The sequence below is a fragment of the Actinoplanes sp. NPDC023801 genome (assembly GCF_040639655.1).
Lineage (GTDB): Bacteria > Actinomycetota > Actinomycetes > Mycobacteriales > Micromonosporaceae > Actinoplanes.
Genome location: NZ_JBFAAI010000002.1, coordinates 467,401 through 525,071, shown reverse-complemented (window position 1 = coordinate 525,071; position 57,671 = coordinate 467,401). Strand labels below are relative to the sequence as shown.

Below are 57,671 nucleotides of genomic sequence, written 5' to 3'. Positions count from 1 at the left end.
TGGCACCGGGATCGACGAGGACCCGCAGCAGGCGGTTCTGGCCGAGGTCGATCCGGGCGAACGCCGACATCCCGCGGCACGCCACCGCGTTGCCGGGCAGGTCGGGGCAGCCGGCGTCCGGGTCGCCCGGGTGGATCCAACCGGGCCGTCCCCGCAACGTGACCGGCTCGCCCTTGGACGTGGAGACCTCCCACACCAGCTCGGCCTGGATCGCCCGGTCCATCCGGAGGATCTCCTGCCATCGATCGGCCGTGCCGCTCAGCTCGGCGCTGACCGGCCCGGTGAACCGGTCCGGAAGCCAGCCGAAGGAGAGCGACACCGCCACGCCGGCGCCCGGATCCGGCTCGATCGACGCGGCGATCTCCCGGGCCAGCCGGCCGGTCCGGTCCGACCGGCCCACCGACACACTGACCATGGACTTCTCGTCCACCTCGACCCAAATCTTGCCCGGGCCGGCGTTCGCCCAGGCGCGGCGCCCGCCGAGGGTGAGCGACTCGAATCCGAACGTGTCGAACTGGGACCGGGGAACCAGGAAGAGGTGGACCATGTCCTCCGGGTCCGTGCCGCGCTGCCAGGTGCGGGTCTGTGACACCGGCCCGCTGCCGGGCACCGTACCCATCCGGCGGATCTCGGCGAACCCGGCCGGCAGCCGGCCGGGGCGAAAGGCGAGCGGGGCGCGGGTGCCGGCCGGCGGGCCACTCGCGGTGGGCGTCACCCGCGGCAGGTCCGGGCCCGGCGTACGAGGCCGGACCGCCACCGCCGCGCCGGCCCCGGCGACCGCGGCCGCCGACGCCACCAGCAGTCCCCGGCGCTGCCGGTGAGCCCGCGCCCGGGCCGCGACCCTGGCCGCGACCGGCCCCGGGTCGTGCGCGCGGCCGGCGATCGTGTGCAGTGCGTCGCGCAACATGTCTTCGTCCCTCATCGGACCTCGGCCTCCAAACGGAGCTTGGCCAGGGCTGTCGACGCCTGCGCCCGTACGGTCGACGCCCGGCTCCCCATCAGCTCGGCGATCTCGTCATAGGTGTGACCCTCGAAGTAGCGCAGCACGATGACGGCCCGCTGCCGGGGCGGCAGGGCGGCCACCCGGCGGATCAGCTCGTCGCGCTCCTGCCGGGCGGTGAGCGGGTCGACGGCTGCGGCCCTGATGTCCAGCTGCTCGTGGGACATCGGGACGACCCGTCCCCACCGGCGCCGCACGGACAGGAACTCGTTCAGGATCATGCGTTTCACGTACGCCTCGGGTTGTTCCATCGCCGAGATCCGCCGCCACCGCCCGGAGACCCGGACCATCACCTCGCCCACGATGTCGTCGGCCTGGTGCGGATCGCAGGTGAGGACGGTCGCGTAGCGCAGCAGTGCCCCGAGCCGGGCCCCGGCGAAGTCCTCGTACGAACTGTTCTCGACGTGGCGTGGCCGGTGCTCCCGGCCGTCTGCCGGCAGGCTCACGCCGCCGGGCTCGACGCCAGATGAGAAACGGTTCGCTGTCATGCCCCTGTAACGCTCCCGATCCGGCAAGTGCTTAGCGGACAATCCAGGAATGCTGCGTGTGGATCACGGTGCCGTCTCCGGCACCTTCAGCCTGGACGGTCAGACCTTCGACGTCGACAACAACATCTGGGTCGTCGGCGACGACGAGGAATGTGTGGTGATCGACGCCCCGCACGACGTGGACGCGATCCTTAAGGTGGTCGGCGACCGCCGCCTGGTCGCGATCGTCTGCACCCACGCCCACGACGATCATGTACGGGTCGCGCCCGCCCTGCGTGAGCGGACCGGCGCGCCGATCCTGCTGCACCCGGCGGAGTGGCCGCTGTGGGAGCTCACCCACGGCTCGGATGTGTGGTGGAACATCGACCTGGCCGACGGTGCCCGCATCGAGGTGGCCGGTTCGGTGCTGGAGGTGCTGCACACGCCGGGTCACGCGCCGGGCGCGGTCTGCCTCCACGTGCCCGAGCTGGGGCACGTCTTCACCGGTGACACCCTGTTCAACGGCGGGCCGGGCGCGACCGGCCGGTCCTGGTCCGACGCGGATCTGATCGTCGAGTCGATCCGGGCGAAGCTGTTCACCCTGCCGCCGGAGACCGTGGTGCACACCGGCCACGGCGAGGACACGACGATCGAGGCGGAGGCGTTCCGTCTCACCTAGACGGTCCGACCCTGGTGACTGTGCGCCACCGCATACGCCCGGCGGGCGCGCTGTCGGCCCGGACCGGCGCCTGCGTCGCGGTGTAGGCCCGGTACTCCTCGTGACCCGTACGAAAGAATGTGAAGTAGGGGCGAGAGAAACGCCCACCTGGCGTCGACTGGTGTGGGATGGGGGATTAGGCTGCCCTAACCTCACGTGGGGCGGGTGGAGATGGCGCAGCCGGAAACGCTGGCGGAGTTGCTGAACGGTCGGCGGGCCGCGGTCGACGCCTCGCTGCCCGCCGTCGGGTTCGTGGCCGGCTGGCTCGCCTTCGGGGAGTCGATCGGGGCCGGTGCGATCGCCGCCGTGATCTGCGCCGTCGGGCTCTCGGTGTGGCGGCTGCGCAAGGGCGACAAGCCGCGCGCCGTGCTGATCGGGCTCTTCGTGGTCTGCGTCGCCGCGCTGATCGCCCTCTGGACCGGCAAGGCGGAGAATTTCTTCCTGCTTCAGCTGCTCAGCAACGGTGCCAGCGTGCTCGCCTGGGTGATCAGCATCGTGATCCGCTGGCCGCTGCTCGGCATAGTGGTCGGGACCGTGCTCGGGCAGCGGACCCGCTGGCGGCGCGACCCGGCGCTGCTGCGGGCCTACTCGCGGGGCAGCTGGGTGTGGGTCGCGCAGTACGTGATCCGCGTCGCCGTGTTCCTGCCGCTGTACCAGGCCGGATATCTGGCGGCGCTCGGTACCGCGCGGATCGTGCTCTCCGGGCCGCTGGTCGCGGCGTGCCTGGCGGTGAGCTGGTGGGTGATCCGCCGGAGCCTTCCGGCGGATCACCCGGGCCTGCGTCACCCGGTCGTCGGGGAGCCCGCTCAGAAAGCGGCTTCGTGACGGTTCCGCGGGGCGGCGCTCAGAAGGCCGCCTCGTAAAGATCCCGCAGCCCGACCGAGTCGGACTCGCCGCTGTAGCCGCAGATCATCACGGTGTGGTCGGCGGCTGCCACCAGGTACTCCCGGCCCATCTCGAACTTCCCGCTGCCGAGCATCTGCTCGGAGCTCTCCCCCTTCTGGGCCACCTGGACGCTGCCCACCACCTCACCCCGGAACACACGCGAGACCGTGAGCGTGACACGGCCGTCCTCGATCGTGCGTACGGTGCCCGCGAAGGCGAAATCGGCGGACTCCGCGAGGCGCTGCGGCTCCGGTTCACGGCACTTGGCCTGCATGCCCGTGGCGGTGAGAACGACGACACCGGGCACCGGCGCGGACGCGGCCGCGACCGGCGGCGGCACCGGTTCCCGCGGCGCCGGCCTGGTCACCGCCCACGCGGCTCCGCCGGCGATCAGCACCAGGGCGGCGGCGACGGGCAGGGTCCAGCGGCGCGTCGTACCGGACATGGCTTCCTCCACAAGATGGACGACCTGGTCGGGGGAGGCCGGTTCCAGCGACGCCGCCGGGTCGGCGTGGCGCAGCCGGGCACGCAGATCGTCGTCGGTCACGGCCGGCTCCCCTCTGTCGACTGCTCATGTCCGGAAGCGGTGAGCGTCTTTCGCAGTCGGTCCTTGGCCCGGTGCAGCCGGATCGACGCCGCGTTCGCGGTGATGCCGAGAACCACGGCGATCGCGGCCGGGGCCAGGTCCTCCCACGCCCACAACCGCAGGATCTCGGCCTCCTTCGCGGTCAGCGACCGCAGTGCCCGCTCCAGGTCGCCGTCCGGCGGGGCGGGCCCGTCGAGCACGGCCGGCCGCGGGTCGAGGCGGGAGATCCGGGCGAGCAGGCGGAACTGGCGGCGCTGCCCGCGTTCGGCGTTGGCCAGGCAGTTGCGGGCCACACCGTACGCCCACGGCAGGTGTTCCGCCGGCATCTCGTCCAGCCGCCGCCAGCAGATCAGCAGGGTCTCGGAGAGCACGTCGTCGGCGGTCGCCGGGTCGGTGCGGCGAGCCAGATAGCGCCGGACGGCGTCGATCACCACCGGCGCCAGCCGTTCGAACCGCGCCCGGCGCGCGTCGGAGTTCACGGGGTCCACCCTGCAACATGTCCGGCAGTAGGGGCGATCTTTCGGCTCGCGTGGCAGGATACCGGCCAGTAACCCAATGATGGGAGGCTGCCATGCCGCGGACCGCGTACCGGACATGCCCGTTCTGTGAAGCCGCCTGCGGCCTCGAGCTGACGGTCGACGGCGAACGGGTGGTGGCCGCCCGCGGCGACCGCGAACACGTCTTCAGCCACGGCTTCGTCTGCCCCAAGGGCGCGATGTTCGGGCAGCTCAACGACGATCCGGACCGGTTGCGGAAGCCGCTGGTCAACGGCCGGGAGGCCACTTGGGACGCCGCCTTCGACGCGGTCCGGGCCGGCCTTCGCAAGATCCTCGAGCGGTACGGCCCCCACGCGCTCGCCGTCTACCTGGGCAACCCCAACGTCCACACGATGTCCGGCGGCCTCTACGTCGCGCCGCTGATCCGGGCGCTCGGCAGCCGCAACGTGTACTCCGCCAGCACCGTCGACCAGATGCCGAAACACGTGTCCTGCGGCCACCTGTTCGGCAACCCGCTGACCATCCCGGTGCCCGACATCGACCGCACCGACCTGATGCTGATCCTGGGCGCGAACCCGTGGGAGTCCAACGGCAGCCTCGCCACTGCGGCCGACTTCCCCGGGCGGCTCAAGGCGCTGCAGGCGCGCGGCGGCCGTTTCGTGGTGGTCGACCCGCGCCGTACGGTGACCGCCTCGCACGCCGACGAGCACCTGTTCATCCGCCCCGGCGCGGACGCGTACCTGCTGTTCGGCATCGTGCACACGCTGTTCGCCGAGGACCTGACCGACCTGGGTGACCTCGCCGGGCACGTCTCCGGCGTCGAACTGGTGCGGGAGCTGGCCGAGCCGTTCACCCCCGAACGCGTCGCCGGGGCCTGCGGTATCCCGGCCGCCCGGATCCGTGGCCTGGCCCGGGAGCTGGCCGCCGCCCCGGCTGCCGCCGTCTACGGCCGGATCGGCACCTGCACGGTCGAGTTCGGCACCCTCACCAGCTGGCTCGTCGACGTGGTCAACATCCTGACCGGCAACCTGGACCGGCCCGGTGGTGTGATGTTCCCGCTCGCCCCCCACCTCAGCGACGAGCCGAAGCGGGGCAAGGGTTTCCGCACCGGCCGGTGGCACAGCCGGGTCCGCGGACTGCCCGAGGTCAAGGGCGAACTCCCGGTCGCGACCCTCGCCGACGAGATCGAGACCCCCGGCGACGAGCAGGTCCGCGCCCTGATCACGATCGCCGGCAACCCGGCGCTGTCCGCCCCCAACAGCGGGCGGCTCGACCGGGCGCTCGCCGGTCTCGACTTCATGGTCAGCGTCGATCCCTACCTGAACGAGACGACCCGGCACGCCGACGTGGTGCTGCCGCCGACCGACCCGGCGCGCAAGGGACACTACGACTTCTCGTTCCTGGCGCTGGCGGTGCGCAACTTCGCGGCGTACTCACCGCCGGTCCTGCCGCCCGGCCCGGACGTGCCCGACGAGTGCGACATCCTCGCCCGGCTCACCCTGATCCTCTCCGGACAGCCCGACACGGATCCGTCGTTGTTGCACGACTTCCTGCTCCAGCGGGCCCTGGAGCGGGTGCCCGCCGAGCACCACGACGCCGTCACCGGCGACCACCCGGCCGAACGGCTGCTGGACGTGGCACTGCGCACCGGCGCCTACGGAGACGGCTTCGGCGCCCGGCCGGACGGCCTCAATCTGCGGAAACTCATCGACAACCCGCACGGTATCGATCTGGGGCCGCTGCGTCCCCGCATTCCGTCGGTGCTGCGCACCCCCTCCGGCAAGGTCGAGCTCTTCGCGGCCCCGTTCGCCGGCGAGACGGCCCGGCTGCTCACCGCCCTGGACCGGCGCCGCGACGAGATGGTCCTGGTCGGGCGACGGCATCTGCGCTCCAACAACAGCTGGATGCACAACGTGCCGGCCCTGATCAAAGGCCGGGACCGCTGCACCCTGCAGGTCAACCCGGCCGACGCGGAACGGCTGTCACTCGGCGACGGCGACGCGGCGCAGGTCACCTCCCGGGCCGGTGGGCTCACCGTACGGGTCGAGGTCACCGACCGGGTCATGCCGGGCGTGGTCAGCCTCCCGCACGGCTGGGGGCACGACGTCCCGGGCACCCGCCTGTCGGTGGCCGCCACCGTGCCGGGCGTCAACTCCAACGTGCTCACCGACGAGCTGGTCATCGACCCGCTCTCCGGCAACAGCGTCCTCAACGGCATCCCCGTCGAGATCAAACCCGCCTGATCGGCGGAACCGGCGGGGCTCACAGGGAGCCGTCCGGAACCTAAGCTGACGGGATGATCCGTGCGGTGGTCTTCGATGTCGGTGAGTGCCTGGTCGACGAGAGCCGGATCTTCGGGGAGTGGGCGGACTGGCTCGGCGTGCCCCGGCACACGTTCTCGGCGGTCTTCGGTGCGGTGATCGCCGCCGGGCAGGACCATCGGCGGGCGTTCGAGATTCTCCGGCCCGGGATCGACCTCGCCGTCGAGCGGGAGAAACGGCTGGCCGCGGGACAGCCGGAGGGTTTCGGTGAGGACGACCTCTATCCCGATGTGCGGCCGGCGCTGACCGCCCTGCGCGCGGCGGGACTGTGGGTGGGTATCGCCGGCAACCAGCCGGTCCGGGCCGGGTTCGATCTGCGGGCGCTCGACCTGCCGACCGACATGATCGGCACCTCGGAGGACTGGGGGGTGTCGAAACCGGACATCGCGTTCTTCCACGCGGTCGCGGGCGCCGTCCCCTTCCCGCCGGAGCAGACGCTCTATGTCGGTGACCGTCTGGAGAACGACGTGCTGCCGGCCGGCGCGGCCGGCTTCCGGACGGCGCTGATCCGGCGTGGACCGTGGGCCTTCATCCACCAGGACGATCCGCGGGCGACGCTGGACACGACGATGCGCATCGACTCGCTCACCGAGCTGCCCGGCAGGATCGCCGCCTTCGACAATGCCGGCACAGGCTAGTCAGAACCACAGTCGGTGGCTTCCCCCGGCTTGGCGCTCACCTCGATACGCCGATCGACGAGACTCGTCACATCCTGCGGCAGTGGTTGAGGCCGGAGCCCACTCCTGTCCATCAACCAGGAACCCACTACGTCGTTGAAGTAGACGGCCGGGTCGCCGATGTTCTGCCCCGTACGATATCCGTCGGTGTCGCCACCCTCGATGCCGAGACGAATGGTGGTGATGGAGCAGGGGCGGATATCGCCTATCTGGTGGAATTTGGTACCAGTGCCGAGATCGACCGCCAGATAAACCGAGGTCAGTGGCACTGTTGCCCGATTCTGAAGACGCGAGACGTAGACATCGGTCATGTCGTTCGGATCGGAATGGAGGGGGATGCTGTCGTCGGACCACAGGGCGACCCGCGAGGCGTACCGGCGTTGGGCCCGCTCCTTCTCGAGGGTATTGAGCTCCAGCTGACTCCGATTCATCTCGGCCTGATTCCGGTTGATGATTCGTTGCTCGTTCAGCGCGGAGAACGCGAATATCGTCGCCATGGCCGTGACCACCAACATCAACCCGTTGGTGACGATCTGCATCACCTCGTAGCGCCCATCGAGCCGGAACGTAGGCTCGGCATCCGGCGAGATCCGGGGCCTCGGCTCCGCGCCTGTCACTGAAAGGTTTTGCCCGGAGTCCGGTTCCGCGTCCTTGAGCCTCGTGGCATTCTGCTCCATGGCCGCTCCTGATGGCTGCTCGAGGCATGGTCGCTGCCTGGACGACTTTCCACCATTCGGATACGGGTATGACGGACGATTGGTTCGTGATCCACTGCCGGTACATCCGTACGGACGATGTGCGTCGCCCGACGACCTGACGGGTCCGCCGCGCGCCGTCGTGACGGAACGGCGCCAGTGCGCTTCCGCCACGGAGTCGTGGCTAGATCCAGCCCATGCGCTGGGCGTGGTGGATGGCGGTCAGGCGGTTGGGGGCGCCCAGCTTGGTGATCGCGTTCGACAGGTAGTTGCGGACCGTGCCCTCGCTCAGGTGCAGCCGCGCGGCGATGTCGGCGACCGAGGCCCCGGAGGCGGCGAGGGCCAGGGTGTCGCGTTCCCGGTCGGTGAGCGGGCTCTCACCGGCCATCATCGCCTCGGCGGCGAGCTCCGGATCCAGGTACCGCCCACCCGTGTGGATCTTGCGGATGGCCGCGGCGAGTTCGGCGCTTGAGGAGTCCTTCGGGATGAAACCGCGGACGCCGGCGGCGATGGCGCGACGCAGATGACCGGGCCGGGTGAAGGTGCTGAGGATCAGCATCGCGCGGCCGGGCAGCCGTTCGGCGACGGTGAGGCCGTCGAGGCCGGGCATCTCGATGTCGAGCACTATGACGTCGGGATCGTGGGCGGCGACCGCGGTGAGCACCTCGTCGCCGCGGCCGCACTGGGCCACGACGGTCAGGTCCTCCTCGAACTCGAGCATCATGGCCAGCGCCTCCCGGATGAGGTGCTGGTCGTCGGCGAGCAGAACGCGAATCATGCGGCGGTTCCCGTGACGGAGGTGGGTGCGACGGCGCGGACCAGGAAGCGGCCGTCGCCGGTGGGCTGGGCGGTGAGCGAGCCGCCGACCGCGGACAGGCGTTCGGCGAGCCCGGCCAGGCCGGTCCCGCCCGGTTCGGCCGTGGCGCCGACGCCGTCGTTGACGACCTCGAGGACAGCTGAGCCGTCGGCGGCGCGCAACGTCATCGTGCACCAGGTGGCGGTGCTGTGCCGCAGGATGTTCGTGGCGCTTTCCCGGACCACCCAGGCGAACGGGCCGGCCGCCTCCGGGGCGACGGTCGCGGCGGGCAGGTCGACCTTGCAACGCACCCCGTCGGCCTCCAGGATCGCCTGCACACTGGCGACCTCGGAGACCAGATCGAGGATGCGGTATCCGCGGACGGCCTCGCGGATCTGGCGCAGGCTGTCCTGGGCGAGGGCGCGGACCTCGGCCATCTGCCCGGCCGCCCGTCCCGCGTCGATGGCGGTGAGCTTGCCGGCCAGTTCGCTCTTCACGGCGATCACCGACAGGCTGTGCCCGACCAGGTCGTGCAGGTCACGCGCGAACCGCAGCCGCTCCTCGGTGACCGCCAGCCGGGCCTCGGCGTCCTTGCTGGCATGCGCCTGCTCGGTCAGGTCGAGAATCCAGATCCAGAGCTTGTTCGCGTACGGCAGGGTCAGGCACAGGATCGTGAAGACGAGCAGGTTGCCCTCGGTCGGTAGCGCCTGCAGGCCCGGGTTGATCTCGGCGATACCCACCGAGACCGCGATGGTGCTGACCGCCAGCACGGCGGTCATGAGCCGGCCGGTGCGGACCGTGGCCAGGCTGACCCAGCCGACCGCGATCATGCCCCAGGCGCTCGGGCTGGCGTCCTGGGCCAGCATGACCACCACCGCCGCGGCAGCCGTCACCGCCATCTCGGCCCGGCTCCGGCGGGCGTGCCGCGGCCAGTTGATCGACACCGAGCGGGTCAGGCGTATCCCGTACCAGCTGAAGACCGTGAGCCCGGCGGCGGCGACGGACAGCCGGACCGGATGCACCCCGTCCTCGGTGACGGCCAGCCCGATGCCGGCGGCGGCGCCGAACCAGGCGAGGAGCAGGCTGAAGCCGAGACTCCACATGGTGATCCGGCGAGCTCGATCGATGGCACCGGTCATGACGACACCTTAATCTTCAGCCGCGACGGGGGTCCCAGCGGAAGAACCGCCGGGCCAGCACCGCCGCCACCGCGATCCACGCCGCCAGCACACCGAGCGAGGACCACTCGAAGGCCGCGCCGTAACCGGCCCGCACCAGGTCCGCGATCGGTGTCATGGGCACGTACTCGGCGATCTGCCGGAGCCGCTCCGGGAAGGCGTCGGCAGGCACGATCACCGGGGACAGGATGAGGCAGCCGAGCATCACCGGCACGGTCGCCAGCTGCGCCAGCTCACCGGAGGAGCTGACCCCGGAGATCGTCATCGACAGCAACGCGAACACCGCCGCCCCACCCAGCGCCGCGACCAGGACCAGCAGCGGGTTCTCCGGCAGCCCGAAGCCCATCACCACCGCCGTGACGGCGACCGCGAAGGCCTGCAGCAGATAGACCGCGGTGGCGCCGGCCGCGCTTCCACCGAGGATCGCGGTCGCCGACGCCGGGCCCCCGAGCAGCCGTTTGAGGACGAGCTCCTCGCGGCGGCTGGTGTAGAAACCGGCCAGGTTGACGAGCGGCGCGTACACCAGGAGCCCGGCGATCTGGCCGGTGACGATGTACTCGACGTTCGCCGGGTCGCCCTGTTCCCGGGCCGAGAAGATCAGGAACGCGGTGACAGCGAGCGGCATCAGGACGGCGTTGGTGAGCGCGGACCGGTTCCGGAAGATCAGCCCCAGGTCGAGCCGGGCCAGCCGGTAGATGTGCGCGAGGTCGGTCTTCACTGGTTCTCCACGATGCTCAGGAACACGTCTTCGAGGGAGGCGGGGCGGACCGACAGGCGGTCCAGCGTGACGTTCTGCGCGCCCGCCCAGGCCAGCAGGGCAGCAACCGAGCGGTGAGCGCGGCCGTCCGGGTCGCCGCCGGTGAGCGCGTAACGGGCCGTGGGCCGGCCGTCGGCGACGATGATCTCCGGGGCCGCACCGTCGATGCGGGGCAGCGTGTCGATCGGGGTGTTCACCGGGACGCGGAAGTCGATCCGGTCGCCGTGACCGGCGATCACCTCGGGTACGGTCCCCGCGATCCGGATCTCACCCCGGTGCATGATCGCGATCCGGTCGGCGAGCCGCTCCGCCTCCTCCAGGTAGTGCGTGGTGAGCAGCACCGTCGTGCCGCCGGCGACCAGGTCCTGGATCAGCCGCCAGGTGGCGATGCGGGCCTCCGGGTCCATGCCCGTGGTCGGCTCGTCGAGGAACAGCACCTCGGGGCGGCCGACGACGGCGAGGGCCAGGTCGAGCCGCCGCTTCTGCCCGCCGGACAGCTGCCGTACGCGGGTGTCCGCCTTGTCCGCCAGGTCGACCTTCTTGAGGGCGTCGTCCTTCGAGATCGGGTCGGTGTGCAGGTCCCGCCACAGGTCGACGGTCTCGGACACGGTCAGGTCGCCGATCAGGCCGCTCTCCTGGAGCATGATCCCGACCCGGGGACGCAGAACCTTGCGATCGCGGTACGGGTCGGCGCCGAGCAGCCGGACCGTCCCCGAGGCCGCCGGGCGGAACCCCTCGAGGACCTCCATGGTCGTCGTCTTCCCGGCGCCGTTCGTGCCGAGCAGGGCGAAGAGTCCGCCGCTCGGGACGGTGAAGTCGATGCCCCGGACGGCCTCGAAGTCCCCGTACCGCTGGCGGAGCCCGCCCACCTCGATCGTCTGTGTGCTCATACGTCGATGGTTCGCGATCTCCGCGTCCGGGGGCAGTCGCGACCGTCAGCGATCACCCATGACGAATGTCATGCGACATCGTCGCGAACACCTTGTGCAGCAGTTCGTCACCGGTGAACGGCTTCTCGATGAAGGAGATGCCGTCGTCGAGCACGTGCGTGGTGCCGAGCAGCCCGTTGCTGTACCCGGACATGTACAGCACCGGCAGGTCCGGCCGCTCGGCCAGGATCAGCCCGGCCAGTTTCGGACCGGTCATCTCCGGCATGATCACGTCGGTGAGCAGCAGGTCACAGCCGTGCTCATGGAAGATCCGCAGCGCCTCGACACCGTTGCCCGCGGTACGGACCTGATAACCCCCGCCGGTCAGGATCCGCGTGATGATCCGGGCCAGCGCCACCTCGTCCTCGACCACCAGCACGGTGCGCCCGTCCCCGCTCGGCGGGCTGCCGGACCGGCTCGCCGACGGGGTCGTCCGGGACGTGGCGGAGATCGGCAGATAGATCCGGAACGTGGTGCCCACGCCGAGTTCGGAGTAGACGTTGATGCTGCCGCCCGCCTCGGCGACGATCCCGTACACGGTGGCCAGTCCCAGCCCGGTGCCCCGCCCGCGCGGTTTCGTGGTGAAGAACGGCTCGAAGATCCGGGCCGCGGTCTCCGGCGTCATGCCCTCGCCGGTGTCACTGACCAGCATGCGGGCGTACGTCCCGGCCGGCAGCGGCGGCTGCATGTTCAGCTCGTCGCCGTCCAGGGAGGCGACGTTCGCCTCCAGCACGATGGTGCCGCCCTCCGGCATCGCGTCCCGCGCGTTGATCGCCAGGTTCAGCAGGATCTGATGGATCTGCCCCGGATCGGCGTGCACGGTCGGCGGGGCCGGTGCCGGCACCGCGATCAGCGTGATGTGCTCGCCGATGGTCCGCTCCAGCACCGCGTGCACCTCGGCGATCGCCGCGTTCAGGTCGACGTCGCGCAGCTGGACGGCGTCGCCGCGGGTGAAGGTGAGCAGCTGCCTCGTCAGGCTGGTGGCCCGCTCCACCGCGGTCCGCACGTGCGCCAGGTCGGCCTGCACGTGCGGCCGGTCGCGTGTCTCGTCGATCACGAAATCCGTGTAGTTCGCGATGATCGCCAGGATGTTGTTGAAATCGTGCGCCACCCCACCGGCCAGATTGCCCAGGCTCTCCATCCGTTTCGCCTGGTCGCTGCGCTCCTGCACGGCCCGCTCCCGCTCGGCCGCCTCCTTGGCCGCGGACACGTCCCGGGCGATCACCGACACCCCGATGACCTCGCCCGACGGATCGGTGACCGGTGTGACGGTGAACGCCACCTCGACCGCGCCGCCGTCCCGGCGGATCCGCCTGCCCTCGTACGAGAAGCTGCCCTCCCCGCCCCGCATCCGCGCCAGCATGTCCGCCTGCTGCCCGGCACCCGCCTCGTCGGTGAGCACCGTCACCGGCCGCGCAAGCACCTCCGCCGCCGGATAGCCGAAGATCCGCTCCGCCCCGCCGTTCCACGCGGTGATCACCCCGTCCGGGGTGAGCCCGATGATCGCGTCGGCGCTGTCCCCGGCGACCGTCGCCAGCGTCGCCTGATGGGCCTCGGCCAGGTCGCGGGCCGCCCGCTCCCGCGCGTCCGCCTCGTCCAGCCGCGTCTGGCCCCACGGGTCGACGTAGATGGCACCCTTGTGCAGCAGCACGCCGTACCCGCGCCGCAGGCTCCAGTACCAGATGCCCACCGCCGCCGTGCACGCGTCCCAGATCGCCGCCCCCGCCGACCAGCTCAGAACGGCCGCCGGCGGATGGTGACCGAGCGGCCCGGCCAGTGCCTGGTATGCCATCACCGCGTGGAGCCCGTGCCCCACCGCACAACTGAAGAAGATCATCGCGGTGGCGGTGGCGAGCTTGTTCGATCCCAGCTGCCCGGCCCGGTGCACGGGTACCACGATCGACACCATGATCGCCGAGTAGGAGACCATGATGATGATGTTGGCCAGCAGGAACAGATGCGGCACAACACTCCGATCGGACATCCGGCGGCCGAACTGAGGCTTGCGGGCGTCGATAGGGTCATGATCATGACGCTGACCGATGTGCTGACCAGGGCCGCGACCATGGCACCGGGTCAGGGCGTGGTGCACGTCGGCACGGCCGACCGGTTCACCGGCCACGCCGAACTGCTCGCCGACGCGCTGCGCATCGGCGGTGGCCTCCGCGAGGCCGGACTCCGCCCCGGCGATCCGCTGCTGATCGTCGCCGACGACAGCGCCGACTTCCTCGGCCTCTTCTGGGGTGCGGTCGCGGCCGGTGTCGTACCGGTGCCCCTCCCGCCCGAGGCACACCGCCTCGCCGCGGTCCATCACCACCTCGGCGGGCCACCCACCGCCGGCGACATCGCGGCGCCCGGCGGCACCCTGCTGTCCCCCCGCGACCTCCGGTCCGCGTTCCCCCTGCAAAACCCTCATCCGGTACGTCCGGACGACCTCGCATTCCTGCAGTTCTCGTCCGGCAGCACCGGCACCCCCAAAGGTGTCGAACTGACCCACGCCAACGTCGTCGCCAACCTGGAACAGGCCACCCGTACCGGAGCCCTGACCCCCGCCGACGTCGTCGTCACCTGGATGCCGTACTTCCACGACATGGGCCTGATCGGCACCCACCTGGCGCCGCTCTACAGCCGGTGCCGCCAGGTCCGGATCAGCCCGCTGGCGTTCGCCAAACGCCCCGGCACCTGGCTGCGAACCGCCACCCGGCACCGGGCCACCGTCCTGTCCGCCGCCAACTTCGCCCTGGCCCTGGTCAACCGCCGGGTCCCCGACGACGTCCTGGACACGCTCGATCTGAGCACCGTCCGGCTGCTGATGGTCGGCGCCGAACCCATCTCCCCGTCCGTCTGGCACACCTTCGAGACCCGTCTGCGCCGCTCCGGCCTGGCACCCGGGGCCATGCAGCCCGTCTACGGCCTGGCGGAGGCCACCGTCGCGGTGGCCTGCCCCCCTCTCGGCGAGCCCGCCGTCCCGCTGCGCCTGAGCCGGGCCGCCCTCTCCCGCGGCGTGGCCCTCCCCGTCCCGCCCGCTCCGCCCGCCGCCCCCGACCTCTCGCCCGGGGTCCTGCCTGCTCCTCCGCCCGCCCGCCCGCCGGTTCCCGGCATCTCTGCACCCGACGCGTCCGTGGTCCAGTTCATGGACGTCGGATATCCGGTGCCCGGTTGCGAGCTGCGCATCGTCGACGAGTCCGGCGCGGTGCTGGAGGACGGCCTCGTCGGCCACCTCCAGGTGCGCGGCCCGAACGTCACCCGCGGGTACCACCGTGACCCGGCCGCCACCGCCGACGCCCTCGACGCCGACTGGCTGCGAACCGGGGACATCGGCTTCCTCCGCGCCGGCCGTCTCTGCGTCACCGGCCGGTACAAGGACGTCCTCTTCGTCAACGGCCGCAACTTCCACGCCGCCGACCTGGAGGAGGTGGCCGCCGCGACTCCCGGGCTGGCCCCCGGCCCGATAGCCGTGGTCGGCGCCACCGACCCCGTCGACGGCCGCGAACGCGTCGCCGTCTTCATCGCCGCCCCCGCCGTCCGCAGCGACCCGGCCGCCCTGCCCGAACTGGTCCGGTCCCGCGTGGCCGAAGCCCTCGGCCACGACGACGTCCGCGCCGAGGTGGTCCCCACCGGCGCCTTCTCCCGGACGACCAGCGGAAAACTCCGCCGCCAGCCCCTCCGCGACCGCCTCACCACCCACCCACTCGCCGCCGCTGGAGACAGCGGCAGTGTCCAGCCGGATTTTCCCGGCTGGCGTTCACCGTTGTCTCAGGGCGCGGGAGGCAGCGGTGCGGGCCAGCCGGGGGTGGCCGTGGCCGGTTCGGTGTCGTCGCGGGGTGTGCCGCTGAGCCGGGACGAGGTCGAGCGGGTGATCCGGGAGATCTGGGCGCGGGTTCTGGACGTACCGGCGGAGACCGTCGGACCGGACGACCGGTTCATGGCTATCGGTGGCTCCTCGCTCAAGGCGATGGAGGTGCTGGCGGAGTTGGAGGACGCGTTCGGCCGTACGCTCGATCCGGCGATGCTGCGGGATGGCGCGACCTTTCCCGATCTCGCCGACCGGCTGCTCGCCGTCGGGATCGCCAGGCCCGGCGCAATGCCCGGCGCTGTCGATCACGCCCCACCCGGCGAGGAGATGGAAGCAGCCGCTGTTGTTGAGCGCGAGCGACCGTGGGCGGCCGCGCACGGGATGCCGGTGGCACACGCGGGGCCGGCAGTGGATGCCGGATCGCCGGCGGAGCTCGGGCCGGCGGTCGGTGTTGCGGGATTGCGGCCTGTGGTGAGCAGTGGTCCGGGGGCCGGTGAGCTCGCCGTGATCGGGATGGCTTGCCGGTTCCCGGATGCGGACAGTCCGGAGGAGTTCTGGGACAACCTGGTGGCCGGGCGGGACAGCGTCACGGCGGTCACCCGATGGGCCGGCGGCGGGTACGGGGCCTTCCTCGCCGATCCGGCCTCCTTCGACGCCGGATACTTCGGGATCGGTGAGGTTGAGGCGCGCCTCCTCGACCCGCACGCCCGGATCTTCCTGGAACTCGCACACGAGGCGCTCGAAAGAGCCGGTTACGCCGGTCCGCGCCGTAAGGGCCGACGCGTCGGCGTGTTCGCGGCTGTGGGGGAGAGCGCCTATCCGGAACTGGTCGCCCAGGCCGGTGGCGAGGCCGGATCCGGGGCGCATGTGCTGACCGGCGGCCTGCGGAATCTGATCGCGGCGCGGGTGGCCCATCTGCTGGATCTGCGTGGTCCGGCGATCGCGGTCGACACCGCCTGCTCGTCCGCGCTGGTGGCACTGCATCTGGCACGTCTCAGCCTGGCCGCCGGGGACTGTGATGTCGCCGTCGTCGGTGGGGTAAACCTGAACCTGACCGGGACCGGCGAGTCGCTTCTCCGCGCGGCGCAGGCGCTGTCGCCGACCGGCCGGTCCCGGGCGTTCGCTGCGGACGCCGACGGATTCGTACCGGGGGAGGGCGGAGCCGCTCTCGTCCTGACGCGGCTCGCCGATGCCGGTGACGAGCAGGTGCTGGCCGTGGTCCGTGGCACCGCGGTCAACAACGACGGCCGGTCGCTCAGCCTGATGGCCCCGAACCCGCTGCTCCAGTGCGAGGTGATCGCTGATGCCTACCGCAACAGCGGCGTCGACCCGGCGGACGTCACCTATGTGGAGGCTCACGGTACCGGGACCGCGGTCGGTGACCCGATCGAGGCGCGGTCACTGGCCTACGTGTTCCCGCCGCTCCGCGACGGCCGTGCGCGCCTGCTCGGTTCGGTGAAGACGAACATCGGTCACCTCCTGAACGTGGCCGGACTGCCCGCGCTGGTGAAGGTCATCCTGGCGCTGCAGCACCGCGAGGTGCCGCCGTCGCTGCACCACGACCGTCCGTCACCGCGGTTCGACCTGGCCGCCGCCGGCTTCGAGGTGCCGGCCGGGCGACGGCCGTGGACCGGGCCGCTGGTCGCCGGGGTCAACGGGTTCGGCTTCGGCGGCACCAACGCCCACGTGATTCTGGCAGCCGCTCCGGTCGCCTCCGACACTCCGACGACTCCAGCAGCGTCCGCCGCCCCGGCCGCCGCGTCAGCCACGAAGGCCGCGTCGACTGCGAAGGCCGCGTCCGCTGTGAAGGCCGGGGGCGCGGGGGACGACGGGCGGCCGCATCTGCTGACCCTGTCGGCGCGATCGGCGGAAGCGCTCCGGGCGGCGGCTACGGACCTGGCGGCCCACCTGCGGGCACATCCCGGACTCCGGATGGCGGACGTGTGTGCCACGGTTGCCGCCGCGCGGGACGACGGCCCGTACCGCATCGCGCTCTTGACCGGTTCTGATCTGCCGGAGAGGCTCGCCGGCGCGAAGATCGGTCCGCCGCTCGGCCGGCCCGCCCGGGTGGCGTTCCTGTTCGGCGGGCAGGGGAGCCAGCGGCCCGGGCAAGGGGCGGAGCTGTACGCCACCGCCCCGGTGTTCCGTGCCGTTCTCGACGAGGTCTCGGCGGCGGCCGGGCCGATCGCCGGACGTACCCTGGCCGCGTGGTGCACCGACCCGGACGTCCCGGTGTCCGATCTGGCCCGCACCGAGGTGACGCAGCCGCTGGTGGTCGCGTTCGGGGTGGCGCAGGCCGCGCAGCTGGCCGCCTGGGGCGTCCGGGCGGAGGCCGTCGCCGGCCACAGTGTCGGTGAGTTCGCCGCTGCCGTGACCGCCGGTCGCCTCACCGCGGTGGAGGCGGTCCTGCTGGCCGCCGAACGGGGTCGCCTCACCGCGGCCCTCGCCGCGCCGGGTGCCATGCTCGCGGTGGCCGCGTCCGCAGCCGACGTGATCGGGATCCTCGCGGCGCACGGCGTCACACCGACCGCCGCAAGCGGTGCGGATCGCCCGGCCGGCACCGATAGCGGTGTGGTCGTCGCGGCGGAGAACGCCGCCCACCGGGTGGTGCTTGCGGGTTCGCACACGGAGATCGAGGCGGTCGCCGGACTGCTTGCCGGCCGCGGGGTGGTCAGCCGCCGGCTTGCGGTCTCGCACGCGTTCCATTCACCGGCCATGGCGTCGGTCGCCGCGGCCCTCGCGCGTTCGGCGCCACCCGCGCGGCCGGGAGTGATTCCGCAGGTCAGCACCGTCACGGGGGAGTGGGAACCGGCTTTCGACGGTGACTATCTGGCGGCGCACGCGGTGCGCCCGGTCCGGTTCGCGGCGGCCGTCGAACGGCTGCGCGCGGCCGGGTTCGACACGATGGTAGAGGTCGGCGGTTCGGTCACCCTTTCTTCTCCGGTACGGGGTACGCCCGTCCTCCACGCCGGCCGGGACGCCGTCGCGCTGCTGTCCACGGCCGGTGCGCTGTGGCTGCGCGGAATGCCGCTCGACCGCACTCGTCTCGACGCCGGAACCCGCCGGGTCCCGCTGCCCACCTACCCGTTCCAGCGCCGCCGGTACTGGATCAGCGACCTGCCCGCGCCGGCCCTCGTCGCCCCATCCACGCCGCCTGTCTCCCGCCTGCTCGCGCCGGTCCTCTCCCGCCCGGTGTGGACGGAGACGCCGCTCGCCGCCTCCGGCCCCGCGTCGGCGGCCGTGACGGTGCTGGTCGCCGGGTCTGCAGATGCCGCCGAAGCGCTCGCGGCGATCACGTCGGCGCCCTCCGGCGGACCGCTGCTGGTGATCACCCGAGACCTGTACGCGACCGGTCCGGATCAGCCGGACCCCGCGCATGCCGTCTGGGCCGGCCTGGCGATGGCCTTCGCCGACGAGAACCCCCGGGCCGGCGTACGAATCGTCGACCTCTGCTCCGCCGACCCGGACGAGGCCCGTCGCGCCGCGATCGGACGAGAGTCAGCCACCCCGCCGCAACCCAGCCCCGCGGAGATCGTCGCCTGGCGCGGCGGCCGGCGGCTGACCCGCGCGTTCCTGCCGGTGGAGGCCGGTGCCCCGCTGGTCCCACCGCGGGACGGCAGCTACCTGATCGTCGGTGGCGCCGGTGCGGCCGGCGCCGGGATCGCCCGCGACCTGGCCCGCCGTGGCCGGCCCCGCCTGCTGCTCGCCGGCCGGTCCGCCGAGCCGGCCGAGCTCCTCGACGAGCTGCGCCGTCTCGGTGCCACCGCCGAGTACCGGGTGGCGGACGTGACCGTCGCCGAGGACGTGGCCGCGCTGGTGGCCGGTCGCGAGTTCGACGTGGTGATCCAGGCCGCCGGTACGGTGAGCCCCGGCAGCCTCCGCGCCCGGACGGCTCCGGAGGTGACCGCCGGACTGGCCGCCAAGGTCCGCGGGACGATACTGCTCACCCGCGCGCTCGGCGACCGGCGACCGCTGGTGGTGGCGCTGTCGTCGGTCTCGTCGGTGCTGCCGGGCCTGGCCGGTGCGGTCGGTGACTACGTGGCCGGCAATCTGTTCCTGGACTCTTTCGCGGCCGCCGAGCGTGCCGCGGGCCGCCCGTTCGTGGCGGTCAACCTGCCCGCCCTCACCGGCGGTGGCCTCGCCGCGGCCCACACCCTGTCGCCGCCGACCGGCGGTTCGATGCCACTGGAGATGGTCCCCGGGACACTGTGGGCGGCCGCGGCTCTCGGCGTCGCCCAGGTCCTGGTCACCGCGCCGGCCGCCGACGCGGACGCGCCGCGGGATCCGATCGACCGGCCGTCCGACCCGGTCCGGGTGCCGTCCGACCGGGTTGGGGTGGCGTCCGACCGAGTTCGGGTGCCGTCCGGCGTCGCCACGCCGGGGCTCACCGGCTCACCGGCGTACGGCACGGGCCGGGACGCGCTCGTCGCCGTGGTCCGCGAACTGCTGGCCGGTCCGCTGGAGCGGGAGGCCGGCTCGATCGGGGTCCACGAGCCGTTCCTGGCGCTGGGACTCGACTCCCTGACCGCCGTCGACCTGGTCAAGGAACTGGAGCGGCGGCTCGGCCGGACACTCTCGACGACCCTGTTCTTCGAGCATCGGACCATCGGTGAGCTGGCCGGGCATCTGGCGGGACCGGAGCGCTCCGTGTTCCCGCTCAGCCCGGTCCAGCGGGCGTTCGTGACGACCGGGCGGCTCTATCCGGAGGTGCCGGCCTACGCCTACGTGCGGCAGACGCTCGCCGGCCCGGTGGACGCACAACGGCTGGGCGCCGCCTTCGCCGAACTGGAACGACGGCACCCGATGCTGCGTATGCGCCTCGGAACGGACGGCCAGTACATCCTGCCGCCGTCCGCCGGCCATCCCGACTGGTTCACCGTCGTCCGACGGCCCGGCTCGCCGACCGGACCTGAGGCGGGTTCCGGGGCGCCGGCAACAGATGTGGGGTACGGCCGGCGGGTGGAAGACCTGGACGGCGAGCTGCGGAACCGGGTGTTCGACCTGGAACGGGAGGGGCCCGTCCGGGCGGTGCTCGTCGTGGCGGGAGAGCAACCCGCGCATCTGATCGTGGTGGCGCACCATGCGGCCGCGGACGGGTACAGCCTCGCGATCCTCGGGGACGAACTGTGGGCGCTCTACGACGGTGCCACGCTCGATGCGGCTCCGGATCGGACCTTCGAAGAGCACGAGGGCGTACGGACCGGACCGGCGGCGACCGATGTCGATCACTGGCGAGCGGCTCTCGCCGGGTATCCACGGCTGCGGCTGCCGTATGACGGAGACAGGGACAGCGCCGGGGATGGTGAGCCAAGGGGCCCGTACTCCGTACATCAGAGGGTGTTGGACAGCGGGGTCAGCGAGCGGCTGACCGCGACGGCGAGGACCGCCGGGGTGTCGCTCTTCCATCTCCTTCTGGCCGGATATGTACGGTGTCTCGCGCGCTGGACCGGCCAGGACGAGGTACCGGTGTCGGTGGCCCGGGCCGGGCGGACCGCGCGGCTGCCGGGGGTGGAGCGGATGGTCGGCCCGTTCGCCGACACGCTTCCGCTGCTGGCCGGGACGCGGCCGGGGGAGTCCGCCGTGGCGCTGGCCGGCCGGCTGCGGGAGCTGTGGCTGACGGCCGAGCGGCACGGCTCGGTGTCCACCGTGGACCTGGCGCGCATGCTGGCGGCCGGCGAGGCGGGCCCGCGCACGGCCAGTCCGGCGAGTTTCAGCTTCGCGCGGTTCCCCGGTGCCGGGCGGACCGCGGCGAATGTGCTCGCCACGACCGCGGGTACGGCGACGGCGGCGACCCGGCTCGGCCTGGTCTGCTTCGAGGCGCACGGCACGCTGCACTTCTCCTGGAACTATCCGGAGGCGCTGTTCCGGCCGGAGACCGTCGAGCGGTTCGCCGCCGAGCACCTGGCGGAGATCACGGCGCTGGCCGGGAACTCGCCGCCCGCCACTACGGTGGCCGGACGGATCCGGGAGCAGTGCCGGCGTACGCCCTCCGGGATCGCGGTCCTCACCGACGGCGTGCCGCTCACCTACCGTGAGCTGGATCTCGCCTCCGATCGGCTCGCACGGCGGCTCGCGGCCGGCCGGTCGGGCCGGATCGGACTGCTGACCAGCCCCGGAGCGGACACCGTGATCGGTCTGGTCGCCGTTCTGAAGGGCGGGGCGGCCTGGGTACCGATGGACGCGGCACATCCACCGGCCCGGCTGGCCGGGCTGCTCGTCCGGGCCGGAGTCTCGGTGGTCGTCTGCGACGAGGGGACTAGGGACGCCGCGGCCGGGCTCGCCGGGCGCGGGTTCGACCTGGTGGAGACGTCCGCGGACGGCCCGGACCCGGTGCCGGTCCCGCCGGTGGAGAGCGACGGCACGGCGTACGTCATCTTCACGTCGGGCTCGACCGGGCGGCCCAAGGGTGTCCCGGTGAGCCATCGGGCGATGACCGGCTACCTGGACTGGGCGATCTCCGCGTTCGGCTACCGGGAGGGCGACCGGCTGGCGCAGACCGCGTCGATCTGTTTCGACGCCTCGGTACGCCAGCTGCTGGCCCCCCTGCTCGCCGGTGCGACCGTGGTCGCCTGGGACCGGGACACGGTTCGAGACCCGGAACTGCTGCTCGAACGGCTGGTACGGGACCGGGTGACCGTCTGGAGCTCGGTGCCGACGCTCTGGGAACGGCTGCTGACCGCGGCGGAGAAGAACCGGCCGGACCTGACGCTGCGCCTGGTGCACGTCGGCGGCGAGGAACTGTCCCCGGCGCACGTGCGGCGATGGTTCGACCTGTTCGGGCCGGGACAGCGGATCACCAACCTGTACGGGCCGACCGAGACGACGATCAACGCGACCTGGCACGAGATCACCGAGCGGCCCGCCGACGATGTGACCCGGCTGCCGATCGGGCGGCCGGTCGGCGGCGTGGTCGTCGAGGTCGCCGGACCGGGCGGGCGTCCGTGCGCCGACGGGGACACCGGTGAGATCTGGATCGGTGGCACCGGCCTGGCCGACGGCTATCTGGACGACCCGGAGCAGACAGCCGCGGCGTTCGTGGAACGTGACGGGCGGCGCTGGTACCGCAGCGGCGATCAGGGCGTACGCGACGCCGACGGGCTGCTGTGGTTCCGCGGGCGTGCGGACGACCAGGTGAAACTGCACGGGTACCGGATCGAGCCGGGCGAGGTCGAGGCGGTGCTGCGGCAGCACCCGGGTGTCGAGCGGGCCGTCGTGGCGGTCGAGGACGGCCGGCTGGTGGCCCGCGTGCAGTCGTCGTCGGTGGACTCCGCCACGCTGCGGGCCCATCTGTCGGCGCTGCTGCCGGACCATCTGGTGCCGAGCCGGATCACGATCGCCGGGGACCTGCCGCTGACCGTCACCGGGAAGATCGACCGGGCATCGTTGCGGGGCGGCGGCGAACCGGCCACCCCGACCGAGCGCCTGCTCGCCGAACTCTGGTCGCGACAGCTGCGGGTGCCGGAGGTCCGGCGGGACGACGACTTCTTCGCGCTCGGCGGGGACTCGATCGGCGTGCTGGAACTGTTCGCGACTCTGGGCGAGCACCGGGCCACGTTGCCGAGACCCACGGTTCTCTACCGGCACCGTACGATCGCCGAGCTCGCCGCCGTGATCGACGCGGCCGTGACCGAGCCGGCCACGGGGAGGTCCTCCGGCGGTGACTTCCCGGTCACCCTCACCCAGCGTGGTTTCCTGCTGGCCGACGCGGTCGGAACGCCGTCCACCTGGCTCGCCGCGCCGCGCCTGCACGGGCCGCTCGACCTTCCGCGTTTCCAGCGGGCGGTGGACGTACTTGCCGGACGGCATCCCATGCTGCGTACGGTCTTCCCAGCCGGCGTGCGCCCGCCGGTGCAGCGGGAGCTGCCGCCGACGACCATGAGCATCGGGTACGAGCCGTCGCCCCGGCCCCTGGACGAGGAACTGGCCGGGGAGCGGGAACACCGGTTCGATCCGGCGACCTGGCCGCTGGTGCGGCTGCGGCTGCTCCGGTACGCGCCGGACGAGCATGTCCTGCTGATCCACGCGCATCATCTGGTGGGCGACGGCTACAGCGTGGCGCTGCTGATGCGGGAGCTGCTCGCCGTCTATGACGGGGCCGAGCCGGAACCGGTCCGTGCCTCGTTCCGTGACTACGTGGCGTTGCTGGAATCGATGACGCCCGAGGTGGCGCCGCACGACGGCGGGCCGTTGACCGCGGGCGGAGAGGTGACGACAGCCGGTTTCACGGTCGGTGCGGAGGTGGTGGCGGCCTTGCGGGAACAGGCTGCCGCGGCCGGGGTGACGCCGTTCGTGCCGGTGCTCACGGCATACCACCGGGCGATCGCCGCGGTCTCCGGCCGTTCCGACCCGGTGATCGGTGTCGCAGTGACCGGCCGTGATCACGCGCTGCCCGACCTGGGGCGAATCTTCGGGCCGTGTGCCACGGCGGTCGCCGTCCGGCCCGGTGCCGGTGCCGGGGTCGCCGAGGTGGCCGCGGCCGTGGTGGACGCCCGTGCCCGGACGTTCACGGCACCGCGGGGCTGGCAGCACTTCTTCACCTACCTGGACTTCGGCGCGCTCGGACCGCTGCGAGGCGAGACGCTGGAGATGACCTGGGACGACACGGACGCCGAGCTGGCCGTTCCGCCGGGCACGGAGGTGCTGCTGGCGGTCCGTCCGGTGGACGGCGGTCTCCGGCTGACCTTGCGTTCCCGCCATTCGGCGGCGTACCTGCAGCGCCTGGCCACGTCCCTCGCCGGCGATCTCGAGCGGCTGAGCAAGCCGTCCCGCGAGGAGTCGCCCGGACCCGCGGGACGAGCCGCGGGAACCTCGCTGGACGCGGCCCTGGTCGGCTATCTGCCGGCGCCGGAGCAGTGGACCGGACTGCCCGAGGAGATCCGGCGGATGCTGCCCGGGCTGGACCGCGAGACGGTCCGCGGGCTGGTCTTCCCGGACGGCCGCCCACGCCTGCTGGAGATCACCGAAACCTGGCTGGGCCGGTCCGGGTTCGTCGCGCTGCCCCGGTTCGCCGACGAGCTGGGCGCCGCGGACCTGGCTGAACACGCCGCGGCGGCGGTCGACCTGGCCCACGGGCACGGGGCCCGGACCGTCTCGCTGGCCGGCATGATCCCGGCCGGCACCGGCTACGGGACGGCCGTTCTCCCGTACATCAGAACCGATGCCACCCTGACCAGCGGTCATGCGGTGACCGCTGCCGCCGTGGTCCGCACCGTTCTGGCGGCCCTGGCCGCCCGGGACCGCGATCCGGCCGGTTGCGTCGTGGCGGTGCTCGGCATGGGGTCGATCGGCACCTCGTCGCTGAGCCTGCTGCTGGCCCGCGGTGCGGCTCCGGCCGAACTGATCCTGTGCGATCTCCCCGCCGCGGCCGCCCGGCTGACGCGGCTGGCCGCGACACTCGATGTACCGGCCGAGGTGGCGACCGAGCCGGACGCCGTCTACCGCGCGGACGTGATCATCGCGGCCACCAGCAGCGGTCCGCGCACACTCGACGTCGACCGCCTGAAGCCGGGCACGATCCTCGTCGACGACTCGTTCCCGCACTGTTTCGACACCGGCCGCGCCCTGGCGCGGATGCGGGACCGCGGCGATGTGCTGATCGCCGGGGGTGGTCTGCTGGCCTGTGGCCAGACCCGGCACGAGGTGGCTGAAGGGCTGCCTGACCTGCGGCATCAGCTGCCGGGGTCGATGGCGTCGTGCCGGCTGGAGTCACTGCTGCACGCCGCTGTTCCGGGGTTGCCGCCGGTGCTCGGCCCGGTGACACCGGAGCACGCGGCCGCTTACTGGGACGCGCTCGACGCGGCGGGAGTGGGGGCGGCCCCGCTGCACCTACTGAACGAGCGGCTCGACGCCGAACGCCACGTCTAGCCGGTAGCGGTCGCCGGCATAGCGGGACTCGCTCAGTTCCAGCGGCCGTTCGTGCTGGTCGAGGATGAGCCGTTCCTCGATCAGCAGCGCCGATCCGGCGGGGACACCGAGTTCGCGGGCGTCCTCACCGGTGGCCGGCTCGGCGCGGATGGTGGACGTGCCGTGGACCGGGGTGTGCCCGAGCGCGACCAGCGCCTCGTGCACCGAGCGGGACAGATCTGCGGCCAGCAGGTCACCGACCGTGCCCGGATAGATGGCGCGTTCGAAGGCGATCGGCTCGTCGTCGGCGAACCGGACCCGGTGGATGGCGAACACGTCGCCCTTGCGCAGCCGCAAGCGGGTCGCCTCCAGCGCGGTGGGCGGCCGCAGTTCGGCGACGACCACCTTGGCCCATGGTCGTTTGCCCTGCTTGCGGATCTCCTCGCTGAGCCGGATCAGATGGTCGGCGCGGCGGGGCCCGCTGGGTACCGCGACGAACGTGCCCCGGCCCGGTGCCCGGTAGACCAGACCGTCGTTGACCAGCTGCGTCACCGCGGCGCGGGCGGTCATCCGGCTGACGCCGTGCTCGCGGGCGAGCTCCGGTTCGGACGGCAGCGGATCGTGCGGCCGGGACTTGGCGATCTGTGCGCGCAGCGCCTGTTCGATGCGGAAGTAGCGCGGCGAGAAATCGGGATCCCCGGACATGAGGCACACCCTACCGACCCGATCAGACTGTCTAGACAACCACCTGTATAGACAGCTAATGTCCGATGCCATGAACTTCACCGTGCCGCAGATCGCGAAGATGATCGACCACTCCATCCTCCGGCCCGAGTTCACCCTGGAAGACCTGCGCGAGGGCTGCGCGGTCGCCAGGAAGTACGACGTGGCCTCGGTCTGCGTCCGGCCGTGCGACGTCACCGTCGCCGTCGATCTGCTGCGCGGCACCAACGTCATGGTCGGTACCGTCGTCGGGTTCCCGCACGGCGACACCCCCACCTCGGTCAAGATCTCCGAAACCGAACTGGCCGTGCACCAGGGCGCCAAGGAGATCGACATGGTGCTCAACATCGGCTGGCTGCGCTCCGGCGACATCGCCGCCGTCGAGCACGAGATCGGCCTGATCGTGAAGGCCGCCGGCGCCGCCCATGTCAAGGTCATCCTCGAGACGGCGTACCTCACCGACGAGCAGAAGCTCGCCGCCTGCTGGGCCGCCGAGCGGGCCGGCGCGGCGTTCGTGAAGACCTCCACCGGCTTCGCGCCCAAGGGCGCCACCATCGACGACCTCGCCCTGATGCGCTCGGCCGTCTCCCCGAAGGTGCAGGTCAAGGCCTCCGGCGGGGTACGGACCCTGGACGCGATGATCGCGATGGCCGGCGTCGGCGTGACACGTTTCGGCACGTCCGCCACCACCGAGATCCTGCAGGACCTGGCCCGCCGCCAGGTGTCGATCCCCGGCGGCCGCGCCTGAGCCCCGCGCCCGTCTCCGCTGCGGTGTGGTGGGGCTCGTATGCGGGCGTAGGTCACCACGTTGTCGTGTCCGGGTCGGCCTATGCTGAGCCGATGCTTCAGCGGTACGACGAGCGCAACGCCGGCATCCTCTACTGGGTCAACGGGAATCTGCTGCACCGTGACCAGCCCGGACTCTCCCCGTTCGACTCGGTGGTCCAGGGTGGCGACGCCGTGTGGGAGGGGCTCCGCCTGTACCGTGGCGCGATCTTCGGGCTCGTCCCGCACCTGGCCCGGCTGCGACGGTCGGCGCTCGCTCTCGGGTTCACCGACATCCCCTCCGACGACACGATCATCGACGCGATCACGGCGACGCTGCGGGCCAACGAGATGACCGACGGCGTGCACATCCGGCTCACCCTGACCCGTGGTGTCAAGGTCACCAGCGGCATGGACCCGCGGCTCAACCGGTCCGGGCCGACGCTGATCGTGCTGGCCGAGCACAAGCCGCCGGTCTACGACACCGCCGGGCTCACCCTGGCGACGTCAAGCATCCGCCGCCCGTCGCCGGACGTGCTCGACCCGAAGATCCACCACAACAACCTGATCAACTCGATCCTCGCGAAGATCGAGGCGAACGCGTCCGGCGCCGACGACGCCCTCATGCTCGACCAGCGCGGATTCGTCGCCGAGACCAACGCCACCCACCTGTTCGCGGTGGCCGGCGGTGGCCTGCTCACCCCGACGACGGCGGCCTGCCCGGAGGGCATCACCCGGCAGACGGTCCTCGACCTGGCCGCCCGGCACGGTATCCCGGCCGTGGTCCGCGACGTGTCGCTGACCGAGATGTACACCTCCGACGAGGTCTTCTGCACCGGCACGATGGGCGAGATCGCCGCCGTGACCGTGATCGACGGCCGGACCATCGGCTCGGGCGAGGTGGGCCCGCTGACCAGCCGGATCGCCAAGATCTATCAGGAGCACGCCGCCGCCAACGGCACCCGCCTCCTCGACGTCTGAACCTTGCGGCGGTACGGGGACCACTCAGATCGCGGACCCGGCGACCGAAATTGAGGCCGGCAACAACTCTGCCGGCCCCGATCTGACGAGGAGTCGTCGTGACCATGCCCTTTGAGCAGTACGGCTCCGCCAACCCACCCGGCGAGACCGCCCCGCCGTTCTCTCCGCAGGCTCACAACGATTTCGCGGAGTCGGCCCTCCCGGTCCACGCGGGTGCGGCCTACCCGCAGGGCGCCTACAACGTGCCGCCCGCCACGCCGACTTCGCATGTCGCTCCCGAGCACGGCGGGACGGCCGTCGTTCCGGTGGCCTGTTCGGCTTCCCAGAACGGCGGCGGGGCGGTGGTCCCGGCAGGCTATTCCGCTTCTCAGTACGACGGAACGGCTGTCGCTCCGGCCGGTGCCTTGTACGGCGGGGCGGCCGTTGCTCCGGCGGGCTTTGCCGCTTCGCAGTACGGCAACGGTGCGGGCACCGCGCCGCCCACGCACGGGGGTGCGGCGACCGCGCCGGCCACGCATGGGGCGCCGGCATATGCGCCGCAGGCCGTGCCCACTCACGGGTTGCCGAACCAGCCGCACACAGCCGCGTACACCGAGCAGCCCGTCTACGACGTCCACGCGGCGCAGCAGGCGCAATACGCCCAGTACGTCCAGGCCGCCGCCCAGGCCTTGCCGCATCCCCACCCCGCCCGTCCGGAGGCGGTGCCGAACCCCTACGGCGCGGGTGGGCCGTCGCCCTACGCGGCGATCCCACCCGTAGCGCCGTCGCACGCCGCGCCGTCCGGGATCCGGAAGGTCCTGCCGTGGGCCGCCGGTGGTGTCCTCGTACTCGGTGCGGTCGCGGCCGCCGGCATCCTCGCGCTCGCCGGCGACTCCGGCCCCACCGCGGCGGAGGCCAGGACCGCGTGCGAGACCGCGTTCCTCGACGAGATGAACGCGCGCGACGCGAGGGCGGACAGCTCCGGCAGTGGCATGGTGGTCACCATCCTGAACGGTGTCGAGGTCGCGGAGCCCCTCGCCATCGAGGGCGGCTTCGAGGTCAACGGCTCCGGCAAATACACCATGACGAGCATGGGCACGTCGGTCCCCGGCAGTGTTGCTCTGACCTGCACCGCCAAGCACGACGACAACGGCGACCTGGTCACGACGGTCGCCAACCGGACCGGCGGTACCCCGAGCTAGAGGCACTCCCGGCCTCCGGCATGGCGGCCGCTGCGGGAACGGAGTCCTGGACCGTGAGGCGGTGGGCGGCCAGTTCGTCGTAGTACGGCCGGGCGGCCTCGACCAGTGGACGGAGACGGTCCGGGACGTCGGCCGGGGACGGGTCGTAGGGCCCGAAACCGGCGGAGGCGTGCACCGAGGCGTACCAGTACGGTGCCCACACGCCGTCCTCCGGCCGCGGGCCGGCGACCCAGGAGAGCATCGCCGGGTCGAAGGCGATGCCGAGGCCCTCGCACAGCCGCCGCAGTATGCCCTCCGGGTCGCGGAGCACGTCAGCCGAGTCGACGACCGGCCCGCCGAAGGTCCGGAAGATCTCGGCCTGCTGCGGATAGCCGAGGTCTTCGAGGGTGGGTTCGCCGCGGACCTTCGCGTACGACGCCACCACGTGCTCCGGGTCCCGGATCAGGAAGGCGTGGGTGAGCTTGCCCAGCCAGTCCCGGCCGATGCCGGGGAGCAGGTGGTGGGTCATGTGCTTCTGGTAGAAGACAGCCGGGTCGCCGGGGATCGGCCCGGTCAGCGCGTCGGCGACGTCCTCCCAGCGCTGCGGCTGCGACGCCAGGATCTCGTCGCGGCCGGGATGGTCGAGTCCGGTGGCGGTCAGGTAACAGGCGTACAGCGGCTCGTCGGAGACGACGGTGTCGGCTCGCGAGCCGAAGCTGCGCATCATCGCGGTGGAGATGTTGCGGGGACCTGACCACATCGCGACCCTGATCGTCATCCACCCATGGTCACACTGGTGACAGCTGTTGCGCCTCGCCCGGACGTCACCACGTTCAGGAAGTGACGGCGTCGCGCCAGAGGTAGGCCGCCAGACCGAGGGCGGCGACAGCGATGACGATCCGGAGCGGGCGCTCCGGGGTGCGGCGGACCAGGGACGGACCGATCCAGCTGCCGATGAGGCACCCGAGGCCCAGCAGGGCGGCGGCCGTCCAGTGGACGGGCGCGATCACGGCGTAGAGGACCGCGGCCGCGCCGTTGGAGGCGGCCAGGACGACGCTCTTCACCGCGTTGGTCACGGCGAGGGGTTCCACCACCGACATCGACATCACGGCCAGCATGAGAACGCCCGCGGCGGCGCCGAAGTAGCCGCCGTAGATGCCGATGAGGAAGATCGCCGCACCGAGCGGTGGCTGCGCGAACCGGGCTTTCGGCTTCGTGTACCAGCCGCGGAGCTGATCGCGGAGCAGCAGGACACCGGCGGCCAGGGCGATCAGCAACGGCACGACCCGTTCGAACACCGCTGACGTGGTGTTCAACAGCAGGATCGCGCCGGTGGTGCCGCCGAGCAGGGCGAACAGGCTCTGCCGCAGGATCCGGCGGCCCTGCCCCCGAAGCTCCAGCCGGGACCCGGCGGCGGACCCGGCACCGCTGGCGAGCAGCCCCACCGAGTTCGTCACGTTGGCGGCGATCGGCGGAAGCCCGACAGCCAGCAGGGTCGGATAGCTGACGAGTGAGGCGAGTCCGGCCATCGATCCGGTCAGGCCGGACCCGACACCGCCGGCGACGAGCAGAGCCGCTTGGTCCAGTTCCACCTCTAGATCTTCGGGTGGAACACCCCGTCGACCCGGCGCGGAAGGCTGTCGTATTCGTCACGAAGTTCCGGCGGCAGCAGGTCGGCGGGGGCGTTCTGCCAGGTCACCGGGCGGAGGAAACGGCGGATCGCGCTGGTGCCGACCGAGGTGTGCTGGGAGTTGGTGGCCGGCCAGGGACCGCCGTGGTGCTGGGCCCACGACACGGCGACGCCGGTGGGATATCCGTCGAAGACGAGTCGCCCGGTGTGCGGCCGGAACCGGCGGGCGAGCTCGGCGGGCAGGACGGTCTCGCCCGGCCCGCGATGCACGGTCGCGGTCAGCGACGACGGGAGCTCGTCGACGGCCGCGAACAACTCCGCCTCGTCGGCCCAGCGGGCGATGACGGTGACCGGGCCGAAGCACTCCCCGGTCGCCTCGGGCGGCAGGTCGCCGGCGGTCGCGAGGAAGACGTACGGCGCCGCCCGGCCCGGCCGCGACGTGCCGCCGGACGGGAGGCTGCCGTCGGCGGGCGAGGCCGTGAGTGCGGCACGCAGCGCGTCCGTGCCCTGTTGGTAGGCGGCGGCGATGCCGGCGTTGAGCATCGTCATCGGCTCGAGACCGGAGATCGCCTCCTGGACGGCGGTGACGACCCGGTCGCCGTCGGGTCCGGCGGGGACGAGGAGCAGTCCGGGCTTGGTGCAGAACTGGCCGGCGCCGAGGGTGAACGAGGCCGCGAAGTCGGCGCCGATCCGCTCGCCGCGGTCGGCGGCGGCCGCCGGCGTGACGACGACCGGGTTGAGGCTGCTCAGCTCACCGTAGAACGGGATCGGCTCCGGTCGCTTCTCGATGATCGCGAGCAGCGCCTTGGCGCCACCCGGCGAGCCGGTGAAGCCGACCGCGCGGATCGCCGGATGGGCGACCAGGCCGGCTCCGGCCTCGAGGCCGTGCACGATGCCGAGGGTGCCGTCCGGGGCGCCGGACCTCCGGGCCGCCCCGGCCATGATCTCGTAGCAGAGCTGCGACGTCGCGGGGTGCGAGTGGTGTGCCTTGAGGACGACGGGGCTGCCGGCGGCCAGGGCGGAGGCGGTGTCGCCGCCGGGCACCGAGAAGGCGAGCGGGAAGTTGCTGGCCCCGAAGACGGCTACCGGGCCGATCGGTACGAGCATCCGGCGCAGGTCGGGACGCGGACCCATCGGGGTGTCCCCGGCGTGGTCGATCGTCGCCTCCAGGTAGCCGCCGTCACGCAGCACCTCACCGAAGAGCCGCAGCTGGTAGCAGGTGCGGGTCAGTTCACCATGGAGGCGGCCGGCGCCGAGTGCGGTCTCCCGGTCGGCGACCTCGACGATCCGTTCCCGGTTCGTCTCCAGAGCGCCAGCCAGGTCGTCGAGCAGCGATGCCCGCGCCGCACGGCCGAGTTCCTCGAGAGGACCGGCGGCAGCGAGGGCGGCCGAACAGATCCGGTCCACCTGCTCGGGTGTGGTCTCCTCGGCCACGATCCCGGTCGTCTCACCGGTGCGCGGGTCGATGCTGGGGACGCTGGTCATGCGGTGACCTCCAGGAAGTCGGATCCGTGGGCGGGGCGCGCGACGACCGCAGCCGGCCGGAGGAGGGTCAGGGAAGAAACAGAGGCATGGCCCGGGTCAGCATGCCGCGCCATTCGGGCAGCGGGGCGACGCCGGTCCCGGACCAGCGGGCGTGGCCCAGGATGCTGTATGCCGGGCGCCGGGCCGGGCGCGGGAAGCGGTCGCTCGTGGTCGGGCGGATCCGGTCCGGGTCGAGTCCCGCCTCGATGAAAACCGCGCGGGCCAGGCCGAACCAGCTGGTGGAGCCGGCCGCGGTGCCGTGGTACGCGCCGGGCGCAGCGCGACCGGAGAGCGCCGCGTGGGACAGGTCGACCAGGAGCTGGGCCAGGGCGTACGACCAGGTGGGCTGACCGAGCTGATCGTCGACGACGTCGAGGGTGTCGCGGTCGGCGGCCAGCCGGAGCATGGTGCGGACGAAGTTCGGGCCGTGCTCGCCGTAGAGCCAGGCGGTCCGGACCACATAGCCGCCGGCGGCCAGTACGGCCCGTTCGCCGACCGCCTTGCCGCGCCCGTAGGCGTTGATCGGGGCGTGCGGGGTGTCCTCCGGGTACGGCGAGGTGGCGGCCCCGTCGAACACGTAGTCGGTGGACACGTGGACGAGGCGCTTGCCGGCTTCGGCGGCGAGGAGTGCGACGGCGTGGCCGTTGATCGCGGTGGCCGCTTCCTCGTCATCCTCGGCGCCGTCCACATTCGTCCAGGCCGCGGCATTCAGAACGATATCGGCGCCGGCCACCGCGTCACGGACCTGTGACGGTGAGGTGATGTCGAGGTCGTCGCGGGTGGCCGCGACCACCTCGGTCTCGCCGTGTTCGGACAAGACCTTCCGCAGGTCGTGGCCGAGCATCCCGCCGGCACCGGTGATGAGCCATCGCAGGGGCCGCCCGTCGGCGGGGCCGGCCGGCGACACCGGAGCGGACGTCGCGGATGACGGCATCAGAGGCCGGCCCGGGACTTGAGCGGCTCCCACCAGGCGCGGTTGTCGCGGTACCACGCGACGGTCGCGGCGAGGCCTTCGTCGAGCGAGACCTGCGGCTCGTACCCGAGCTCCTGCCCGATCTTGGTGATGTCCAGCGAGTAGCGGCGATCGTGTCCCTTGCGGTCGGGGACCTGCCGGACCATGTCCCAGCCGGCGCCGCATGCGGCGAGGAGGCGTTCGGTGAGCTCGCGGTTGGTGAGCTCGGTGCCGCCGCCGATGTTGTAGACCTCACCGGCCCGGCCCTTCTCCAGGACTAGCTGGATGCCGCGGCAGTGGTCGGAGACGTGCAGCCAGTCACGGACGTTGCCGCCGTCGCCGTAGAGCGGGATCGGTTTGCCGTCGAGCAGGTTGGTCACGAACAGCGGGATGACCTTCTCCGGGAACTGGTGGTCCCCGTAGTTGTTGGAGCAGCGGGTGACGACGACGTCCATGCCGTGGGTGCGGTGGGCGGCGAGGGCCATCAGGTCGCTGCCGGCCTTCGAGGCGGCGTACGGCGAGTTGGGCGCCAGGGGCCACGTCTCGGTCCAGGAGCCGGAGTCGATGGAGCCGTACACCTCGTCGGTGGAGACGTGGACGAACCGTCCCACCCCGGCGGCCCGGGCCGCGTCGAGGAGAACCTGGGTGCCGAGCACATTCGTTGTGACGAACGGCATAGCGCCCGAAATGGACCGGTCCACGTGTGATTCGGCGGCGAAATGCACTACCACGTCATGTCCGGGAAGGAGTTCCCGGAGCAGGTCGGAATCGGAAATGTCGCCCTGCACGAATCGCAGTCGGGGATCCGACACGGGGAGGTTGTCGCGATTACCTGAATAGGACAACAGATCCAGAACGGTCACCGAGGCACCAGTCGCACCGGCGTACTCGTCCTGCAAGAGGGCCCTGACGTAGGCCGATCCGATGAAGCCGGCACCACCGGTTACGAAAATCTGCACGGGTGGCGAGTGTAGACGCAAGCGCCGACTGTTTAGGGTCAGCCGGTGCGTGGAATTCTGCTCGCCGGTGGTACCGGTTCGAGGCTCTGGCCGATCACCATGGCCATGTCCAAACAGCTCATGCCCATCTTCGACAAGCCGATGATCTACTACCCGTTGACGACCCTGGTGTCGGCGGGTATCCGGGAAGTCCTGGTGATCACCACCCCGGAGGATCAGCCGCACTTCGAGCGGCTGCTGGGTGACGGGAGCCGGTTCGGTCTCGACCTGCGGTACGCGGTTCAGCCCAAACCGGACGGTATCGCTCAGGCGTTCCGGATCGGCGCCGACTTCATCGGGAACGAGCCGGTGGCGCTGATCCTGGGGGACAACATCTTCCACGGCGTCGGACTCGGCCGGCAGCTGGCCCGCTTCGGTGACCTGTCCGGGGGCCGGGTGTTCGCATATCCGGTGGCGGACCCGGAACGGTACGGAGTGGTCGAGTTCGACGAATCGGGCAAAGTGCTGTCGATCGAGGAGAAGCCGGAGCATCCCAAGTCGACGTACGTGGTGCCCGGCCTCTACTTCTATGATGCCGACGTGGTGAAGATCGCCGAGAACCTGGAGCCCAGCGCCCGCGGCGAGCTGGAGATCACCGGGGTGAACGAGGAGTATCTGCGCCAGGGGCGACTCGAGGTGACGGTCCTGGACCGTGGCACGGTGTGGCTGGACACCGGCACGTTCCAGTCCATGGTCCAGGCCTCGGAGTACGTCCGGGTGATCGAGGAGCGGCAGGGTTTGAAGATCGGTTGTGTGGAGGAAGCGGCCTGGCGGCTCGGCTTCATCTCCGACGACGAGATGCGCGAGGTGGCGCAGCCGTTGCTGAAGAGCGGGTACGGCCAGTACCTGGTGCGTCTGCTGGACGGCGGTGTGCGGTGAAGATCCGCCCGCTGGGTATCGAGGGCGCCTTCGAGGTGACCCCGGTGCAGCACGGTGACGATCGGGGCCGCTTCCTGGAGTGGTACCGGTTCGACGCCCTGGCCGAGGCGGTCGGGCATCGGCTCGACCTGGCTCAGGCCAATCTGTCGACGTCGGCGCGGGGTGTGGTGCGCGGCATTCATTTTGCCGACGTGCCGCCGGGGCAGGCGAAATACGTGACATGTGTTTCGGGCGCGGTGCTCGACGTGATCGTCGACCTTCGCGTCGGATCGCCCACCTTCGGTACGTGGGAGGCTGTGCGGCTGGACGATGAGGACCGGCGGGCCGTCTATCTGGCCGAGGGCCTGGGGCACGGTTTCTGCGCCCTGACCGAGGGGGCCACCGTGGCCTACTTGTGCTCTTCCACCTATCGGCCGGGACACGAACACGGACTGCACCCGCTCGATCCTGGACTCGGGATTGCCTGGCCGGTGTCAGACCCCGTACTGTCCGGCAAGGATGCCGTGGCTCCCGGTCTCGCGGAGGCCGGCGCGAAAGGTTTGCTGCCCGATTACCACGCTTGTCGTAACTATGTCGAATCTCTGCGTCAGATTGACGACAACCGATAGACCGAGCGCCTCGACGGTCCAACTTGGACACTCGCGTCCCGCGCCCTCCCGCATCCTCCGAATCGCCATGCCTGTCGAACGGAAAGATGTAGCGCGATCGTGGTCGCATTGACAGTCTGTCTGGTGTGTCTCGGTGGTTTCCGCCAAGGGGCGTTTCTGGTCGGTGTGTCCGAGCACACCTTCACATGTGGATCATCATGAGTCGGTCGCAGCCGACGATGGGGGCCTGGCGTGCGAACAATTGAATCAGTCGAGACCGTCGATCTCGCGGCGACAGCCGCGCAGCTCAAGGCCCGGTCGCGGGCCACCAAGGCTCGTACCGGGTGGCAGAGTCGCTATGCCTGGTCCCTTTACGTCATCGACTACGTGGTCGGTCTCACTGCCGCGTCGTGGGCGCTGCTGCTCCGGTTCGGCGCCGAGGGGGTTCAACCGCATCAGCGCGACTACCTTCTGTTGACCCTGATTCTTCCGCTCGCCTGGATCGCCTGCCTTGCGTTCAACCGGGCGTATGAGCCCCGTCACCTCTTCGTGGGCACCGAGGAGTATGCGCGGGTGTTCCGTGCGGGACTGGCGCTGACCGCCGGTCTCGCCATCGTGTCGTTCGCTTTCGATCTGCGTCTCGCGCGCGGTTACGTCAGCATCATGATGCCGCTGGCGATCCTGGTCGACCTCGGAGCGCGCTTCTTCTACCGCCAGCGGCTGCACCGCGCCTGGGCCAGCGGGCGGCGTCTGCACCGCGTCGTGCTGGTCGGTCACGAGCGCGCCGTGCTCGACATGACCCGCCGGCTCAGCCGCGAGCGTTACCACGGCCTCGGGGTCATCGGCGCCTGCCTGCCGCCCGGCCCGCCCCGCACCAGGGCCGTCACCGGCATGCCACCGATCTACGGCACCTTCGACGATGTCGCCACGGCGGTGGCCCGCTCGGACGCGGACACCGTGATCGTCCTCTCCTGCCCCGAGATCGACGGTCCCGCTGTGCGGCGGCTGGCCTGGAAGCTGGAACGTGACGACATCGACCTGATCGTGGCCAGCACCCTGGTCGACGTGGCCGGCGACCGTACCACCATCCGGCCGGTCGACGGCCTGCCGATGTTGCACGTCGAGCACCCCCGGCTCAAGGGCAGCGCCCGCGTGATCAAGGAGATCTTCGACCGGGTCGGCGCGATCATGCTGCTCCTGCTCGCGTCGCCGATGCTCGCCGTGGTCGCGCTGCTGGTCCGGTTCGGTCCACGGGGCCGGGGCCCGGCCTTCTTCATGCAGGAACGGGTCGGGCGCGACGGCAAGCCGTTCATGCTCTACAAGTTCCGCACCATGCAGGTCGACGCCGAGGCGCGGCTGTTCGAGCTCGGCGACCTCAACGACACCGACGGCGCGCTGTTCAAGATGCGGGAGGACCCGCGCGTCACCCCGGTCGGCAAGTGGCTGCGCCGCTTCTCCATCGACGAGCTGCCGCAGCTGGTCAACGTGGTCAAGGGCGACATGTCGCTGGTGGGCCCGCGCCCGCCACTGGCCCGGGAGGTCGCCGACTACCCGGCCGACATGCTGCGCCGCCTGGTGGTCAAGCCCGGCCTGACCGGTCTCTGGCAGGTCTCCGGCCGCTCCGACCTGTCCTGGGAGGAGTCGATCCGGCTCGACCTGACCTACGTGGAGAACTGGTCGCTCGCGATGGACCTCGCGATCCTCTTCCGTACGGTCAGCGCGGTGTTGCGCAGCTCCGGAGCGTACTGACCGCACTCCGGCGCACCGGTCTCCCCGAGCGCCGAACAATGCAAGGAGCGAAACAGAAGTGAAGATCACCGTGGTCCGCCCCGACGAGCTGGGCCCGGGCGAACTGGCCACCTGGCGGCATTTCCAGGAGGACCAGCCGCGACTGCAGAATCCGTTCCTGGCACCCGAGTTCACCCTGGCCGTCGCCCATCAGCGGCCCGCCGCCCGCGTTGCTGTTCTGGAGGACTCCGGTGGCGTCGCCGGGTTCTTCCCGTTCGAGGTGCGCCGGCGTGTGGTCGGCGTGCCGATCGGCGCCGGGATCACCGACTGCCAGGGACTCGTGTACCGCCAGGGGCTGGAGTGGGACGCGGTCGGCCTGCTCAAAGCCTGCCGCCTGCCGGTCTGGGAGTTCGACCACCTGATGGCGGAGCAGCGGCCTTTCGAGCGCTTCCACTCCGAGCGCATCCCCTCGCCGCTGATGAGTCTCGAGGGCGGCTACGCGGCGTACGTCGAAGATCGCAACCGCGCCGGTGACGTCGTCAAGCAGACACTGCGCAAGCAGCGCAAGATGGTCCGTGAGATCGGTGCCGAGCGCTTCGAGTGGGACGACACCGACCCGGCCGCGCTGGCCGCGCTGCGGGAGTGGAAGAGTGCCCAGTACCGGCGCACCCAGCAGTACGACCGGTTCACCGTCGGCTGGATCGACGGCGTGCTGGAGGAACTGCTGGCATCGAAGGCCGACGGCTGCCGCGCGGTGGTCTCCACGGTGTACGCCGACGACCGCCCCGTGGCCGCGCATCTCGGCCTGCGCAGCCGGTCGGTGCTGGCCTACTGGTTCCCGTCCTACGACGTCGACCTGTCCCGCTACTCCGCCGGCATCCTGCTGTGCCTGCGGATGGCTGAGGCCGGCGCCGCCGACGGCATCCGCTCGATCGACCTCGGCAAGTCCGAGGCGCTCTACAAGACCCGGCTGATGAACGCGGAGACGCCGGTCGCCGCGGGCCGGGTCGGACGGTCGTGGACGGTCACGACCGCGCGCCGTACCCAGTCCGCGCTGTCCCGGTCGGTCAAGCAGGGCGTGCTCGGCGAGAAGCTCAAGAGCGGGCGCACCGGCCAGGTGCTCCGCGGTTTGAAGGCGAGGCTGGCCCCCCGATGACAGTTCTGGTAGCGGTCGTCACCTACAACAGCGAGCGTCTGCTTCCCGACCTGATCGACGGCCTCCGGGTTGGCCTGCAGGGCGTGAAGTGGCACCTCACTGTCGCTGACAATGACTCCCGTGACGGCAGCGTCGAGGCGGTGCGCCGGCTCGCGCCGGAGGCGACGGTGGTCGAGATGGGCCGTAACGCGGGCTACTCCGCCGGGATCAACGCGGCCGTGGCCGCGTCACCGGCCCACGACGCGATTCTCGTTCTCAACCCGGACGTACGGCTGACGCCCGGCTGCGTGGAGCGGCTGCTACAGGCATTGAACGAGCCGGGCACCGGGATCGCGGTGCCCAACATCGTCGACGGCGACGGGCGACTGATCTATACGATGCGGCGCGAGCCGAGCGTGCTGCGGGCCCTGGGCGACGCGTTCCTCGGTGCCCGCCGGGCCGGGCGGTTCCCGCTGATCGGCGAGGTCGTCGCGGACGAGCGCCTCTACGCCGAGGAGCGGATGACCGACTGGGCCGAGGGGTCCACGATGCTGGTCAGCGCCGAGAGCTGGCAGCGGTGCGGGCCGTGGGACGAGTTCTTCTTCCTCTACTCGGAGGAGACCGACTTCGCCCTGCGGTCGCGTGACGCCGGCCTGGGCACGCGGTACGTCCCCGAGGCCCACGCGATCCACCTGGAGGGCGACTCGCGAGTCTCGCCGGGACTGTGGTCCCTGCTCACGCTCAACAAGGTACGGCTGTTCCGCCGCCGCAACGGCCGGGTGCGGGCTGGGGCGTACTGGGCCGCGCTGCTGCTGCGCGAGGCGAGCCGGGCGGCCCTCGGGAAGGCGCCGAGCCGTGCCGCCACCCGCGACCTCATCAGCCCGTCCCGGCTGAGGGAGAAGCCGGGACCGGCCAGTGTGGTGCGGTGGGCGGGAAAGCTCAGCGCCAGCGCTTGACGACCCCGGCTGCGGTGTTGCGCAACCGGGACGGAATCCCCCGGGAACGGTCCACCGCGGCACGGACCGTCTCCGGCGTGTCGTGGCGGTAGACGCTGAACCGGGGCTGGAGCCAGCGCCCCGGTTTGGCGGGGCGCCGGTCGCTGGTGAAGACCGCGGTGTATCCGAGCCGGCGTAGTGCGGTCAGCGTCGTGCGGTCGTAACGGCCCAGGGGGCATGCCGCCCGGGTCACCGGCTGCCCGATCGCCGCGGCGATCCGGTCGCGCGCCTCGGCCAGCTCCTCGTGGGTCGTAGCGTCGGACATGCCCCGCCACGGGTGGTGCCACATGCCGTGGTTGCCGACCGGCATCCCGTTCTTGACCAGGTCATGCAGGTCGGCCTCGCCGAGGCTGCCGCGCTGGCCGAGACGGCCGGCCAGCACGAAGAACTCGGCGGTCAGGCCACGCTCGAGCAGCGCCGGAAGTGCGATCTCGACATCCGAGGAGTTGCTGTCGTCGAAGCTGAGCGACACGTGCGGCCAAGAGGCGACCTCATTCAGGATCGCCTCGAAGGTGTCCTCGGTGATCCAGTAGTGATCCTCGCCGAACTCCAGTTCCCGCTTCGGCTCACCGATGCCGTGGAACAGGATGTTGACGTACTCAGGCATTCGCTTCTTCCTGGCGGGTTGATTCGTCGCGTCCCCAGCCGGTGTCCGGGTTCCGCTTGGCCTTCGAGGCCGCGTAGAGGGTGATCCCGACATAACCGACGGCGGCGGGCGCCAGCCACGGGCGGCGCAGCACGACGTCCTTGAGCCAGGAGGAGCGGCCGGCCGCGCGTACCTCGGCCTTGATCTCGCCCCGGGCGGCCGCCGCGCGCATCGCCGTGTTGCCGGCCCGCACCCGGATCAGCCGCCGGACCAGGTCTCGTGTCGTCCGCGGGGTGGCCACCACCGACGGCACCGACTCCACCTGGCGCTTCTCGTCGAGAGTGAACAGCGAATCGACGAACAGATCGTCGGCGACCATGTCCGGAAATCGGTCGAACCGGGCCCGCCCGGTCTCGGAGAGCACGATCACGCCGCGGCCGAAGAGGCCGTTGCGTAGGGCGGGCAGGTGCCGGTGGACGCTGAAGTACGCTCGGACCGGCAGTGGACGCCCGCGCAGGTCCAGCTCACGACGAGCCGTGGAAGCCAGCGCCGGGCCGGTCACCGCCGCAGCCAAGGCCCGCAGGGCGTCGGTGGTGATCAGGATGTCGGCGTCCAGGTAGACACGCGGGAAACCCACGGCGACGGCGTCTCCGGCATTGAGGGCGCCGGGTTTGCCCGGATCGGGAAGATCCAGCACACGTACGCCACGCGCCGCCGCCACCTTCGCGGTGTCATCGGTGCAGCCGTTGGCGGCGACGGTGATGTCGAACTCGTTCGGGGCCGCGTCGGCCAGCAGGCTGTCAAGGCAGCGGCCGATGACCGCGGCCTCGTTGTGGGCGGCGATGACCACACTGGTCACGGAGCGTCCGTCCGCGTCGTCGCGGCGTCGTCGGCGGGCGTGCGCTGGGCCGGGATGCGCACGGCCGGCCCTTGAGTCGGCAGGTGCTTGGCCAGCAGGCGCTTCCACACCGCGACGTACTTCTCGGCCTGATGCTCCCAGGACAGGAAATCACGGAACCGTTCGCGTCCGATCCGGTGCATCTGCGCCCGCAGGTCCGGGTCTTCGAGCAACCTGTCGATCGCCTCGGCGAACTCGACGGGCTCGCCGTTGGCCACGTAGAGGCCCGCGTCACCGACAGTGGCCCGGGTCTCGATCAGGTCGGCGGCCACCACCGGCACGCCGCGGCCGAGGTACTCCACCGTCTTCGCCATGGTCGACAGCTGGTTCATCCGGGTCGGCAGGTCAGGCTGGATGGCGACGGTGGCGTCCCGCAGCAGGGCGTCCACCTCCGGGCCGTTGAGCCAGCCGGTGAACTCGACGACATCGGTGAGCCCCCGCTCGGCGGTCAGTTTGCGCAGCGCGGATGCGGTCTCTCCGTCACCGGCCAGCACCATCCGCCAGTCGCTGCGGCCGCGTAGCCGGGCCAGTTCCTCGGCGGCCAGGACAGCGCCCTCGACGTTGTCCTGCGGGCCGAAGACACCGAGGTATACGACGCGGTGCGGGCCTTCGGGCCGCTCACCGGCGACCGCTTCCACCTTCTTGGCGATCTCGGCGTGGGCGGGTCCGTTGCGGACCACCGTCACCTTCTCCGCGCGCACGCCACGGCGTACGGCATTGTCCTTGAAGGACTGGTTTGTTGCGAAAACCGCGGTGGCGCTGCGTAGCGTTAGCCACTCGAAGGCGACCAGAAGCCGCGAGACCAGCGGGTTCGGTTCACCGCCACGGGAGACGTAGACCTCGGGGGAGAGGTCGTGGTGGTCGAAGACCCACGGCCGCCCCAGCGCCCGCAGCACCCACGCGAGGGGGAAGTAGACGTCCGGCGGATTGCAGACCTGAACCGCCTGCGCCCGGCCGCGCACGAGCTCGCCGGCGAGCCGGATGGTGATCCACAGGAACGACCAGAGGAACTCGAGGGCGAACGACAGGACCGTGCTGCCGTAGACGATGACGGGGTAGGGCCGCATCCGGGTGCGCTCACTCCCGGGAAGAACGGTGAGACTGCGATCACCGCGCGGTGCGATCACCGTCACGTCGAATCCGGCTGCCTCGAGACTGAGGCATTCACGAATGACCCGACGATCTTTCTCGGCGGGCAGGTTCGCCACCAGGATCGCGACACTGGGCCGCCGGTTCTTCAAGACTCTTCCCCCTGCTTCGGAACCTGTCGACGCGAACAACCTTTCAGAGAAATCTTCGCGTAGACATGCCGCGTCGTCCAAAGCTAAGGGGCTGAACGGACCAGCGAACCGGACCGATTCGATGAATCGACCGTGGACAACAGCCCGGCGGCCCGCCATCGGCGCCGAGAAATGATCGTGTCTGTCCAAAATGCGACAGCCGTGCTGAGCAACACACCGAGAATCCCGACACCCATCGCCGACCTCATCGACGAGTGCGTGAGGAGGGTGGACGTCGGCGGGACCAGGGAGACCACGGTGATCCGCAGGTCGTGCTTCACGTTCCACTCGTCCTGCATGGCCTTGAGCTCCTGCTCGAAGGTGACCCGCAGCGTCTGGAGCCCGCGCAGGCTCTCCTCCTCGTCGGTGGTGATGTAGGTGATGGACATCGAGCCGATCACGTAGCGGGGCTCCTGCCGGGTGCCCGTGTTGCGGGGCTCGAACCGGTATGTCCCGGTCACCCCCTTCGCCCGGAACATCTCATGGGCGTCCGCCGTGCTGAGCCGGCTGGCCACCGCCGCCGCAGTGATCGCAATGGACGGGTACAGGCCGGTGACCGGATTTGGTGCATATTGCGAGACCGGGGGCTGGGTCATCAGCACCTCGGAAGCGAGGAACCGGTCCTGGGTGCGGATCGCGGGGAGAGCCACGGCCATGGTGATCAGTGCGCCGGCGAGGATCACGTACCACCGGCGTCTGAGGACACCCGCCATGTCGGGCAGATACATCGGCCCTGCTTAGCCGCCCCGACGGAGTCTTGTCAACTTCGATCCGGAACGGATGCCTGATAGCCACCGATAGGATCGTCGTATAGCTTGTCGAGCGTATGTCGGGGTGGCCACGGGGTGGCATGCTGATGCGAAACTTAGTGGCGGCTGACGACGTCCTGGCGGGAATTTTGGAGAGGCGTCCGTGGACCTCGGCGAGATCCTGAGCATTCTGCGCTCTCGGTGGTACATCGTCGTACCGATGCTGGTGCTGGCGTTGGGCCTCGGCGGCGCCACGTATGCCGTGGTGCCCACCACCTACTCGACCTACTCGATGGTCAGTCTCCTCAGCGCGCCCGCTGCGACCCAGACTGCGACTCAGGGCCAGGACAACCCGTTCCTCAACTTCAATGGCTCGCTTGTGGCCACGGCCGACTTCCTCGGGCGCCGGCTGCAGTCGACGGACACGGTGCTGCAACTGAAGAGTCAGGGTCTGACCGAGAAGTACGAGGTCGCCCTCGCGGAGAACGCCCAGGGCCCGTTCCTCACCCTCACCCTGACCGGCGACGACCGGGCACATCTGCTCGCCTCAGCGACCCAGCTCGCCGAGTTCGCCGAGAAGACCCTTCGGGACATCCAGCTGGAGAACGGCGTCTCGGAACGGGATCGGATCAAGCTGACCCAGGTCATCCCGCCGCAGAAGCCCAAAGCCGAGACCAAGGAGAAGCTCCAGCCGGTCATCGTTGTCGGGGGTGGCACCGCCGCCCTCGCGTTCATCCTGGTCTTCATCGTGGAGAGCCTCAGCCGAGCCCGTCGCCGCAAGGCGCTCGCCGCGGCCGGTGGTCCCGAGAAGCCCGCAGCGTCCGGCGCCGCATCCGTGACCGCCGACATCGAGGGCACGATGGTCATCCCGCTTCCGCCGGCACCGGTCCAGCGGTCGGCGGCTCCGGTCGCGCGTCCGAAGGCGATCTCGACCGAGGCCGAGAAGACGCAGCGCATCGTTGTTCCGCCACGCCCCAGCGGCACGGCTCCGGCCGAGAAGCCGAAACCACCGCGTGCCGGCAATGGCGAAGGCCCGCAGAGCGGCCGGTCCGGGATGGCCCGGACATACCAGTCGAACGGCGTTGATCGCAGGGGCCAGGATGTCAACCGGATCAACGGAAGCTGAGACACGCCCAGCACCGCGGAACCGGACGACCGCCCCGCATGGCCGCGGCCAGGGTCGCCTTTACCGCTCACAGCAACGGTTGCGGCAGCTCGGACCGGATTCGCTCCTAGCCGTCTACATCGTTCTGCTGCTGCTGGTCCCGGCCCGGCTCGTCGTCGCGAGCATCGGTGCCACCGGTACCGTTGCCAACCTGTTCCTGCTGCTGGGGCTGCTCTGGTACGCGATCAGCTGGCTGATGCGACGGGTGAAGCCGGCCGAGCACACCCGCCTGCCACGGCTGGCGCTCTTCGGATACTGCATTGCGGTGCTGCTCGCCTACGTCGCGGTCGGCCGACGCGATGCCGACGTGATGGAGTACAGCGCTGCGGACCGGGCGCTGCTGCAGCTCCTCATCTGGCTGCCATTGATCCTGCTGACCACTTCGCTGACCGAGTACCGGCAGATCGACCGCCTGCTGCGGCTCTTCGTCCGGTGTTGCGCCTGGGTGGCGGCGGTGGCGATGCTCGAGTTCCTGTTCAAGACCAGCCTCACCAGTTGGATCGTGATTCCCGGCCTCCAGTCGAACTCGGCTACCGAGCTGATCAGCCGGGGTGACTTCGTCCGGCCTACCGCCACCGCGTCGAACACTCTGGAGCTGGCCACCACCATGGTGACCGCCCTGCCGTTCGCCATCCAGCAGGCTTTCCACGGCGAAGGCCGGAGTCTCTGGCGGCGCTGGCTGCCGGTCGGCCTGATCGCGCTCGCCTCGATCATGACCGTGTCGCGTACATCAGTGATCGGTCTGGTGATCGTCATGCTCGTGCTGATGGTCACCTGGACGCCCGAGCGGGTCGGCAAGACCCTCCTCGTGCTGATCCCGGCCATAGGCGCGACCCGGATCGTCGTGCCCGGTCTCATCGGCACTCTGGTAGGACTGTTCAGCGCGATGCTCAACGGCGGGGACAACAGCACCAACTCGCGTACGGCCACGAGCGCCGACGTGGACGGATTCCTCGAAGGGCATCAGTGGTTCGGGCGGGGTCCCGGTACGTTCCTGCCCGACCTTTACCGATACACCGACAATCAGTACCTACTGGCGATGCTCGAGATCGGAATCGTCGGCCTGGTAGCCATCATCGCACTCTATGTGACGACCATTCATTGCGGTGGAGCCGGCCGCCGCCGATTCGCCGATCCCGCACGCCGGGAGACCGGTCAGGGCTTTGTAGCCGTAGGGTTCGTGCTCCTCGTCGTAACGGCCACTTTCGACACGCTGAGCTTTCCGATCGTGGCCGGATCCACTTTCCTGATGTTGGGCCTGTCGGGTGCTTACCTGAGCGTGGCTCGCCGTGAACAGGCGAGAATCGGAGATTTTCCACAGTGACGGACTTGAACCAGCGGGTGGCCACGGCCGCACGCTGGAGCCTGATCAACACGATCGTCCGCCGGGTAGGCACGTTCGCCTCCGGTGTGGTGCTCGCCCGCCTGTTCTTCGGGCCGTACGAGTGGGGTCTGTACGCGGTCGGCCTGCTGGTGCTGGCGATGTTGCTGTCATTGAACGAGATGGGTGTCAGTCTCGCCCTCGTGCGGTGGGAGGGAGACATCCGGCGGTTCGCGCCGACCGTGCTGACCCTCTCGACTCTCAGCAGCACCACTTTGTATGTCGTGTTGTACGTCTCCGCCCCGACCGTGGCCGAGCTGCTCGGCTCGCCGGAAGCCACCACGATGCTGCGCGTGCTCTGCATCAGCGTGATCATCGACGGCATCGCCTGTGTCCCGCTGGGGCAGCTCAACCGTGAGTTCCAGCAGTTCAAGCGAACTGTTGTGGACATCCTGAACTTCGTCGTCGGAACGGCCGCGACCATCGCCTTCGCGGCGGCAGGCGTCGGCGCGATGAGCTTCGCCTGGGGTTCGTTGATCGGCAACGTGCTCGCCTTGATCGGATTCGGTCTGTGCGCTCCGGGCATGCTGCGTTACGGCTGGGACACCGAGCAGGCGAAGAAGCTGATCCGGTACGGCTTCCCGCTGGCGTCGGCTAGTCTGCTGACACTCGGCATCGTCAACGTGGACTCAGTGGTCGTCGGATCGGTGCTCGGCCCCGCGGCGCTCGGCATCTACGCGATGGCCTTCAACATGTCGAGCTGGCCGGTACGCATGGTTTCCGAGACGGCCCGGCGGGTGTCGTTCGCCGGTTTCTCCCGCTTGGCCGACGAGTCGCCGGAGCGGTTCGCGGCTGGCTTCGTCCGGGCGTTCACCCTGGTCATCGCGGCTGCGGTGCCGATCTGCGTGGTGCTCGGGGTGCTCGCCACGCCGATCATCACGTTCGTCTACGGCGACCAGTGGGCGGCTGCCGGCGTGGCGTTGCAGTTCCTGGTCGCTCTGGGCCTGCTCCGCGTGGCGGTGGAGCTCGCCTACGACTGCCTGGCCACCCGGGTCCGCAAGACACTCATGCTGATGCAGGCCTGGTGGCTCGTCACCCTCGTGCCGGTGCTTGTGATCTTCGCTCACCTGTGGGGCGTGCCCGGTGTCGCGGCGGGCCACGTCGTCGTGGCGGGCCTGCTGGTCGCACCCGTCTTCCTGGCGGCGCTCGTCCGGCTCGGCATTCCGGCGAGCCGGATCCTGGCCAGTTGCGTCCGCCCGGTTCTCGGCGGTGTGGCCATGGGTGTGGTCGCCTGGGCCGGCCACCGCTGGCTCGGTGGCGGTTTCCTCGGCCTGGCCGCCGCTGGTCTCGCTTCTCTCGCGGCCTACGTGCCGTTCGTGCTCCCTGTCATCAACGGACTCCGATCCGGAGCAGCCGGCGCCGATGAGGCGCCCGCCGATGAGCCCAAGCTCGCGGCCGCCGAAACCTCCTAGGAGAACGAGGACAGATGCGTTCGCTGAAACAGCGCCTGCGAGCCCGCTATGGCTGGCTACCACTCGAGGAGCTGCGTAACAAGGTCGTTCTCGGGCACACCGCGATCGGTCTGGGCCGATTCGAACGGTCCGAGATCCGGCGGCTGCTGCCGACCATGCCCGGCGGCGTCCGCCCCAGCGCCCGTGTCGCGACCGTCGTGCTGACCTACAAGCGGCCCGACGGCGTGCTCCGTGCCGTCGAGTCGGTGTTGTCGCAGACCGTCCGTGACCAGGTCGTCGTGGTGGTCGACGACGGCGGCGGCCAGCTGCCCGAGTTCCCCGCCGACCCGCGGCTGCACGTCATCAGCCTCCGGCACAACATCAACGTGCTGGGAATCAGCCGCAACATCGGCATGGGCTTGACCGACTCGCGTTACGTCGCGTTCCTCGACGACGACAACAGCTGGCATCCGCACCATCTCGAGACGGCACTGAAACGGCTCGAGGAACCGGCGGCCGCAGCAGCGCAGCCCGATGCCGTCTACACCGCCATGCTGCGCGTGCTGCCGGACGGGACCCAGCACGATGTGCTCTCCGTGCCGTTCGACCGCAAGCTCGCCTGGGAGCGGTGCTTCCTGGACACCAATCCGCTGGTCGTCCGGCGGATGCCGGGCATGCGATTCAGCCGGCTGCGGCGCAGCTCGTCGGTGGCACCGAAAGAGGACTGGGAGTTCATCTACCGCCTCAGCCGCCGGCACCGCGTCGAGCACATCCCGGAACCGACCGTGAACTACGCCGTCAACCCGAACAGCTATTGGACCGCCTGGGAGATGTCATGACCGCCGGCCGGCGCAAGTTCCTTCTTCCCGCGGGTCTGGCCGTCCTGCTGGCCGTCGCCCTGGCAGCCGTCGTGCTGCTACGCGACCGGGGCGCCGGGCCGACCCCCGGCGTGAACGCCGCAACCGGCGCCTCCGACGGTGCGCCGACCGGACCGGCCGGCCTGCCCGGCGCCGGGGCCCTGCCGTCCGGTGCGCCGGCGGTGTCCGGAGCTCCGTCTCCGGCCACCGAGCCGACCGCCGCACCGACCAAGACCACAGCGCTTGCGGTGAATGCGACCGGCGGCGGCCGGTACCCGGCGCGGTACTCGGTCGGTGCGCCCGGGGTGAAGCGCTACAAGCAGTCCGATGCCCGGCTGCCGGTGCCGAAGGGCTACAAGGTGCTGCAGCCGCATAACAAGGAGAGCAAGGAGTGGGACCTCTACGACTGCAACGGCACGGTCAACCTGGATCGTAAATACTTCAAGGCGTTCATCTACATCGGCACCGGCTGCCATGGCACGGTGAACATCACCAACTCGATCATCGCGCCGCCGCCCGGTTCGGCGAACCGGGCGATCCTGGTGAACTCCGATGGATCGGGCAAGCTGAAGCTGAACCTCACCAACGTCACCATCCGGCCGGAGCCGGTCGGGCTCGGTGAGAAGAGCACACCGTTGAACGATCACGCGATCAATGACTGCGCTACCTGCACGATCACGATGAACCGGGTCGACGTCGCCAACACCGGCGGTATGTGTCTGTGCGGTGCCCGTACGACCATCCGCCACAGCTGGCTGCACGACAACTACATCGCCAATCTCAGTGATCCGTCCGCGGCGCACACCGGCGGGGTCTTCCCCTACGGCGGCACCGGCCCGATCACGATCGAGAACAGCCGCTTGGAGCCGGGCATCAACGCGTACACCGGAAAGCCGGTGCCGAACTATTGGAAGGCGATCACCGCCGTCCTCTTCACGCAGAGCGTCGACGGTTCCAAGTTGCAGAACTATTCGGTCCGTAACAGCTTCATCTCGCTCGGTGCATACGGGCTCTACGCACAGACCGGCGTCGACCTGAAGATCACCGGCAATGTCTTCGGCCCGACCCATTGGGACGCGGCCGGCGGTTGTGACTCCAACTGTTCGACGACTTACGGGGAGTGGTCGGACAATGTCGTCGGATCCATCGACGGCGTACCTACCAAAAAGCAGGTACCGAAGCCGAAATAGGACTTTCGGCGGTTTCATCTCTCCCGAACGGACGCCCGGGTTGCTGCACCCGGTCGTCCGGTGATCTCACGTTCCCATGAAAAGAGAGTCGAGTGATCCACAGGCTCGCCACAGGCGCGGTATCCGCGCTGATAATCGCAACCGCGATTCTGACACCGGCAGTGGTGCTCGCTGCCGAGGACCCGTGCGGCCTCAATTCCAACCCCATCGTCTGCGAGAACTCGAAAGATGGCGTCCCCCTCGAAGACTGGTACGGCGACAGCTCGTGGGGCGACATCGGTGGTTTCACCACCAAGATGAGCGTTCAGCCCGGCGAGACGCTGCGGCTCAAGGTGAACTCGCCGACCAGCTTCACGGTCAAGTTCTTCCGCCTTGGCTACTACGGCGGTGACGGCGCGCGTCAGATGCCGACATCGCCCACCACGACGTTTCCCGCCAATGAGCAGGACGAGTGCCTGAAGGACCCGGCCACCGGCTTGGTCGACTGCGGCAACTGGGACACCAACGTCACCTGGCCGGTGCCGTCCGACGCGGTTCCCGGTGTCTACCTCGCGATCCTCGACCAGGGCCAGGGCCGCGGCTACTCGCCGTACCCGTTCGTCGTGTCCGACGACGACAGCGACGCCGACATCCTGGTGCAGACCTCCGACCAGACCTGGCAGGCCTACAACAAGTGGGGTGGCCAGAACTTCTACGAGGGCGGCGGTCCGGCTCCGGACGGCCGTGCGTACAAGGTGAGCTACAACCGGCCGATGCGGATCGCCGGTGACAACGCCATCCTGTCCAGCGAGTACCCGATGATCCAGTGGCTGGAGCGCAACGGGTACGACCTGAACTACGCCTCGAACATCGACGTGTCGACCAAGCCGTCGTTGTTGCAGAACCACAAGGTCTACTTGTCGTCCGGGCACGACGAATACTGGGACCAGGGCATCTGGGACAACGTCAAGGCGGCCCGCGGTGCCGGTGTCCACCTGGCGTTCTTCAGCGGCAACGAGGCGTTCTGGCGGACCCGGCTCGAGCCGTCGATCGCCACCAACGGTGGTGCGGACCGCACCCTCGTCAGCTACAAGACGACCAAGATGAAGCAGAACCCGCCGAACGGCGTCCCCGACCCGAGCGGTCAGTGGACCGGTACGTGGATGGACCCGGCCGGCGCCGGGACCGGCGGCAACAAGCCGCAGAACGAGATCACCGGCACGCTCTTCTCGGTCAACGGGTACCGCAACGACGCCATGACGGTGTCGTCGGAGTTCAAAGACCTGCGATTGTGGCGGGACACGGCGATCGAGGACCTCAACGCGGGCGAGGTGGCCACCTTCCCGACCGGGACCCTCGGCTACGAGTGGGACTCCGACGTGGAGAACGCCGCCCGGCCGCCGGGCATGATCCGGTTCTCGTCGACGACTCTTCAGATCACCGACGGCACGCTGCTCCTCGACGAGGGCAACAACTACGGCAACGGCGTCGCCACCCACAGCGTCGTCATGTACCGGGACCAGGTCTCCAACGCGTTGGTCTTCGGTTCCGGCACGGTGCAGTGGTCATGGGGCCTGAGCGCACTGCACACCGGGCCCGCCAGCTCCGAGGACCCGCGGATGCAGCAGGCCACCGCGAACCTCCTGGCCGACATGGACTCGCTGCCGAAGACGTTGCAGTCGAACCTCACGATGCCCACCAAGTCCACCGACACTGTGGGGCCGGCCGTCAACGTCAGCGCGCCCACAGCGGGCGCGACGGTGCCGGTGCTCTCCGCGTTCACGATCAGCGGCACCGCGTCGGACACCGCCGGTGTGCTCGGCCGCGTCGAGGTGTCCACTGACGGTGGCAGCAGCTGGCGTGCGGCGAACGGGCTGGCCAACTGGTCCTACACCTGGACGCCGGCGGCGCAGGGCCCGGCCCAGATCAAGGTGCGGGGTATCGACGACAGCTTGAACTTCGGGCCGGTCAAGACCATCAACGTGACCGTCGGCCCGCAGCAGTGTCCGTGCACCACGTTCACCGGGACCGACGTCCCGGCGATCGTCGACTCGCGGGACGGCTCGCCGAACGAACTGGGCGCCAAGTTCCGCGTCTCCGTGCCGGCCACCGTCACGGGGGTGAGGTTCTACAAGTCTCCGTCGAACACCGGAACCCACGTCGGCAAGCTGTGGACCACCGGCGGCAAGCTGCTCGCCTCCGGCAACTTCACCAACGAGACCGCCAGCGGCTGGCAGACCATGCAGTTCAGCCAGCCGGTGCAGATCGCAGCCAACACCACGTACATCGTGTCGTACTACACGCCGACCGGGCGATACTCGTACACCAGCGCGTACTTCAAGGCGAAGGGCGCGGGTGAGGGCGTGGTCAAGCAGCTCCAGTCAGGGGTGACCGGCCCGAACGGCGTCTACAAGTACGGCAGCGGCGGCGGGTTCCCGAACCAGTCCTGGAACGACACCAACTACTGGGTGGACGTGGTTGTCGACACCTCGACGGCGATCACCACTCCGCCCGTGGTGACGGTGAAGACACCGACCGCCGGCGACGCGGGTGTGGCCCGTAACACCGCGGTGACGGCGACGTTCGACCATGACGTGGACCCGTCGCAGCTCGCCTTCACGTTGAAGGCCGGCAGCGCCACGATCCCCGCCAAGGTGTCGTACGACGACGCCACCCGCAAGGCCACGCTCCGGCCGGACAACGTGCTGGACGCGAGCGCGCAGCACACCGCCTCGGTCCAGGCCACCGATGTGTGGGGCAACGCGATGTCCTCGCCGGTCACCTGGTCGTTCACCACCGGTGCGGGGGTCTCGTGTCCGTGCTCGGTGTTCAGCGCGGCGGCGACCCCGGACGTGGAGAGCGCGGGGGAGGCCAACGCCCTCGAGCTCGGCATGCGGTTCACCTCGGCGCTCGACGGATATGTCACCGGTGTCCGGTTCTACAAGGGATACCGCAACACCGGCACGCACACGGGCACGCTGTGGTCCGCGACCGGGCAGGAACTGGCGACCGGCACGTTCTCCAACGAGACGACCAGCGGCTGGCAGACCCTCCAGTTCGCAACCCCGGTGCAGATCAACGCGAACACGCAGTACGTCGTGTCGTACCACACGGACGTGGGCTTCTACTCGTACAGCAGCGCCTACTTCACGCAGGCGCGGAGCGCGTACCCGCTGACCGCGGTGGCCGACACCAGCGCCGCTCGCAACGGTCTGTTCCGGGCCAGCGCGAGCCGGGTGTTCCCGACATCGAGCTGGAACGGGAACAACTACTGGGTCGACGTGGTCTTCACCACCACCGCACCGTGAGTTGAAGGGCCCGGCGCCATTCCGGCGCCGGGCCCGCCTTTTGATGGGGAGAACAAAGGTGAGTTCGGTCAGCGTCGTGATCCCGTGCTACAAGTACGGCGATTACCTGCGGGCATGCGTGGACACGGTGCTCGACAACCCGGGGGTCGACGTCCGGGTTCTGATCATCGATGACGCGTCGCCGGACGACTCGGCGGCGAAGGCGCGTGCCATCGCCGAGGCCGACCCCCGCGTCGAGGTACGGGTGCACGAGCAGAACAAGGGCCACATCGCGACGTACAACGAAGGCCTTCTCGAATGGGCTGACGGCGACTACTGCGCGCTGCTGTCCGCCGACGACATGCTGACTCCGGGTGCCCTGACCCGGGCTGTCGCGCTGCTCGACGCTAACCCGGAGGTGGGGTTCGCGTACGGGCATCCGGTGCACTTCCAGCACCCCGGCCCGCCGCCGCCTGCCAACCTCGGTACCGGTGGCACCAAGGTCTACAACGGCCACTGGTGGCTGGAGCGGCGGTTCCGGGAGGCAACCGGCTGCATCACCTCACCCGAGGTCGTGGTGCGAACCGACCTGCAGCACAAGGTGGGCGGGTACGACCCGGAGCTGCCGCATGCCGGTGACATCGAGATGTGGATGCGGCTCGCGGCGCATGCCGATGTCGGTTATGTCCAGGCCGACCAGGCGTACTACCGGCTGCACGGAAGGAACATGTCGGCCACCGACTTCGCCGGTCAGCTGGACGATCTGCGGCAGCGGAAGACCGCCTACGAGGCGGTGCTGATCAAGACCCGGGATCTGCTGCCGGAGGCGGACCGGTGGGACGCGATGGTCCACCGCCGGCTGGCGCGCTTCGCCCTGCGGCGGGCGGTCCGGGCGTACGACCGCGGCCGTACCGCCACCGTACCCGAGGACGAGCTGGTGGCGTTCGCGGCGGAGTGCTGGCCGGACTACCGGAACCTGCCGGAGTTTCGCGGTCTCGAGGTGCGCCGGAAGGTCGGCGCGAAGGCCATGCCGTACCTGCAGCCGCTGGTCCTCTCGGCCGTGGCGGCCAAGGGCCGTGAGTGGCTCTGGTGGCAGTCGTGGCGCCGGCGCGGCATCTGATCAGAAGGAGAAGGGGGCCCGCGAGGGCCCCCTTTCGCATGCCGGAGATCAGCGACGCAGCGGTACGACCGTCGTCGTCACGGTCTTGGTCTTGACCACGTGCTCGGCGGGGACCGAGCTGACGATCACGGCGCCCGAGGCGACCGCCACGTCGTCGCCGATCACCACGTCGGGCTCGATGACGATGCCCGTGCCGAAGCGGGTCCGGCTGCCGATGGTGACCATGCCGGAGGTGTAGACCGACGGCCCCGTGGCATTGTCGTCGCCGATCACGCTGTGGTGGTCGAACGAGTTGTACGCCGAGAAGAAGTTGTTGTCACCAACCCGCACACCGGTCGCGACGTGGCAGAACGCGCAGATGATGTTGCCCTGCCCGAGCGTCACGTCGGTGGCGATCTTCGCGGTCGGGTCGATCGCGTTGGCCAGCGGGACGCCGGCCTCCTCGCACGCCTTGCGGAACTTGGCCCGGACCGCCGGCGACTTCCCGATCGCGATGATCGCCGCGTCGAAGACACCCGCCGCGAACAACTCGGTGAGCCGCCCGCTGCCGCCGACCACCGGCACGCCGTGCACGTCGGCGCCCCACCTGGCCGCGTCGTCGTCGACGATCGCGACGGCCTGCTGGGTCTTGCTGCCGGCCAGAATGTCGAGCACCTGGGTCGCGCCGAGCGCCGCCCCGATGATCAGGATCCGTTGCCGGCCGGGTGCTCCGGTCAGCGGGACGGGTAGGTCTTCCACCTCGACGGCGGCCGGCTTGTGAAAGGCCTCGACGTCCTTGACCGTGATTAGCCGGTCGAGCTTGAGCGTGGCCAGGTCGACTCCGAGTTCGGCCGCCCGCTGTAGCGCCTTCACGGTCGCCCGCGGTCCCTCCGACGAGACGGCGTCGGAGACGGCCGCTGCCTCGGCGATGACGTGGGCGTCGCGGGCTGCCGTGTCGTCGAAGAGCATCCCGATCGGGTCCTTCAACGGGACCTCGGTGCCCTTGGCGGCCTTGTGCAGCAGCACCCCGGCGACCGGGGCCAGCACCTCGAGGACCGACTTGCTCGTCTCGACCTCGGCGAGCAGCTCATCCTTCTCCACCTCGGCGCCGTCCTCGGCGAACCACATCACGAGGATGCCGTGCTCGCTGTTGACGTCGTTGGTGGGAACCAGGACGGGATTCACGAAGTCTCCTTCACGCGGCGGCGGCGCGGACGGCCGCCTCGATGCGGGCAGTGCCGACCAGCACCCCGGCCTCCTTCGTCTTCGACGAGGGGATGATCGTGGGCTCGCTGGCCACGACGTCGACCGGGCGGTCCAGCCGTCCGAACAGGCGGCGGGAGATCACCGACGCGGCTTCGGAGCCCCAGGACCACCCGTCGGCGCCCTCCTCGACGGTGACGAGACGGCCGGTGGTGGCCACCGAACGCTCCACTGGCGCCCAATCCATCGGGGCGATCTGCGCCGGGACGATCAGCTCGGCGAAGATCTCCTCCTCGATGGCCAGGCGCTCGATCACCTGTGCGGCGAGCATCGCTTGGTAGCCGTACGCCAGGACGCTGACCGAGCAGTCCTCGGCGGGCACCGCGGACAGCCGGATCGTCGGCAGCGCGCCGGGCGACGCGTCGGAGGTGGCGATCAGGTCGCCGACCCGCCCGTTGACCGGCAGCGTCAGGTGCTGCGGGTAGAGCAGTTTGTGCTCCACGTAGAGCACCGGCTCGTCACGGGACAGGAAGTCGGCGAAGACGGTGCGCGGGTCGTGGTAGAGCGAGGCCGCGACGACCCGTAGGTGCGGTACGCCGAGGAAGTGCTTCTCCAGGCTCTGGCTGTGCGTCGGGCCGTAGCCGCGGTGGCCGCCGGTCGCCGCGCGGATGATCACCGGGCAGGTCGCCTGCCCGGCGTACATCGTCTGGTATTTGGTGATGTGGTTGACGACCTGGTCGAACATCAGCGTCAGGAAGTCGCCGAACATGACCTCGGCGATCGGCCGGTAACCGGCGAGGGCCAGCCCGGCCGAGATCCCGGCGATGGCGCCCTCACTGATCGGCGTGGTCCGCACCCGCTGGGGGAAGGCCGTCGACAGGCCGCGGGTCACCTTGAACGCGCCGCCGTACGGATCGGCGATGTCCTCACCGAGCAGCACCACCCGCCGGTCGTCACCGAGAGCGCCGTGCAGCGTGTCGTTGAGCTCCTTCGCGAAGATCACGCCAGGGCCCGCGCCGTCGCCACGACCTCGCTCAAAGCGGTCTCCACCTCGTCGTCGATCCGCAGCTGGTCGGCGTCGCCGAGCCGGCGCCCGTGCACCACCAGCGGCTCGACCAGCCAGTGCGCGTCGATCTCGTCCTGCGGCCGCTCGTCGTCGCTCTTGGAGTGATGACACAGCCGGTAAGTGTGGATCAGCAGCACCCGGGGGCCGTCACCGGAGCGGACCGCGGCGACCTCTTCGCCGGCGATCGTGCTCAGCTCCTCCACGTCGGTGCTGTCGACCTCGCGGACCGGCACGCCGAAGGCGGAGAACCGGGCGGCCATGTCACCGGCCAGGTTCGCGCCGACCGGGGTGCTCTGCGCCCACCGGTTGTCCTCGCAGACCACCAGCAGCGGCAGCTTCCACAGGGCGGCCATGTTCAGCGTCTCGTAGACGACGCCCTCGCCGAGCGTCCCGTCGCCGATGAACACCACGCTCACCGCGCCGTTGCCCTCCAGTTGGTTCGCCATCGCGATGCCGGCTGCGTTCGGCACGATGCCGCCCTGGACGCCGTTGGACTTGAAGCCCGGCGCGCAAATGTGCTGGCTGCCGCCCATGCCGCGGCAGACGCCTGCCTCCTTGCCCATGATCTCGGCCATCAGGCCCAGCGCGTCGCCGGAGTGCGCGAGGTAGTGGCCGTGGCAGCGGTGGTTGCTGAAGATGTGGTCACCGTCGGTGAGGTGCTCGGTGACCGCGACCGCGTCCGCCTCCTGGCCGATGCAGGCGTGCGTGGTGCCGTTGAGCGCACCCTCCTCGAACAGTTGGAGCAGTGTCTCCTCGAACCGCCGGATGAACCGCATGCGCCGGTACCGCCGGTGAGCGAGCGGTTCGCCGGGCACGCCGGTGAGCCGCTCGTCGGTCCCGGCCGCCCCCGGCGCGAGCACCGTCGAACTCAAAATGCCTCCCCTGGCCCGCCCCACGGGGACGGAAGATCTCATCACGCCCGACGATACCGATGGCGCTCACCCGGATGGACACACCTTCAGGCAGGGCGGAACCACCGGGGATCGACGAACACGAGCCGAACGGACGGATCGCCCCACCCTTCGGGGGGCATCGCCCCGCACGACGCTGACTACAGTAGTCGAGGTGATCGCGGGCGTGCCGTGAAGGAAAACCCGATGCCGGATAGTCGTCACTGAGACGCCGCACACGCCTCTCTGGCGGTACGGTCCCGTCCGCTCAAGACAGTCAGGACCCGGGGAGACCACAACTCATGATTCCGCTCGTCGATCTTCAAGCTGCCCACGCCGAGGTCGCCGAGGAGGTGGAGGCCGGGTTCAAGCGGGTGCTCGCCACCACGGGCTTCATCGGCGGACCCGAGGTCACGGCGTTCGAGCGCGAGTTCGCGGAGTTCTCCGGCGCGGCGCACTGTGTCGGTGTGGCGAACGGCACCGACGCGGTCGAGCTGGCACTGCGGGCCGCCGGGGTCAAGGCCGGTGACGAGGTGGTCGTCCCGGCGAACACGTTCGTCGGCACGGTCGAGCCGGTCGCCCGGATCGGCGCCCGCGTCGTGATGGCCGACATCGACCCCGACACCTACCTCGTCGACGTCAAGGCGATGCTGTCCGCGATCGGCCCGAAGACCACGGCCGTCGTTCCGGTCCACCTCTACGGGCAGCTCGCCGCCGCCGACGAGCTGCGGGCGGCGCTGGCCGGCAGTGGGGTCGCGGTCGTCGAGGACGCCGCACAGTGCCAGGGCGCGCTGCGGCATGGTCGCGGCGCGGGCGCCGACGGCATCGCGGCCACGAGCTTCTACCCCGGCAAGAACCTCGGGGCGTACGGCGACGCGGGCGCCGTGGTCACGCCGGACGAAGAGCAGGCCACCCTGGTCCGCACGCTGGGCAGCCACGGCGGCCTGACGAAATACATCCACGACGTGGTCGGGGTCAACAGTCGCCTCGACGCACTCCAGGCCGTGGTGCTGCGTGCCAAGCTGGCCCGGCTCGCCGGGTGGAACGCCACCCGCCGCGCCGCCGCCGACCGCTACCACGAGCTGCTGTCCGGCTTGGACGTGGTCCGCCCGGTCACCCTCGACGGCAACGAGCACGTCTGGCACCTGTACGTGATCCGGATCCCCGGCGGCCCCGGGCGCCGCGACGCCGTGCTGGCCAGGCTGCACGAGGCCGGGGTCGGCGCCGGTATCCACTACCCGTTCCCGCTGCACCTGACGCCCGCGTTCGCCGACCCCAAGTACCCGGCCGGCAGCTTCCCGAATTCGGAGAAGGCGGCCGATGAGATCCTTTCGCTGCCGCTGTACCCGCAGATCACGCCCGCGCAGCAGGAGGCGACCGTGGGTGCGCTGGCCGCCGCGCTCAGGGACTGAGAACCAACAGGACTGAGAGCACCACGTGTACATCTC

Annotated in this window: 45 protein-coding genes (2 of these 45 only partly in view); 22 read left to right on the top strand and 23 right to left on the bottom strand. The window is 70.4% G+C overall.

Annotated elements, in window-relative coordinates:
- On the bottom strand, positions 1 to 907 hold the 5' portion of the coding sequence (locus AB0G04_RS06810) for a hypothetical protein (RefSeq protein WP_360977610.1). 86 nt of this gene lie to the left of the window's left edge; 907 of the gene's 993 nt are visible here — the first part of the coding sequence; the start codon lies at positions 905 to 907; its stop codon lies off the left edge, out of view.
- A gap of 11 nt (positions 908 to 918) precedes the next feature.
- Complete coding sequence (locus tag AB0G04_RS06805) at positions 919 to 1,446, bottom strand: sigma-70 family RNA polymerase sigma factor (RefSeq protein WP_360977607.1); 528 nt, start codon at positions 1,444 to 1,446, stop codon at positions 919 to 921.
- Positions 1,447 to 1,537: 91 nt separating this feature from the next.
- Here AB0G04_RS06805 and AB0G04_RS06800 point away from each other — a divergent pair, with 91 nt between their 5' ends.
- Together AB0G04_RS06800 and AB0G04_RS06795 are read left to right on the top strand one after the other, a co-directional pair.
- The gene (locus AB0G04_RS06800; protein WP_360977604.1) at positions 1,538 to 2,146 is read left to right on the top strand and encodes an MBL fold metallo-hydrolase; all 609 of its coding nucleotides are present in this window, start codon (positions 1,538 to 1,540) and stop codon (positions 2,144 to 2,146) included.
- Positions 2,147 to 2,356: 210 nt separating this feature from the next.
- Positions 2,357 to 3,010: a DUF3159 domain-containing protein gene (locus tag AB0G04_RS06795; protein ID WP_360977895.1), complete on the top strand. Its 654-nt coding sequence runs from the start codon at positions 2,357 to 2,359 to the stop codon at positions 3,008 to 3,010.
- Positions 3,011 to 3,029: 19 nt separating this feature from the next.
- On the opposite strand, the gene AB0G04_RS06790 is transcribed toward AB0G04_RS06795, so the two are convergent.
- Both AB0G04_RS06790 and AB0G04_RS06785 read right to left on the bottom strand, forming a co-directional pair.
- Complete coding sequence (locus AB0G04_RS06790) at positions 3,030 to 3,617, bottom strand: hypothetical protein (protein ID WP_360977601.1); 588 nt, start codon at positions 3,615 to 3,617, stop codon at positions 3,030 to 3,032.
- Positions 3,614 to 4,135, bottom strand: coding sequence for a sigma-70 family RNA polymerase sigma factor (locus AB0G04_RS06785; protein WP_360977598.1), 522 nt, complete (start codon positions 4,133 to 4,135; stop codon positions 3,614 to 3,616). The genes AB0G04_RS06790 and AB0G04_RS06785 overlap by 4 nt, the downstream gene beginning before the upstream one ends.
- 92 nt (positions 4,136 to 4,227) lie before the next feature.
- On the opposite strand from AB0G04_RS06785, the gene AB0G04_RS06780 reads away from it, so the two are divergent.
- Positions 4,228 to 6,396: a molybdopterin oxidoreductase family protein gene (locus AB0G04_RS06780; RefSeq protein WP_360977595.1), complete on the top strand. Its 2,169-nt coding sequence runs from the start codon at positions 4,228 to 4,230 to the stop codon at positions 6,394 to 6,396.
- Between the two features lie 53 nt (positions 6,397 to 6,449).
- Positions 6,450 to 7,112 carry an HAD family hydrolase gene (locus tag AB0G04_RS06775; RefSeq protein ID WP_360977592.1) on the top strand — a complete coding sequence of 221 codons (663 nt, stop codon included), beginning with the start codon at positions 6,450 to 6,452 and terminating at the stop codon, positions 7,110 to 7,112.
- Here AB0G04_RS06775 and AB0G04_RS06770 read toward each other — a convergent pair.
- From AB0G04_RS06770 to AB0G04_RS06745, 6 genes are all read right to left on the bottom strand, one after another.
- A complete protein-coding gene (locus AB0G04_RS06770; RefSeq protein WP_360977589.1) occupies positions 7,109 to 7,828 on the bottom strand; it encodes a hypothetical protein in 720 nt (239 codons plus the stop codon). The two genes, AB0G04_RS06775 and AB0G04_RS06770, sit on opposite strands and share 4 nt — an antisense overlap.
- A gap of 202 nt (positions 7,829 to 8,030) precedes the next feature.
- Positions 8,031 to 8,624 carry a response regulator transcription factor gene (locus AB0G04_RS06765; RefSeq protein ID WP_360977585.1) on the bottom strand — a complete coding sequence of 198 codons (594 nt, stop codon included), beginning with the start codon at positions 8,622 to 8,624 and terminating at the stop codon, positions 8,031 to 8,033.
- On the bottom strand, positions 8,621 to 9,781 hold the full coding sequence (locus tag AB0G04_RS06760) for a histidine kinase (protein ID WP_360977581.1): 1,161 nt from the start codon (positions 9,779 to 9,781) through the stop codon (positions 8,621 to 8,623). Before AB0G04_RS06760 ends, AB0G04_RS06765 begins: the two co-directional genes overlap by 4 nt.
- A 16-nt stretch (positions 9,782 to 9,797) precedes the next feature.
- Positions 9,798 to 10,538, bottom strand: a complete 741-nt coding sequence (locus AB0G04_RS06755; RefSeq protein ID WP_360977577.1) for an ABC transporter permease — start codon at positions 10,536 to 10,538, stop codon at positions 9,798 to 9,800.
- Positions 10,535 to 11,467, bottom strand: a complete 933-nt coding sequence (locus tag AB0G04_RS06750; RefSeq protein ID WP_360977574.1) for an ABC transporter ATP-binding protein — start codon at positions 11,465 to 11,467, stop codon at positions 10,535 to 10,537. Before AB0G04_RS06750 ends, AB0G04_RS06755 begins: the two co-directional genes overlap by 4 nt.
- Positions 11,468 to 11,519: 52 nt before the next feature.
- A complete protein-coding gene (locus tag AB0G04_RS06745) occupies positions 11,520 to 13,472 on the bottom strand; it encodes an ATP-binding protein (RefSeq protein WP_360977571.1) in 1,953 nt (650 codons plus the stop codon).
- 63 nt (positions 13,473 to 13,535) lie between these two features.
- Here AB0G04_RS06745 and AB0G04_RS06740 point away from each other — a divergent pair, with 63 nt between their 5' ends.
- Positions 13,536 to 25,166, top strand: coding sequence for an amino acid adenylation domain-containing protein (locus AB0G04_RS06740; RefSeq protein WP_360977568.1), 11,631 nt, complete (start codon positions 13,536 to 13,538; stop codon positions 25,164 to 25,166).
- On the opposite strand, the gene AB0G04_RS06735 is transcribed toward AB0G04_RS06740, so the two are convergent.
- Positions 25,128 to 25,850, bottom strand: a complete 723-nt coding sequence (locus AB0G04_RS06735) for a GntR family transcriptional regulator (RefSeq protein WP_360977565.1) — start codon at positions 25,848 to 25,850, stop codon at positions 25,128 to 25,130. The genes AB0G04_RS06740 and AB0G04_RS06735 overlap by 39 nt on opposite strands.
- 58 nt (positions 25,851 to 25,908) lie before the next feature.
- On the opposite strand from AB0G04_RS06735, the gene deoC reads away from it, so the two are divergent.
- The 3 genes from deoC to AB0G04_RS06720 all read left to right on the top strand — a co-directional run bounded on the left by deoC (position 25,909) and on the right by AB0G04_RS06720 (position 28,795).
- On the top strand, positions 25,909 to 26,616 hold the full coding sequence (gene deoC, locus AB0G04_RS06730; RefSeq protein WP_360977562.1) for a deoxyribose-phosphate aldolase: 708 nt from the start codon (positions 25,909 to 25,911) through the stop codon (positions 26,614 to 26,616).
- Positions 26,617 to 26,708: 92 nt separating this feature from the next.
- Positions 26,709 to 27,614, top strand: coding sequence for an aminotransferase class IV (locus tag AB0G04_RS06725; protein ID WP_360977559.1), 906 nt, complete (start codon positions 26,709 to 26,711; stop codon positions 27,612 to 27,614).
- Between the two features lie 98 nt (positions 27,615 to 27,712).
- Positions 27,713 to 28,795, top strand: coding sequence for a hypothetical protein (locus AB0G04_RS06720; protein ID WP_360977556.1), 1,083 nt, complete (start codon positions 27,713 to 27,715; stop codon positions 28,793 to 28,795).
- Here AB0G04_RS06720 and AB0G04_RS06715 read toward each other — a convergent pair.
- The 5 genes from AB0G04_RS06715 to rfbB form a co-directional block, all read right to left on the bottom strand.
- On the bottom strand, positions 28,755 to 29,552 hold the full coding sequence (locus tag AB0G04_RS06715) for an HAD family hydrolase (protein WP_360977553.1): 798 nt from the start codon (positions 29,550 to 29,552) through the stop codon (positions 28,755 to 28,757). The two genes, AB0G04_RS06720 and AB0G04_RS06715, sit on opposite strands and share 41 nt — an antisense overlap.
- A gap of 55 nt (positions 29,553 to 29,607) precedes the next feature.
- Positions 29,608 to 30,366, bottom strand: coding sequence for a sulfite exporter TauE/SafE family protein (locus AB0G04_RS06710; RefSeq protein ID WP_360977550.1), 759 nt, complete (start codon positions 30,364 to 30,366; stop codon positions 29,608 to 29,610).
- Between the two features lie 2 nt (positions 30,367 to 30,368).
- On the bottom strand, positions 30,369 to 31,889 hold the full coding sequence (locus AB0G04_RS06705) for an aldehyde dehydrogenase (NADP(+)) (protein ID WP_360977546.1): 1,521 nt from the start codon (positions 31,887 to 31,889) through the stop codon (positions 30,369 to 30,371).
- A gap of 67 nt (positions 31,890 to 31,956) precedes the next feature.
- Positions 31,957 to 32,802, bottom strand: coding sequence for a dTDP-4-dehydrorhamnose reductase (gene rfbD, locus AB0G04_RS06700; protein WP_360977892.1), 846 nt, complete (start codon positions 32,800 to 32,802; stop codon positions 31,957 to 31,959).
- Positions 32,803 to 32,861: 59 nt separating this feature from the next.
- Positions 32,862 to 33,839 (bottom strand): dTDP-glucose 4,6-dehydratase, encoded by a 978-nt coding sequence (gene rfbB, locus AB0G04_RS06695; RefSeq protein WP_360977543.1) that lies wholly within the window; start codon positions 33,837 to 33,839, stop codon positions 32,862 to 32,864.
- 45 nt (positions 33,840 to 33,884) lie between these two features.
- Between rfbB and rfbA the strand changes: the two genes are divergently transcribed.
- The 5 genes from rfbA to AB0G04_RS06670 all read left to right on the top strand — a co-directional run bounded on the left by rfbA (position 33,885) and on the right by AB0G04_RS06670 (position 39,163).
- Positions 33,885 to 34,757, top strand: coding sequence for a glucose-1-phosphate thymidylyltransferase RfbA (rfbA, locus tag AB0G04_RS06690; protein WP_360977540.1), 873 nt, complete (start codon positions 33,885 to 33,887; stop codon positions 34,755 to 34,757).
- Positions 34,754 to 35,365, top strand: coding sequence for a dTDP-4-dehydrorhamnose 3,5-epimerase family protein (locus tag AB0G04_RS06685; protein WP_360977537.1), 612 nt, complete (start codon positions 34,754 to 34,756; stop codon positions 35,363 to 35,365). Before rfbA ends, AB0G04_RS06685 begins: the two co-directional genes overlap by 4 nt.
- A 231-nt stretch (positions 35,366 to 35,596) precedes the next feature.
- A complete protein-coding gene (locus AB0G04_RS06680; protein WP_360977534.1) occupies positions 35,597 to 37,093 on the top strand; it encodes a sugar transferase in 1,497 nt (498 codons plus the stop codon).
- A gap of 58 nt (positions 37,094 to 37,151) precedes the next feature.
- Positions 37,152 to 38,228 (top strand): GNAT family N-acetyltransferase, encoded by a 1,077-nt coding sequence (locus AB0G04_RS06675; RefSeq protein ID WP_360977532.1) that lies wholly within the window; start codon positions 37,152 to 37,154, stop codon positions 38,226 to 38,228.
- Entirely contained in the window at positions 38,225 to 39,163 is a 939-nt protein-coding gene (locus AB0G04_RS06670) for a glycosyltransferase family 2 protein (protein WP_360977529.1), read from the top strand. The genes AB0G04_RS06675 and AB0G04_RS06670 overlap by 4 nt, the downstream gene beginning before the upstream one ends.
- Here the strand turns inward: AB0G04_RS06670 and AB0G04_RS06665 are convergent.
- The 4 genes from AB0G04_RS06665 to AB0G04_RS06650 form a co-directional block, all read right to left on the bottom strand.
- Positions 39,147 to 39,809 (bottom strand): polysaccharide deacetylase family protein, encoded by a 663-nt coding sequence (locus tag AB0G04_RS06665; RefSeq protein ID WP_360977526.1) that lies wholly within the window; start codon positions 39,807 to 39,809, stop codon positions 39,147 to 39,149. The genes AB0G04_RS06670 and AB0G04_RS06665 overlap by 17 nt on opposite strands.
- Entirely contained in the window at positions 39,802 to 40,647 is an 846-nt protein-coding gene (locus AB0G04_RS06660) for a glycosyltransferase (RefSeq protein WP_360977522.1), read from the bottom strand. Before AB0G04_RS06660 ends, AB0G04_RS06665 begins: the two co-directional genes overlap by 8 nt.
- The gene (locus tag AB0G04_RS06655; protein ID WP_360977519.1) at positions 40,644 to 41,927 is read right to left on the bottom strand and encodes a glycosyltransferase family 4 protein; all 1,284 of its coding nucleotides are present in this window, start codon (positions 41,925 to 41,927) and stop codon (positions 40,644 to 40,646) included. Before AB0G04_RS06655 ends, AB0G04_RS06660 begins: the two co-directional genes overlap by 4 nt.
- Before the next feature lie 83 nt (positions 41,928 to 42,010).
- The gene (locus AB0G04_RS06650; RefSeq protein WP_360977516.1) at positions 42,011 to 42,694 is read right to left on the bottom strand and encodes a hypothetical protein; all 684 of its coding nucleotides are present in this window, start codon (positions 42,692 to 42,694) and stop codon (positions 42,011 to 42,013) included.
- 184 nt (positions 42,695 to 42,878) lie between these two features.
- Between AB0G04_RS06650 and AB0G04_RS06645 the strand changes: the two genes are divergently transcribed.
- The 7 genes from AB0G04_RS06645 (at position 42,879) to AB0G04_RS06615 (ending at position 53,085) form a co-directional block, all read left to right on the top strand.
- Positions 42,879 to 43,841 carry a hypothetical protein gene (locus tag AB0G04_RS06645; RefSeq protein WP_360977513.1) on the top strand — a complete coding sequence of 321 codons (963 nt, stop codon included), beginning with the start codon at positions 42,879 to 42,881 and terminating at the stop codon, positions 43,839 to 43,841.
- Positions 43,842 to 43,920: 79 nt separating this feature from the next.
- Positions 43,921 to 45,204, top strand: a complete 1,284-nt coding sequence (locus tag AB0G04_RS06640) for an O-antigen ligase family protein (protein WP_360977510.1) — start codon at positions 43,921 to 43,923, stop codon at positions 45,202 to 45,204.
- Positions 45,201 to 46,673, top strand: a complete 1,473-nt coding sequence (locus tag AB0G04_RS06635; protein WP_360977507.1) for an oligosaccharide flippase family protein — start codon at positions 45,201 to 45,203, stop codon at positions 46,671 to 46,673. The genes AB0G04_RS06640 and AB0G04_RS06635 overlap by 4 nt, the downstream gene beginning before the upstream one ends.
- A 14-nt stretch (positions 46,674 to 46,687) precedes the next feature.
- Entirely contained in the window at positions 46,688 to 47,491 is an 804-nt protein-coding gene (locus AB0G04_RS06630; RefSeq protein ID WP_360977504.1) for a glycosyltransferase, read from the top strand.
- Complete coding sequence (locus AB0G04_RS06625) at positions 47,488 to 48,699, top strand: hypothetical protein (protein ID WP_360977501.1); 1,212 nt, start codon at positions 47,488 to 47,490, stop codon at positions 48,697 to 48,699. The genes AB0G04_RS06630 and AB0G04_RS06625 overlap by 4 nt, the downstream gene beginning before the upstream one ends.
- A 164-nt stretch (positions 48,700 to 48,863) precedes the next feature.
- Positions 48,864 to 51,986, top strand: coding sequence for a DUF4082 domain-containing protein (locus AB0G04_RS06620; RefSeq protein WP_360977498.1), 3,123 nt, complete (start codon positions 48,864 to 48,866; stop codon positions 51,984 to 51,986).
- Positions 51,987 to 52,044: 58 nt separating this feature from the next.
- On the top strand, positions 52,045 to 53,085 hold the full coding sequence (locus AB0G04_RS06615) for a glycosyltransferase family 2 protein (protein WP_360977495.1): 1,041 nt from the start codon (positions 52,045 to 52,047) through the stop codon (positions 53,083 to 53,085).
- Positions 53,086 to 53,133: 48 nt separating this feature from the next.
- Here AB0G04_RS06615 and AB0G04_RS06610 read toward each other — a convergent pair whose 3' ends face one another.
- Genes AB0G04_RS06610 through AB0G04_RS06600 form a run of 3 tightly spaced genes read right to left on the bottom strand, consistent with a single transcriptional unit; the run spans position 53,134 to position 56,205 of the window.
- Complete coding sequence (locus AB0G04_RS06610; protein ID WP_360977491.1) at positions 53,134 to 54,249, bottom strand: biotin/lipoyl-containing protein; 1,116 nt, start codon at positions 54,247 to 54,249, stop codon at positions 53,134 to 53,136.
- 10 nt (positions 54,250 to 54,259) lie between these two features.
- On the bottom strand, positions 54,260 to 55,270 hold the full coding sequence (locus tag AB0G04_RS06605) for a transketolase C-terminal domain-containing protein (protein ID WP_360977488.1): 1,011 nt from the start codon (positions 55,268 to 55,270) through the stop codon (positions 54,260 to 54,262).
- The gene (locus AB0G04_RS06600) at positions 55,267 to 56,205 is read right to left on the bottom strand and encodes a thiamine pyrophosphate-dependent dehydrogenase E1 component subunit alpha (RefSeq protein ID WP_360977485.1); all 939 of its coding nucleotides are present in this window, start codon (positions 56,203 to 56,205) and stop codon (positions 55,267 to 55,269) included. The genes AB0G04_RS06605 and AB0G04_RS06600 overlap by 4 nt, the downstream gene beginning before the upstream one ends.
- Before the next feature lie 320 nt (positions 56,206 to 56,525).
- Between AB0G04_RS06600 and AB0G04_RS06595 the strand changes: the two genes are divergently transcribed.
- On the top strand, positions 56,526 to 57,635 hold the full coding sequence (locus AB0G04_RS06595; protein WP_360977481.1) for a DegT/DnrJ/EryC1/StrS family aminotransferase: 1,110 nt from the start codon (positions 56,526 to 56,528) through the stop codon (positions 57,633 to 57,635).
- A gap of 25 nt (positions 57,636 to 57,660) precedes the next feature.
- Positions 57,661 to 57,671: the beginning of an MFS transporter gene (locus AB0G04_RS06590; protein ID WP_360977478.1), read on the top strand. Its footprint extends 1,249 nt past the window's final position; the window shows 11 of its 1,260 coding nt (coding positions 1-11); the start codon lies at positions 57,661 to 57,663; its stop codon lies off the right edge, out of view.

Excerpts from the sequence above, each read along its gene's own strand:
- AB0G04_RS06800 (WP_360977604.1), top strand. The coding sequence starts at position 1,538 with ATGCTGCGTGTGGATCACGGTGCCGTCTCCGGCACCTTCAGCCTGGAC.
- AB0G04_RS06795 (WP_360977895.1), top strand. The coding sequence starts at position 2,357 with ATGGCGCAGCCGGAAACGCTGGCGGAGTTGCTGAACGGTCGGCGGGCC.
- AB0G04_RS06780 (WP_360977595.1), top strand. The coding sequence starts at position 4,228 with ATGCCGCGGACCGCGTACCGGACATGCCCGTTCTGTGAAGCCGCCTGC.
- AB0G04_RS06775 (WP_360977592.1), top strand. The coding sequence starts at position 6,450 with ATGATCCGTGCGGTGGTCTTCGATGTCGGTGAGTGCCTGGTCGACGAG.
- AB0G04_RS06770 (WP_360977589.1), bottom strand. The coding sequence starts at position 7,828 with ATGGAGCAGAATGCCACGAGGCTCAAGGACGCGGAACCGGACTCCGGG.
- AB0G04_RS06765 (WP_360977585.1), bottom strand. The coding sequence starts at position 8,624 with ATGATTCGCGTTCTGCTCGCCGACGACCAGCACCTCATCCGGGAGGCG.
- AB0G04_RS06760 (WP_360977581.1), bottom strand. The coding sequence starts at position 9,781 with ATGACCGGTGCCATCGATCGAGCTCGCCGGATCACCATGTGGAGTCTC.
- AB0G04_RS06750 (WP_360977574.1), bottom strand. The coding sequence starts at position 11,467 with ATGAGCACACAGACGATCGAGGTGGGCGGGCTCCGCCAGCGGTACGGG.
- AB0G04_RS06740 (WP_360977568.1), top strand. The coding sequence starts at position 13,536 with ATGACGCTGACCGATGTGCTGACCAGGGCCGCGACCATGGCACCGGGT.
- AB0G04_RS06735 (WP_360977565.1), bottom strand. The coding sequence starts at position 25,850 with ATGTCCGGGGATCCCGATTTCTCGCCGCGCTACTTCCGCATCGAACAG.
- deoC (WP_360977562.1), top strand. The coding sequence starts at position 25,909 with ATGTCCGATGCCATGAACTTCACCGTGCCGCAGATCGCGAAGATGATC.
- AB0G04_RS06725 (WP_360977559.1), top strand. The coding sequence starts at position 26,709 with ATGCTTCAGCGGTACGACGAGCGCAACGCCGGCATCCTCTACTGGGTC.
- AB0G04_RS06715 (WP_360977553.1), bottom strand. The coding sequence starts at position 29,552 with ATGACGATCAGGGTCGCGATGTGGTCAGGTCCCCGCAACATCTCCACC.
- AB0G04_RS06705 (WP_360977546.1), bottom strand. The coding sequence starts at position 31,889 with ATGACCAGCGTCCCCAGCATCGACCCGCGCACCGGTGAGACGACCGGG.
- AB0G04_RS06670 (WP_360977529.1), top strand. The coding sequence starts at position 38,225 with ATGACAGTTCTGGTAGCGGTCGTCACCTACAACAGCGAGCGTCTGCTT.
- AB0G04_RS06665 (WP_360977526.1), bottom strand. The coding sequence starts at position 39,809 with ATGCCTGAGTACGTCAACATCCTGTTCCACGGCATCGGTGAGCCGAAG.
- AB0G04_RS06650 (WP_360977516.1), bottom strand. The coding sequence starts at position 42,694 with ATGTATCTGCCCGACATGGCGGGTGTCCTCAGACGCCGGTGGTACGTG.
- AB0G04_RS06630 (WP_360977504.1), top strand. The coding sequence starts at position 46,688 with ATGCGTTCGCTGAAACAGCGCCTGCGAGCCCGCTATGGCTGGCTACCA.
- AB0G04_RS06625 (WP_360977501.1), top strand. The coding sequence starts at position 47,488 with ATGACCGCCGGCCGGCGCAAGTTCCTTCTTCCCGCGGGTCTGGCCGTC.
- AB0G04_RS06595 (WP_360977481.1), top strand. The coding sequence starts at position 56,526 with ATGATTCCGCTCGTCGATCTTCAAGCTGCCCACGCCGAGGTCGCCGAG.